69 protein-coding genes and 1 tRNA gene (1 of these 70 only partly in view) are annotated in these 52,995 nt (G+C 67.1%); 38 read left to right on the top strand and 32 right to left on the bottom strand.

From position 1 onward, the window contains the following. On the top strand, positions 1-955 hold the 3' portion of the coding sequence (locus CGU34_RS06595; RefSeq protein ID WP_100813647.1) for an aldo/keto reductase. Its footprint begins 83 nt before the window's first position; 955 of the gene's 1,038 nt are visible here — the last part of the coding sequence; its start codon lies beyond the left edge, outside the window; it ends in the stop codon at positions 953-955. 25 nt (positions 956-980) lie between these two features. Here the strand turns inward: CGU34_RS06595 and CGU34_RS06590 are convergent, their stop codons facing one another. Further along, on the bottom strand, positions 981-1,253 hold the full coding sequence (locus CGU34_RS06590) for a metal-sensitive transcriptional regulator (protein WP_036296416.1): 273 nt from the start codon (positions 1,251-1,253) through the stop codon (positions 981-983). Positions 1,254-1,336: 83 nt separating this feature from the next. Between CGU34_RS06590 and CGU34_RS06585 the strand changes: the two genes are divergently transcribed. From CGU34_RS06585 to CGU34_RS06575, 3 genes are all read left to right on the top strand, one after another. After that, positions 1,337-2,611, top strand: coding sequence for a DUF445 domain-containing protein (locus CGU34_RS06585; RefSeq protein WP_036296413.1), 1,275 nt, complete (start codon positions 1,337-1,339; stop codon positions 2,609-2,611). A 75-nt stretch (positions 2,612-2,686) separates the two neighbouring features. Then, positions 2,687-3,061: a gamma-glutamylcyclotransferase family protein gene (locus CGU34_RS06580; RefSeq protein WP_100813646.1), complete on the top strand. Its 375-nt coding sequence runs from the start codon at positions 2,687-2,689 to the stop codon at positions 3,059-3,061. A gap of 419 nt (positions 3,062-3,480) precedes the next feature. Further along, a complete protein-coding gene (locus CGU34_RS06575) occupies positions 3,481-3,978 on the top strand; it encodes a SixA phosphatase family protein (RefSeq protein ID WP_036296411.1) in 498 nt (165 codons plus the stop codon). Between the two features lie 28 nt (positions 3,979-4,006). Here the strand turns inward: CGU34_RS06575 and CGU34_RS06570 are convergent, their stop codons facing one another. Then, entirely contained in the window at positions 4,007-4,483 is a 477-nt protein-coding gene (locus tag CGU34_RS06570; protein WP_036296408.1) for a YbaK/EbsC family protein, read from the bottom strand. Between the two features lie 160 nt (positions 4,484-4,643). Next, positions 4,644-5,495, bottom strand: coding sequence for an endonuclease domain-containing protein (locus tag CGU34_RS06565; RefSeq protein WP_081766169.1), 852 nt, complete (start codon positions 5,493-5,495; stop codon positions 4,644-4,646). A 291-nt stretch (positions 5,496-5,786) separates the two neighbouring features. Between CGU34_RS06565 and CGU34_RS06560 the strand changes: the two genes are divergently transcribed. After that, a complete protein-coding gene (locus CGU34_RS06560; protein WP_100813645.1) occupies positions 5,787-6,839 on the top strand; it encodes an LLM class flavin-dependent oxidoreductase in 1,053 nt (350 codons plus the stop codon). A 24-nt stretch (positions 6,840-6,863) separates the two neighbouring features. On the opposite strand, the gene CGU34_RS06555 is transcribed toward CGU34_RS06560, so the two are convergent. Then, positions 6,864-7,721: an alpha/beta fold hydrolase gene (locus CGU34_RS06555; RefSeq protein ID WP_100813644.1), complete on the bottom strand. Its 858-nt coding sequence runs from the start codon at positions 7,719-7,721 to the stop codon at positions 6,864-6,866. 165 nt (positions 7,722-7,886) lie between these two features. On the opposite strand from CGU34_RS06555, the gene CGU34_RS06550 reads away from it, so the two are divergent. Next, positions 7,887-8,852 carry a helix-turn-helix domain-containing protein gene (locus CGU34_RS06550; protein WP_198517705.1) on the top strand — a complete coding sequence of 322 codons (966 nt, stop codon included), beginning with the start codon at positions 7,887-7,889 and terminating at the stop codon, positions 8,850-8,852. Here the strand turns inward: CGU34_RS06550 and CGU34_RS06545 are convergent. Together CGU34_RS06545 and CGU34_RS06540 are read right to left on the bottom strand one after the other, a co-directional pair. After that, positions 8,837-9,766, bottom strand: a complete 930-nt coding sequence (locus CGU34_RS06545) for an aldo/keto reductase (RefSeq protein WP_100813642.1) — start codon at positions 9,764-9,766, stop codon at positions 8,837-8,839. The two genes, CGU34_RS06550 and CGU34_RS06545, sit on opposite strands and share 16 nt — an antisense overlap. Positions 9,767-9,786: 20 nt before the next feature. Further along, positions 9,787-10,644: an aldo/keto reductase gene (locus CGU34_RS06540; protein ID WP_036296399.1), complete on the bottom strand. Its 858-nt coding sequence runs from the start codon at positions 10,642-10,644 to the stop codon at positions 9,787-9,789. 191 nt (positions 10,645-10,835) lie between these two features. On the opposite strand from CGU34_RS06540, the gene CGU34_RS16930 reads away from it, so the two are divergent. Then, entirely contained in the window at positions 10,836-10,979 is a 144-nt protein-coding gene (locus tag CGU34_RS16930; protein WP_157811250.1) for a hypothetical protein, read from the top strand. 286 nt (positions 10,980-11,265) lie between these two features. On the opposite strand, the gene CGU34_RS06535 is transcribed toward CGU34_RS16930, so the two are convergent. From CGU34_RS06535 to CGU34_RS17170, 3 genes are all read right to left on the bottom strand, one after another. Further along, positions 11,266-11,341, bottom strand: a tRNA-Ala gene (locus tag CGU34_RS06535). A gap of 19 nt (positions 11,342-11,360) precedes the next feature. Next, the gene (locus CGU34_RS06530; protein WP_036300193.1) at positions 11,361-11,729 is read right to left on the bottom strand and encodes a hypothetical protein; all 369 of its coding nucleotides are present in this window, start codon (positions 11,727-11,729) and stop codon (positions 11,361-11,363) included. Then, positions 11,726-12,847: a sigma-70 family RNA polymerase sigma factor gene (locus tag CGU34_RS17170; protein WP_198517704.1), complete on the bottom strand. Its 1,122-nt coding sequence runs from the start codon at positions 12,845-12,847 to the stop codon at positions 11,726-11,728. The genes CGU34_RS06530 and CGU34_RS17170 overlap by 4 nt, the downstream gene beginning before the upstream one ends. 120 nt (positions 12,848-12,967) lie before the next feature. On the opposite strand from CGU34_RS17170, the gene CGU34_RS06515 reads away from it, so the two are divergent. From CGU34_RS06515 to CGU34_RS06490, 8 genes are all read left to right on the top strand, one after another. Continuing rightward, positions 12,968-13,396: an Asp23/Gls24 family envelope stress response protein gene (locus tag CGU34_RS06515; protein ID WP_036300197.1), complete on the top strand. Its 429-nt coding sequence runs from the start codon at positions 12,968-12,970 to the stop codon at positions 13,394-13,396. Next, the gene (locus CGU34_RS06510) at positions 13,393-13,581 is read left to right on the top strand and encodes a hypothetical protein (RefSeq protein ID WP_051513774.1); all 189 of its coding nucleotides are present in this window, start codon (positions 13,393-13,395) and stop codon (positions 13,579-13,581) included. The genes CGU34_RS06515 and CGU34_RS06510 overlap by 4 nt, the downstream gene beginning before the upstream one ends. Next, positions 13,581-13,730 carry a hypothetical protein gene (locus tag CGU34_RS16925; protein ID WP_157811248.1) on the top strand — a complete coding sequence of 50 codons (150 nt, stop codon included), beginning with the start codon at positions 13,581-13,583 and terminating at the stop codon, positions 13,728-13,730. Before CGU34_RS06510 ends, CGU34_RS16925 begins: the two co-directional genes overlap by 1 nt. Before the next feature lie 24 nt (positions 13,731-13,754). After that, a complete protein-coding gene (locus CGU34_RS16920) occupies positions 13,755-13,913 on the top strand; it encodes a hypothetical protein (protein WP_157811247.1) in 159 nt (52 codons plus the stop codon). Beyond that, entirely contained in the window at positions 13,910-14,470 is a 561-nt protein-coding gene (locus tag CGU34_RS06505) for a hypothetical protein (protein ID WP_036300199.1), read from the top strand. The genes CGU34_RS16920 and CGU34_RS06505 overlap by 4 nt, the downstream gene beginning before the upstream one ends. After that, on the top strand, positions 14,467-15,021 hold the full coding sequence (locus CGU34_RS06500; protein WP_036300201.1) for a hypothetical protein: 555 nt from the start codon (positions 14,467-14,469) through the stop codon (positions 15,019-15,021). The genes CGU34_RS06505 and CGU34_RS06500 overlap by 4 nt, the downstream gene beginning before the upstream one ends. 55 nt (positions 15,022-15,076) lie before the next feature. After that, entirely contained in the window at positions 15,077-15,250 is a 174-nt protein-coding gene (locus CGU34_RS06495) for a CsbD family protein (RefSeq protein WP_100813641.1), read from the top strand. Positions 15,251-15,446: 196 nt separating this feature from the next. Continuing rightward, positions 15,447-15,617, top strand: a complete 171-nt coding sequence (locus tag CGU34_RS06490; RefSeq protein WP_100813640.1) for a CsbD family protein — start codon at positions 15,447-15,449, stop codon at positions 15,615-15,617. A gap of 84 nt (positions 15,618-15,701) precedes the next feature. Here the strand turns inward: CGU34_RS06490 and CGU34_RS06485 are convergent, their stop codons facing one another. The 3 genes from CGU34_RS06485 to galU form a co-directional block, all read right to left on the bottom strand. Beyond that, on the bottom strand, positions 15,702-16,610 hold the full coding sequence (locus CGU34_RS06485; protein ID WP_036295270.1) for a hypothetical protein: 909 nt from the start codon (positions 16,608-16,610) through the stop codon (positions 15,702-15,704). 89 nt (positions 16,611-16,699) lie between these two features. After that, complete coding sequence (locus CGU34_RS06480; RefSeq protein ID WP_036295233.1) at positions 16,700-17,341, bottom strand: GNAT family N-acetyltransferase; 642 nt, start codon at positions 17,339-17,341, stop codon at positions 16,700-16,702. A gap of 44 nt (positions 17,342-17,385) precedes the next feature. Beyond that, the gene (galU, locus tag CGU34_RS06475) at positions 17,386-18,273 is read right to left on the bottom strand and encodes a UTP--glucose-1-phosphate uridylyltransferase GalU (RefSeq protein WP_036295236.1); all 888 of its coding nucleotides are present in this window, start codon (positions 18,271-18,273) and stop codon (positions 17,386-17,388) included. Positions 18,274-18,377: 104 nt separating this feature from the next. On the opposite strand from galU, the gene CGU34_RS06470 reads away from it, so the two are divergent. The 3 genes from CGU34_RS06470 to mscL are packed head-to-tail and all read left to right on the top strand — an operon-like array spanning position 18,378 to position 19,850. Beyond that, entirely contained in the window at positions 18,378-18,974 is a 597-nt protein-coding gene (locus CGU34_RS06470) for a 5-formyltetrahydrofolate cyclo-ligase (protein WP_036295273.1), read from the top strand. Between the two features lie 23 nt (positions 18,975-18,997). After that, on the top strand, positions 18,998-19,384 hold the full coding sequence (locus CGU34_RS06465; protein WP_036295238.1) for an FmdB family zinc ribbon protein: 387 nt from the start codon (positions 18,998-19,000) through the stop codon (positions 19,382-19,384). Positions 19,385-19,418: 34 nt separating this feature from the next. After that, positions 19,419-19,850 (top strand): large conductance mechanosensitive channel protein MscL, encoded by a 432-nt coding sequence (gene mscL, locus CGU34_RS06460; protein WP_036295241.1) that lies wholly within the window; start codon positions 19,419-19,421, stop codon positions 19,848-19,850. 242 nt (positions 19,851-20,092) lie between these two features. Here the strand turns inward: mscL and CGU34_RS06455 are convergent, their stop codons facing one another. Continuing rightward, positions 20,093-20,341, bottom strand: a complete 249-nt coding sequence (locus CGU34_RS06455; RefSeq protein ID WP_232711569.1) for a hypothetical protein — start codon at positions 20,339-20,341, stop codon at positions 20,093-20,095. Beyond that, positions 20,328-24,068 carry a DEAD/DEAH box helicase gene (locus tag CGU34_RS06450; protein ID WP_232711568.1) on the bottom strand — a complete coding sequence of 1,247 codons (3,741 nt, stop codon included), beginning with the start codon at positions 24,066-24,068 and terminating at the stop codon, positions 20,328-20,330. Before CGU34_RS06450 ends, CGU34_RS06455 begins: the two co-directional genes overlap by 14 nt. Positions 24,069-24,237: 169 nt before the next feature. Between CGU34_RS06450 and CGU34_RS06445 the strand changes: the two genes are divergently transcribed. Together CGU34_RS06445 and CGU34_RS06440 are read left to right on the top strand one after the other, a co-directional pair. After that, a complete protein-coding gene (locus CGU34_RS06445) occupies positions 24,238-24,753 on the top strand; it encodes a methylated-DNA--[protein]-cysteine S-methyltransferase (RefSeq protein WP_036295247.1) in 516 nt (171 codons plus the stop codon). After that, entirely contained in the window at positions 24,750-25,373 is a 624-nt protein-coding gene (locus CGU34_RS06440; protein WP_100813639.1) for a DNA-3-methyladenine glycosylase I, read from the top strand. The genes CGU34_RS06445 and CGU34_RS06440 overlap by 4 nt, the downstream gene beginning before the upstream one ends. Before the next feature lie 89 nt (positions 25,374-25,462). Here the strand turns inward: CGU34_RS06440 and CGU34_RS06435 are convergent, their stop codons facing one another. Then, positions 25,463-27,082 (bottom strand): solute symporter family protein, encoded by a 1,620-nt coding sequence (locus CGU34_RS06435; RefSeq protein ID WP_051512928.1) that lies wholly within the window; start codon positions 27,080-27,082, stop codon positions 25,463-25,465. After that, positions 27,079-27,429, bottom strand: coding sequence for a DUF485 domain-containing protein (locus tag CGU34_RS06430; RefSeq protein ID WP_036295253.1), 351 nt, complete (start codon positions 27,427-27,429; stop codon positions 27,079-27,081). Before CGU34_RS06430 ends, CGU34_RS06435 begins: the two co-directional genes overlap by 4 nt. 175 nt (positions 27,430-27,604) lie before the next feature. On the opposite strand from CGU34_RS06430, the gene CGU34_RS06425 reads away from it, so the two are divergent. From CGU34_RS06425 to CGU34_RS06415, 3 genes are all read left to right on the top strand, one after another. Then, positions 27,605-28,495 carry a LuxR C-terminal-related transcriptional regulator gene (locus CGU34_RS06425; RefSeq protein ID WP_100813638.1) on the top strand — a complete coding sequence of 297 codons (891 nt, stop codon included), beginning with the start codon at positions 27,605-27,607 and terminating at the stop codon, positions 28,493-28,495. Between the two features lie 73 nt (positions 28,496-28,568). Next, on the top strand, positions 28,569-28,925 hold the full coding sequence (locus CGU34_RS06420) for a histone-like nucleoid-structuring protein Lsr2 (protein ID WP_036295259.1): 357 nt from the start codon (positions 28,569-28,571) through the stop codon (positions 28,923-28,925). Positions 28,926-29,051: 126 nt separating this feature from the next. Further along, positions 29,052-29,336 carry a Fe-S cluster assembly protein HesB gene (locus CGU34_RS06415; RefSeq protein WP_036295262.1) on the top strand — a complete coding sequence of 95 codons (285 nt, stop codon included), beginning with the start codon at positions 29,052-29,054 and terminating at the stop codon, positions 29,334-29,336. 67 nt (positions 29,337-29,403) lie between these two features. On the opposite strand, the gene CGU34_RS06410 is transcribed toward CGU34_RS06415, so the two are convergent. After that, positions 29,404-29,634, bottom strand: coding sequence for a CDGSH iron-sulfur domain-containing protein (locus CGU34_RS06410; RefSeq protein ID WP_036295283.1), 231 nt, complete (start codon positions 29,632-29,634; stop codon positions 29,404-29,406). Positions 29,635-29,644: 10 nt separating this feature from the next. Continuing rightward, positions 29,645-30,694 carry an iron-containing redox enzyme family protein gene (locus tag CGU34_RS06405; protein ID WP_036295286.1) on the bottom strand — a complete coding sequence of 350 codons (1,050 nt, stop codon included), beginning with the start codon at positions 30,692-30,694 and terminating at the stop codon, positions 29,645-29,647. A gap of 213 nt (positions 30,695-30,907) precedes the next feature. On the opposite strand from CGU34_RS06405, the gene CGU34_RS17165 reads away from it, so the two are divergent. From CGU34_RS17165 to CGU34_RS06385, 5 genes are all read left to right on the top strand, one after another. After that, complete coding sequence (locus tag CGU34_RS17165) at positions 30,908-31,069, top strand: hypothetical protein (RefSeq protein WP_198517703.1); 162 nt, start codon at positions 30,908-30,910, stop codon at positions 31,067-31,069. A gap of 3 nt (positions 31,070-31,072) precedes the next feature. After that, complete coding sequence (locus tag CGU34_RS06400) at positions 31,073-31,375, top strand: hypothetical protein (protein ID WP_036295265.1); 303 nt, start codon at positions 31,073-31,075, stop codon at positions 31,373-31,375. A gap of 70 nt (positions 31,376-31,445) precedes the next feature. After that, the gene (locus CGU34_RS06395; protein ID WP_036295267.1) at positions 31,446-31,901 is read left to right on the top strand and encodes an SRPBCC family protein; all 456 of its coding nucleotides are present in this window, start codon (positions 31,446-31,448) and stop codon (positions 31,899-31,901) included. Between the two features lie 119 nt (positions 31,902-32,020). Further along, complete coding sequence (locus tag CGU34_RS06390; protein ID WP_036295356.1) at positions 32,021-32,440, top strand: DoxX family protein; 420 nt, start codon at positions 32,021-32,023, stop codon at positions 32,438-32,440. Between the two features lie 20 nt (positions 32,441-32,460). Continuing rightward, positions 32,461-34,449 carry an ABC1 kinase family protein gene (locus CGU34_RS06385; RefSeq protein ID WP_100813637.1) on the top strand — a complete coding sequence of 663 codons (1,989 nt, stop codon included), beginning with the start codon at positions 32,461-32,463 and terminating at the stop codon, positions 34,447-34,449. A gap of 53 nt (positions 34,450-34,502) precedes the next feature. Here CGU34_RS06385 and CGU34_RS06380 read toward each other — a convergent pair whose 3' ends face one another. Beyond that, positions 34,503-35,138 (bottom strand): TetR/AcrR family transcriptional regulator, encoded by a 636-nt coding sequence (locus CGU34_RS06380; RefSeq protein WP_232711567.1) that lies wholly within the window; start codon positions 35,136-35,138, stop codon positions 34,503-34,505. Between the two features lie 63 nt (positions 35,139-35,201). Between CGU34_RS06380 and CGU34_RS06375 the strand changes: the two genes are divergently transcribed. The 3 genes from CGU34_RS06375 (at position 35,202) to CGU34_RS06365 (ending at position 36,957) form a co-directional block, all read left to right on the top strand. Then, positions 35,202-35,636, top strand: coding sequence for an ester cyclase (locus CGU34_RS06375; RefSeq protein ID WP_036295300.1), 435 nt, complete (start codon positions 35,202-35,204; stop codon positions 35,634-35,636). A 93-nt stretch (positions 35,637-35,729) separates the two neighbouring features. After that, on the top strand, positions 35,730-36,335 hold the full coding sequence (locus tag CGU34_RS06370; RefSeq protein WP_036295304.1) for a dihydrofolate reductase family protein: 606 nt from the start codon (positions 35,730-35,732) through the stop codon (positions 36,333-36,335). A gap of 289 nt (positions 36,336-36,624) precedes the next feature. After that, complete coding sequence (locus CGU34_RS06365) at positions 36,625-36,957, top strand: hypothetical protein (RefSeq protein WP_051512932.1); 333 nt, start codon at positions 36,625-36,627, stop codon at positions 36,955-36,957. Here the strand turns inward: CGU34_RS06365 and CGU34_RS06360 are convergent. The 7 genes from CGU34_RS06360 to CGU34_RS06335 all read right to left on the bottom strand — a co-directional run bounded on the left by CGU34_RS06360 (position 36,954) and on the right by CGU34_RS06335 (position 42,256). Beyond that, the gene (locus CGU34_RS06360) at positions 36,954-37,301 is read right to left on the bottom strand and encodes a hypothetical protein (RefSeq protein WP_036295307.1); all 348 of its coding nucleotides are present in this window, start codon (positions 37,299-37,301) and stop codon (positions 36,954-36,956) included. The two genes, CGU34_RS06365 and CGU34_RS06360, sit on opposite strands and share 4 nt — an antisense overlap. Positions 37,302-37,359: 58 nt before the next feature. After that, the gene (locus CGU34_RS06355; protein WP_036295310.1) at positions 37,360-37,731 is read right to left on the bottom strand and encodes a nuclear transport factor 2 family protein; all 372 of its coding nucleotides are present in this window, start codon (positions 37,729-37,731) and stop codon (positions 37,360-37,362) included. Between the two features lie 110 nt (positions 37,732-37,841). Beyond that, the gene (locus CGU34_RS06350; protein ID WP_036295313.1) at positions 37,842-38,708 is read right to left on the bottom strand and encodes an AraC family transcriptional regulator; all 867 of its coding nucleotides are present in this window, start codon (positions 38,706-38,708) and stop codon (positions 37,842-37,844) included. A gap of 92 nt (positions 38,709-38,800) precedes the next feature. Beyond that, the gene (locus CGU34_RS16915) at positions 38,801-38,971 is read right to left on the bottom strand and encodes a hypothetical protein (RefSeq protein ID WP_157811246.1); all 171 of its coding nucleotides are present in this window, start codon (positions 38,969-38,971) and stop codon (positions 38,801-38,803) included. Between the two features lie 130 nt (positions 38,972-39,101). After that, on the bottom strand, positions 39,102-39,908 hold the full coding sequence (locus CGU34_RS06345; protein WP_051512933.1) for an alpha/beta fold hydrolase: 807 nt from the start codon (positions 39,906-39,908) through the stop codon (positions 39,102-39,104). Positions 39,909-39,916: 8 nt separating this feature from the next. Beyond that, positions 39,917-40,480 carry a dihydrofolate reductase family protein gene (locus CGU34_RS06340; RefSeq protein ID WP_036295316.1) on the bottom strand — a complete coding sequence of 188 codons (564 nt, stop codon included), beginning with the start codon at positions 40,478-40,480 and terminating at the stop codon, positions 39,917-39,919. Positions 40,481-40,585: 105 nt separating this feature from the next. Beyond that, the gene (locus CGU34_RS06335) at positions 40,586-42,256 is read right to left on the bottom strand and encodes a serine hydrolase (protein WP_036295364.1); all 1,671 of its coding nucleotides are present in this window, start codon (positions 42,254-42,256) and stop codon (positions 40,586-40,588) included. Positions 42,257-42,433: 177 nt separating this feature from the next. Here CGU34_RS06335 and CGU34_RS06330 point away from each other — a divergent pair, with 177 nt between their 5' ends. The 4 genes from CGU34_RS06330 to CGU34_RS06315 all read left to right on the top strand — a co-directional run bounded on the left by CGU34_RS06330 (position 42,434) and on the right by CGU34_RS06315 (position 45,768). Further along, entirely contained in the window at positions 42,434-43,414 is a 981-nt protein-coding gene (locus CGU34_RS06330; RefSeq protein ID WP_036295319.1) for a hypothetical protein, read from the top strand. Positions 43,415-43,507: 93 nt separating this feature from the next. Further along, positions 43,508-43,948, top strand: coding sequence for a hypothetical protein (locus CGU34_RS06325; RefSeq protein WP_036295322.1), 441 nt, complete (start codon positions 43,508-43,510; stop codon positions 43,946-43,948). 128 nt (positions 43,949-44,076) lie between these two features. Next, positions 44,077-45,465 carry a pyridoxal phosphate-dependent decarboxylase family protein gene (locus tag CGU34_RS06320; RefSeq protein WP_036295324.1) on the top strand — a complete coding sequence of 463 codons (1,389 nt, stop codon included), beginning with the start codon at positions 44,077-44,079 and terminating at the stop codon, positions 45,463-45,465. A 33-nt stretch (positions 45,466-45,498) separates the two neighbouring features. Then, entirely contained in the window at positions 45,499-45,768 is a 270-nt protein-coding gene (locus CGU34_RS06315) for a hypothetical protein (RefSeq protein ID WP_036295327.1), read from the top strand. A 117-nt stretch (positions 45,769-45,885) separates the two neighbouring features. On the opposite strand, the gene CGU34_RS16910 is transcribed toward CGU34_RS06315, so the two are convergent. Continuing rightward, positions 45,886-46,254 carry a type II toxin-antitoxin system death-on-curing family toxin gene (locus CGU34_RS16910; RefSeq protein ID WP_051512935.1) on the bottom strand — a complete coding sequence of 123 codons (369 nt, stop codon included), beginning with the start codon at positions 46,252-46,254 and terminating at the stop codon, positions 45,886-45,888. Beyond that, a complete protein-coding gene (locus tag CGU34_RS16905; protein WP_157811245.1) occupies positions 46,251-46,454 on the bottom strand; it encodes a hypothetical protein in 204 nt (67 codons plus the stop codon). Before CGU34_RS16905 ends, CGU34_RS16910 begins: the two co-directional genes overlap by 4 nt. 95 nt (positions 46,455-46,549) lie before the next feature. On the opposite strand from CGU34_RS16905, the gene CGU34_RS06305 reads away from it, so the two are divergent. Next, positions 46,550-46,795: a hypothetical protein gene (locus CGU34_RS06305; RefSeq protein WP_036295332.1), complete on the top strand. Its 246-nt coding sequence runs from the start codon at positions 46,550-46,552 to the stop codon at positions 46,793-46,795. A 7-nt stretch (positions 46,796-46,802) separates the two neighbouring features. On the opposite strand, the gene CGU34_RS06300 is transcribed toward CGU34_RS06305, so the two are convergent. The 4 genes from CGU34_RS06300 to CGU34_RS16900 form a co-directional block, all read right to left on the bottom strand. Further along, on the bottom strand, positions 46,803-47,108 hold the full coding sequence (locus tag CGU34_RS06300; protein ID WP_036295334.1) for an NIPSNAP family protein: 306 nt from the start codon (positions 47,106-47,108) through the stop codon (positions 46,803-46,805). 120 nt (positions 47,109-47,228) lie between these two features. Next, entirely contained in the window at positions 47,229-48,137 is a 909-nt protein-coding gene (locus CGU34_RS06295; RefSeq protein WP_036295337.1) for an oxygenase MpaB family protein, read from the bottom strand. A 173-nt stretch (positions 48,138-48,310) separates the two neighbouring features. After that, positions 48,311-49,258: an Ltp family lipoprotein gene (locus tag CGU34_RS06290; protein ID WP_051512937.1), complete on the bottom strand. Its 948-nt coding sequence runs from the start codon at positions 49,256-49,258 to the stop codon at positions 48,311-48,313. 206 nt (positions 49,259-49,464) lie between these two features. Further along, on the bottom strand, positions 49,465-49,623 hold the full coding sequence (locus CGU34_RS16900) for a hypothetical protein (RefSeq protein ID WP_157811244.1): 159 nt from the start codon (positions 49,621-49,623) through the stop codon (positions 49,465-49,467). Positions 49,624-49,992: 369 nt separating this feature from the next. Here CGU34_RS16900 and CGU34_RS06285 point away from each other — a divergent pair, with 369 nt between their 5' ends. Beyond that, positions 49,993-51,390, top strand: a complete 1,398-nt coding sequence (locus tag CGU34_RS06285) for an Ig-like domain-containing protein (RefSeq protein ID WP_144237962.1) — start codon at positions 49,993-49,995, stop codon at positions 51,388-51,390. A 283-nt stretch (positions 51,391-51,673) separates the two neighbouring features. Continuing rightward, positions 51,674-52,942, top strand: a complete 1,269-nt coding sequence (locus tag CGU34_RS06280) for an IS256 family transposase (RefSeq protein WP_100809674.1) — start codon at positions 51,674-51,676, stop codon at positions 52,940-52,942. Positions 52,943-52,995: the final 53 nt, after the last annotated feature.

Genomic DNA, 52,995 nt, shown 5'->3' with positions numbered 1-52,995 from the left:
CGCCCTCGGATACGGGGCGATGAGCCTCACGGATGTCTACGGCCCGGTCGATGACGACACGGCGCTCGCGACTCTCACGCACGCGGTGGACTCCGGCATCCGCTTCGTCGACACCGCGAACGTCTATGGCGACGGCCGCAGCGAACGGATCATCTCGCGACTGCTCCGAACCCGGCGCGACGAGGTCGTCGTCGCCACGAAGTTCGGCATCCACGGCGGCTCGGCCGGCAAACGCGGGGTGCGCGGCACGCCCGAGTACGTGCGCGAGCAGATCGACCTGAGCCTGCAGCGCCTCGGCACCGACCACGTCGACCTCTACTACCAGCACCGGGTGGACCCCGATACGCCCATCGAAGAGACCGTCGGAGCGATGGCCGAGCTCATCGCGGCGGGCAAGGTGCGCCACCTCGGGCTCTCCGAGGCGACGGCGGATGAGCTCCGACGCGCCAATGCCGTCCACCCGATCGCCGCACTGCAGACCGAGTGGAGCGTGCTCAGTCGCGATGTCGAACGCGCCGTGATCCCCGCGGTGATCGAGACCGGCACCGGCTTCGTGCCCTACTCGCCGTTGAGTCGCGGACTGCTCGGCGACGACTTCGACGCGACGCGCATCGGCCCGGGTGACATGCGGCCGAACTTTCCGCGATTCGCGCCCGAGAACCTCACGGCGAACGCGGCGCTACGCGACGAGTACCTGGCTGTCGCGCGCGACGCGGGCCTGACCGGCACCGAGCTGGCCTTCGCCTGGCTCTTCTCCCGCGCCGCTACCCTCGGCATCCCGATCGCCCCGATTCCCGGGTCGCGCTTCGCCGCGCACGTGGACGGATGGATGGGCGGTGTCGGTGTGACGCTCGACGCCGCGACGATGGAGCGCCTCGACGGCTTCGCCGACCGCGTGCACGGCGCGCGCAGCTTCGACCGCAACTGGACGAGCCTGCGCGGCGAGCCGTCCTGATCGCCCGGCCTGGACGGCGCCCGGCTCAGCGCTTGTCGAAGTCGAACGCGCGCAAGAGCTCCGCCACGGCCTGCTCGCGCTCGGTGCCGCCCTGCTCGAACATCGTCGTCACGTGGGTGCGCAGGTGGTTCTCGAGCAGCAGACGGTTGAGAGATTCGAGCGCCTTCTCGATGGCGCGGGACTGCCCGATGATGTCCATGCAGTAGTCCTCGTTCTCGATCATCTTGGTCAGCCCGCGCAGCTGACCCTCGAGGATGCTCGTGCGGTGCAGGGCGCGCTTCTTGATGTCATCGATCACGCCGCAAGATTACCGCCGTGGGCGGGTGGGTCGGGCAACGCAACCCCCGCCTGAGGCACGGTTCGCCGTGCGAGGATGACCGGATGGCACGCACCCCGATGGCCCTCCTGAGCCCCGCCGACCAGGCTCGCCGCCGCTCGCTGACGCGGATGAAGGCCGTCGCGCTCGGCGCACTGCTCTTCATGGCCGTCGTGTTCGTGTTCGCTTTCGCATTCCAACAGGACGTGCCCTGGTTGGCATACGTCCGCGCGGCGGCCGAGGGTGGCATGGTGGGTGCGCTCGCGGACTGGTTCGCGGTGACGGCACTGTTCCGGCATCCGCTCGGCATCCCGATCCCGCACACGGCGATCATCCCCCACCGCAAAGACGAGATCGGGCGCAGCCTCGGCGAATTCGTCGAGACGAACTTCCTCTCGGCAGAAGTGGTGCGTGAGAAGCTCGAGAGCATCGGCGTCGCCTCGCGACTCGGGACGTGGCTTGCACAAGAGCAGCACGCCGAGCGCGTCGCCACTGAGGGTTCTGCTCTCGCGTCTGCCGTGCTCCGCGCCGTCAGCGACGACGACGTGCGCGACCTCATCGCCGACCTCGCACGCTCGCACGTGATCGAACCCGAGTGGGGCCCCGCGGCCGGTGCCTGGCTCGGTCGCATCGTCGAGACCGGGGCGCATCACAACGCCGTCGACCTTGCTGCCGACTCCATCGCGACCTGGCTCGAGAGCAACCAATCGGCCTTCGCCGGTCTCGTCTCGCGACGACTGCCCGGCTGGGTGCCATCCATCGCGCATCGTCTTGTCGACGACACCGTCTACAAAGAAGCCGTGAACTTCGTCGCCGCGGTGCGAGCCGACCCCAAGCACCCGGCGCGGATTGCGATCGACGGTTATCTCTCGCGTCTCGCCGACAACCTGCAGCACGACCCCGACACCATCGCCCGGCTCGAGAACGCGAAAGCGACCGTCTTCGACAGCCCGCGCGTGCGCGACCTCGCGGCCCAGCTCTGGGACACCGCGAAGAACGGGCTGCTGTCGTCGCTCGCAGACCCCGAGAGCGGGCTCCGACTGCGTGCGCGCGCCGCCCTGGCCGAGATCGGGGGGCGTCTCGCTTCCGAGCCCGCGCTGCAGCGTCGTGTCGACACGTGGGTGACGGACGCTGCGACGTTCGCCGTCAACCGCTATCGCCACGACATCGCGTCGGTCATCACCGACACGATCGAGCGGTGGGACCCCGAAGAGACCACCGAAAAGATCGAACTGATGGTCGGCCGTGACCTGCAGTACATCCGCCTCAACGGCACGATCGTCGGCGCGCTGGCCGGGCTGACGATCTTCACGGTGGCGCACGCGATCTTCGGTGCATGACGTGTGGGCCGAAAAGCCTGGCCGCAACCGACGGTGATCGCTAGCCTGATGCCGTGACCCGAGGCATCCGCTGACATGGCCCTCTCCGGCCTGCCCCACGCCGATGCCGCCACACCCGATGTGGCTCTGTTCAGCTACGGAACCCTCCGCCTCCCCGCCGTGCAACTCGACACGTTCGGTCGGCTGCTCGCCGGCGAACCCGATGTCCTGCCGGGCTTCACGACGGACTATCTCGAAATCGAGGACGCACGCGTCACGGGCGTCAGCGGCCGCGACGTGCATCCGATCGTCCGCCGTACGGGAAACCAGCTCGACAAGGTGGTCGGCGTCCTGCTCTGGATCACCGAGGCCGAGCTCGAAGCCGCCGACGAATACGAGGTCGAACAGTACAACCGGGTTTCGGTCACGCTGAGGAGCGGCCGCGACGCCTGGGTGTACGTGGCGCGCTGATTCTGAGAGTGAGGGTCACCCCGGGCATCCCGCCTCGCCCGCTGAGAGGGGGGCCGAGGGGTGCGACCTCGGGGTGGGGGGTGCCTCGAGGTCGCACCCCTGCCCCCCACTCATATTGCGGGGACCTACCGTCCGGCATCCGTCGGTTCGGGTCCGACAGGCGGCGCGGCAGGCGGTTCACGGCAGAAGCGACACGAGTCACGGCTGCGCAAATGGTGCTCTCCATAGGTATCGCACCGACGCGGGGACCGTCCACCACCACGGCGATATATCAGGCCGAGTCGTATCGAGCCGGCCGCTGAGCCTCCCCCCGGTCCCTGAGCCTGCCCCCGCTCCCTGAACCTGCCGAAGGGACCCACCCGACCATCCCGAACGCTGAGCCTGTCGAAGGGACCAGCGCGACCTCGTAAGGTGGCCGCATGAAGACGCTCGCGCTCATCCGCCACGCGAAGTCGAGCTGGGATCATCCCGGCGTCGACGACCACGACCGCCCCCTGAACGAACGCGGCATACGTGACGCGCCCCGGATGGCCGCACGGCTAGCGGCTGAGCATCCGGAGCTGCGTGGTGCCGCTCTTCTCTCGAGCACCGCGCTCCGCGCCGCCACCACCGCCGATGCTTTCGCCGCCGCGCTCGACACGACCGTGCGCCTCGACGAACGCCTCTACGGTGCCACCCCGCGCCGCATCGTGGAGCTCGTCTCGGCCCGGTCAGAAGGCTCCGTGATCGTGGTGGCGCACGATCCGGGATTGTCGGATCTGTCCCGGCACTGGTCGAGATTTCCGGACGACGGCGGTATCCCGCACATGCCGACGTGCGCCGTCGCGGTCTTCGACTTCGGCATCGACGACTGGCGTGACCTCGAAACATCCGTCCCCGAGCGCTGGACCTACGCCATCCCGCGCGACTCCGACTAGCGGGCCTTCGCCTCAGTCAACTCGCGCTTCAGTCGACTTTTGTCACGGCTCCGCCCGTGATGCGTATCAGCTCGTCGAACGACAGCGGGAAGACCGTGTGCGGCGTGCCACCCGCGGCCCACAGCTCCGGGTAGGTGGCGAGGTGCTCGTCGACGATCGTCGTCAGCGGAGCGGGGTGTCCGGTCGGGGCAACTCCCCCGATCGCCTGGCCGGTCGCCTCGCGCACCTGCTCGGGTGTTGCCCGCGTGATCGACTGCCGGCCGATCCGCGCAGCCAACGCAGCGGTGTCGACCCGGTGCGAGCCGCTCGTCATGACCAACAACGGCTCGCCGTCGCTCCAGAACACCAGGCTGTTGGCGATCGCGCCCACCTCGACACCGAGGGCGGCCGCGGCGAGCGCGGCGGTCGAGGCGGCATCGGGCAGCACCACGATCTGACCGGGGATGCCGGCCTCGACGAGACGTTCGGCGACAATTCTGCTGCGGGGCGAGAGGTCTGCGTTCACGGATCCACCCTAGAGCCGCGTCGCACACCCGCTTTTCGGCGCCCGCCACCCTTTGCGGCGTCGTTCCCGCCCTGCGCCGCAAATCTCAAAGGAACATCGGCGGCAACTACACCCCAAACCCTCCAGATTCTGGCGTATCGGGGCCAGAATCCTTTCCGATTTACACGCGAACGCGTCGACCACCGCGCGCCGCAGACCAGAGCAGCCCCTTGATCGCGGCAACGACGACCTCGGGGCGGTAGAGGATGTCTTCGGCCGCCGGGCGGATCGACGTGTAGCCGAGCGCCGCGAGGGCCAGATCCCGGCGACGATCTTCCAGCTGGGCCTCCCATCCCTCGTGATGCGCGCGGCTATCGCACTCGATCACGAGCCACCCGTCGACGATGATGTCCACCCTGCCTACTCCGCGGATCGATACCTGGATCTCGACCTGACCACCGAGCGACCGGGCGATGAGTCGCACCAGGGACTCGGTCCCGGACTCGGCGCGTCCGTCGATGTGCGGACGCAAACCATGCTTACGCTCCGGAAGCGCACCGAACAACTCATGGAGATCGTCGGCACGAATGAAGCCGAGGTTCAGCGCGGAGTCGATGGTCGCAATCGCGGCGCGCGGCTTCTGGCACAGGATGGCCTGCCGGAGGGCATCGATCGGCTCCACCATCAGCGAACGCGGATGTGGCGTGCGCATCAGGTCACCCCAGTGGCGCACAACGTCTCGACCGGCCGGACGATGGACGCCGTTGCGCCAGTAGTGCGCATGGATGCCGGGTCGTTCCTCCACGAACACTTTCGACAATGCGAGCGCGGAGACGCAGTGCAGGCGGCCACCCGCGCGGGCCGCGGCAAGTACCGGAGCGGCCACCGTCGCATCGACGTAAACGTCGCTGCGAATCCGCAGGAGTGTGCCCGCGGCGACCGCCGCGGTGATGCGGCGCCGCGTCATTCCGGCACCGAGCAGGTCGGCGGAGGTGCGATAGCTGGTGATGGGAGCGGGAGGCCGTAACTGCATGAGCACCATCCGACCCCTGCCCGCAGCGCGCGCGGCGTTCGGGCCCCTGAACTGCAGACTCCGACGAGGAAAGGGGCCCTGGGGAGGACAGGCGCGGACACCGGCACGACGCGCTGCTGCGCCCCGGCAACGGCGAGTGCGTAAATCTGAAAGGAATGAAGCATCCAAAACATGCCTGAGAGCCCCGGATTGCCACCTGAGCGCCCGAGATTCCTTTCAGACTTACGCCAGGACGAGGTCAGCACCGCAAACCCCGGGAATGTCCATGCGGCAGCATGCGTTCCACCCGGTATGCACCGCAAACGCATCGGGTTCCTGAGCTTCGGCCACTGGCACCCCCACCACTCGAGCCAGACGAACACGGGCGGCGACGCGCTGCTGCAGTCGATCGACCTCGCCGTCGCGGCGGAAGAGCTTGGCATCGATGGCGCCTACTACCGTGTCCACCACTTCGCGCGGCAGCTCGCGAGCCCGTTCCCGCTGCTGTCGGCCGCGGGCGCCCGCACGAGCCGCATCGAGCTCGGCACGGGCGTCATCGACATGCGGTACGAGAACCCGCTCTACATGGCCGAAGAGGCTGCCGTGGCCGACCTGATCAGTGGCGGCCGACTGCAGCTCGGCCTGAGCCGCGGATCACCCGAGCCCGCGCTCAACGGCTCCCACTCGTTCGGGTACGTCCCGGCCGAGGGCGACACCGAGGCAGACCTCGCGCGCCGCAAGACCGAACTGTTTCGCACCGCGATCAGCGGCGAGCGAATCGTCCGAGCCGACCCGCGCATGAGCGGCGACGGGGCCCTCGCGATCCAGCCCCAGTCGCCTGGTCTTTCCGACCGCATCTGGTGGGGCTCCGGTACCCGCGAGACCGCCGTCCGCACCGCCGAGCTCGGCATGAACCTCATGTCGTCCACCCTGCTGGTCGAAGACACCGGCGTGCCGTTCGACGAGCTGCAGCTCGAGCAGATCCAGATGTTCCGCGCGGCCTGGGCCGAAGCCGGCTGGGACCGCGAACCGCGGGTCAGCGTGAGCCGCAGCGTCATCCCGATCACGAGCGACCTCGACCGCCAGCTCTTCAGCTCGCGCGAGGACAGCGAGGATCAGGTCGGCATCCTCGAGGGTGTGCGGGCGCGCTTCGGCAAGAGCTACACGGGCGAGCCCGACGTGATCGCGGCGGAGTTGGCGCAGGATGCGGCGATCCAGGCAGCCGACACCGTGCTGCTGACCGTCCCCAACCAGCTCGGGGTCGAGTACAACGCACGCATGCTCGAGACGATCGCCCGCGAGATCGCGCCCGCCTTCGGCTGGTCACGAGAGGACACCCCCGAGGCCGTCGGCGCCGGACGGTAGCACCGCGTCGATCGCCCGCGCGCCTCACACGAAGCGCTGCACGAAGGCGAGCGCGAGGTCCGCGACCTCTCGCCACCCGTGATCGATGGTGAGCGAATGTCCGCGGCCCGGCACCTCGACGATCTCGGTGACGCCCGGATTCTTGCTCTGTTGTTTGTGGGTCGCGTGTGTGATGGCTAAGGGGACCGTGTTGTCGTTGTCTCCCGCGATGATCAGCATCGGACCGCGCAGGGGGTTCTTCGTGTCGACCTTCGTCTCGGAAAAGGGGTTGAGGTTGGCCGTGGCGGCCTGGAACAGCGGTACTCCGCTGGCCGGGACGTGGAACTGCTCGTAAAGAGCCCGTCCTTCGTCATCATCGAGGTTGTTGACCCAGCCGAACGCGAACTGTTCGTAAGTCAGCGATACGGCACGTCCCGAATTGGCGGGGTTGGCGAGCACGGGCGCGGCGGACTTGAGCGCCGAGATCGGCAGGGGTAGGACTCCCCGGAACGGGGCGTTGTCGATGGCCACCGTCGCGGCGGACGCACCTTCGCCCGCGATCTTCTGCGCGATGAGGCCTCCGAAAGAGTGTCCGATCACCGCGGGCTTGACGCTGAGGTGTGAAATCGCGTCGAGGTTGTGGTCGGTGACCTGCTGCACCATCTTGTGCGCGAAGACCTCGGGGTCGATGCGTGCTTGCTCCACGCTCGCGGGGTCGTCGGGCCAACCCGGCGCGATCGTGGCGTAGCCGTTCTGTTCGAAGAGGTCGCGCCAGGCATCCCAACTGCTCGAGAGCAGCCATAACCCGTGCACGAACACGACGGGTACGCGGCCCGTATCGTTGGCGCGGCTGATCTCGTCGAGCTCGCGCGCGGTGAGGGTCGAACCTTCGGGTGCGGTCATGAGGCGTCCTTTCGTGGCGGGAGGATGTCTGTCGACCCTGTCGCGCGAAACGCCTGGCGTCTTGAACCGCGACGCATTGACCTGTTCCCCTTCTGTACCGGCGTGGTTGGGACCGCTACCATCGTGGCAGCGGCACACCCCTCAGCGTGTCCGATCGGAGGGACCGTGGCAGCGGTCATCGAGCTGGAGGGACTGCCGGCTACGGACCGGGTGGACATCCTCCGTGAACACATGCTCGCGGGACGCATCCCTCTCGAGCTACGCCCCTATCCCGGCCTCGAAATCCGAGTGCGCTCTTTCATCGCAGACTTCGGCGATATCCAGATGCTCTCCGTCCGGGCCGCGGGCGGCGAAATCGAGCGGACCGCGCGACTGGCTCAGGATGCCTCGGTGCCGAGTCTGCTCATCAGCGTCGTCGAGAGCGGTACGACCGTGCTCGCCCAGGCGGGTCGACTGGCCCGCCTCCGCGCCGGCGATATGGTGCTGTACACCTCGTCCGAGCCGTACCTGATTCGGTTCACCCCAGGCGCCGTGCGGACGACCTACCAGGTGCCGATCGAGAGGTTGGGGCTTCCCTATCGACTCGTTCGGTCCCAGGTCGCACGCACCCTCGACCCCCGCGAGACCCTCGTCTCCGTGACCTCGGCTTTTCTCGCCCGCGCGGCCTCCGCCGTGCGGGGGTCGTCTGCGGAGGAGCGCGCCGCACTGCAGCAACCGATCATCGAGCTCGTGCGAGCTCTGTTGACCGTGAGCGTGGCGAACGAGAGTTTCGGGCGCGATGCCCTCGCCTCTTCCCTCGGCATGCGGATGGCCGAGTTCCTCGAAGCGCGGATCTCGGATCTGGATCTGTCAGCGGGGACGATTGCGGCCGAGTTCGGAATCTCAGAACGCTATGTCTATCTGGTGCTGAGTCGGATGGGCATCTCGCTCGGAGATTGGGTGCGCACTCGCCGGATCGAGTTGGCCGCCGCCGCCCTCGCGCAGGATACGAGGGGGCTATTGTCCATCTCGTCCGTCGCCTACCGCTGGGGTTTCGCCGACCACGCCCACTTCAGTCGCGCCTTTCGCGCACAGATCGGTATGACGCCGACTGAGTGGCGCCGCCGGTCGGCGGCTCAGGGCACCCGGTGACCCGCGGCACGCGCCAGTTCGTACCACTCGGCGCGCGCCAGCGGGATGTCTGAGCCGAGGGCCGCCCCGGTGACCCGCTCGGGCGACGTGGTGCCGAGCACGACCTGCATGTTCGCCGGGTGACGTGTGATCCACGCCGTCGCGATCGCGATGGCCGGCACGTCATAGGCGGCGGCCAGCCGGTCGATCACGGCGTTCAGTTCGGGATAGTCGGACGACCCGAGGAAGACCCCGTCGAAGAATCCGGCCTGGAACGGCGACCAGGCCTGCACCGTGATGCCGTTGAGGCGGCAGTAATCGACGATCCCGCCCCCGTCGCGCACGATCGACTGGTCGAGCCCCTGCATGTTGCCAGCGAGCCCCTGCACCACGATCGGCGCGTGCGTGATCGACAGCTGCAACTGGTTCGCAATGATCGGCTGTGTCACCGCAGACCGCAACAGGTCGATCTGCCGCGGAGTATGGTTCGAGACGCCAAACGCACGGACCTTTCCGGATGCTTCGAGCTCATCAAACGCGCGGGCGACCTCTTCGGGCTCGACCAGCGCGTCGGGCCGGTGCAGCAGCAGGATGTCGATGCGATCGGTGTCGAGCGCACGCAGCGACCCCTCGACGGAGGACATGATGTGCTCGTACGAGAAGTCGAAGTAGGGCCCCTCACGAACGATCCCGCACTTGGTCTGCAGCGTGATCTCGTCGCGCTGCGAGGGCGTGAGCCGCATCGCCTCGGCGAAGCGCCGCTCGCAGCCGTGGAGGTCCGTGCCGTAAACGTCGGCGTGGTCGAAGAAGTCGATCCCGGCGTCTCGTGCCGCGGCGACGAGTTCGCGCACCTCATCGTCGGTCTTTTCCTGGATTCGCATCAGGCCCAGCACCACGTTCGGCGCGGGCGTTCCTGCAAGTGTGATGTTCTTCATGACGTCTCCGAAAGGCGTGTTCAGGCGGACAGCGACGCGAGCTCGTCGTCGCTCAGCTCGATGTCGGCCGCGAGCACCGAATCCTGGATGCTCGTGGGCCGCGAGGCCCCGGGGATGGGGATGACGATCGGGGCGAGCGCGAGTTCCCATGCGAGCGCGATCTGCTGCGGGCTAACACCCCGAGCATCCGCCACCGTCTGGAACGCGTCGTGCTGCGCGCCCACATCGGCCGCGCGAGTGATGCCACCGAGCGGCGACCAGGGCAGGAACACGATACCCAGGCGGGCACAGTGCTCGAGTTCTTCGAGGCTGGAACGGAACACCGGCGAGAACTGGTTCTGCACCGAGACGAGCCGGCCGTCGAGGATGCGGTTCGCCTCATCGATCTGAGCGATCGAGGCATTGGAGATTCCGGCCATCTCGATAACCCCCTCGTCGAGCAGTTCGCGCAACGCCCCCACCGAATCGGCGTAGGGCACCGAAGGGTCGGGCCGGTGGAACTGGTACAGGCCGATCGCCTCGACGCCGAGACGACGAGCGGATGCCTGAGCCGCTTCCTTGATGTACTCGGGACGCCCGTTGAGGGTCCAACTGCCGTCGCCCGGCCGCAGGTGTCCGCCCTTGGTCGCGATCAGCACGCCCGATGTGTCGCCGCCGTACGAGCGCAGCGCCTCGGCGATCAGCGTCTCGTTGTGTCCGACCTCGTCGGCGTGCTCGTGGTACGCGTCGGCGGTGTCGATGAGTGTGACGCCCGCTTCGAGCGCGGCGTGGATCGTCGCGATCGACCGGACCCGATCGGGCCTTCCCTCGATCGACATCGGCATGCCGCCGAGTCCGATCGCGCTGACGGTGCGAGATCCGATGGGTCGCTGCTGCACTGTTTCCTTCTTCCGGGTCTGGAGTCGGCCACCACTCTAAGCCGAACCGCCGACACCAGACGGGGGGTTGCGTTCAGCCCCGCGACCGCCCGACACTGCGAGCGAAGCCGTATTCTTCAGGTGTTCCTCTCGTCCGTCGAACACCCCACTCACGAAAGGATCGTCCCATCACTATCATCGTCATTCTGCTCGTGGCCTGGGCCATTCTGGCCGTCGTCGGCTTCGCCCTCGAGGGCCTGCTCTGGCTCGGCATCATCGGCATCATCCTGATCATCGGGACGATCGTGTTCGGCTTCGTCCGACGCGGCGTCAACAAGGCCAAGCGCCCGTCCTGATCCGCACGAAACGAAGAAGGCGCCCTCGCGGGGGCGCCTTCTTCGTTTTCCTCGAGCGGCGTGGGCCCACCCAAGGGTTCTCATCACCGCACACACGACCAAACGACAAACGCTCCACAAGGGGGCGTCTGTCGTTTGGTGGACCTGAGGGGATTCGTCCCCACCGCTTTCTCCACACGCCGCTGCGCGGCGCGCGGAGCCTCGAGCGGCGTGGGCCCACCCAGGGGTTCTCATCACCGCACACACGACCAAACGACAAACGCCCCACAAGGGGGCGTCTGTCGTTTGGTGGACCTGAGGGGATTCGAACCCCTGACCTCTTCATTGCGAACGAAGCGCGCTACCAACTGCGCCACAGGCCCGAGAACCTCCGACAGATTATCACGGTCCTTCGGCGACACTTGCCGCGGGGCCGCGCCCGGAGGGCGCGAGCACGCGACTGACGCGAACACGCACCCGGGCCTGCGGGGAGCCGGATGCTGCGAGCGGATCGACCACCGCGTGCACCGCCTCGGCGACGGCGGTGGCCACGGCGGATGCCGCGACACCGTCGGCGGCCACCGCGACGCTGACGGTGATCTCGAGCGACTCTCCCTGACGCTGAACGAGCGCGAGCGGTTCGTCGTCCTCGATCAGTCGCCGGGCGGCCCGCGCGAGGAGCGGGCGCGCGGAGTAGACGTCCTCGAGCCCAGCGACGCCCCGTGCAGCGGAATCGACCGCGTAGGCGATTTCGTCCAGGCTCTCGCTCATCGCTCCCCCTCGAGCTTGTCGGCCGTGTGAACGTTGTCGACCACCACGTCCACTCCGCTTACCCGGAGTGCGGTGTGAGCCCCGAGGGCATCGATCACCGCGTCGCGCACGGCACGGGATGCGTCCGCCAACCGACGCCCGAAGAGCACGCTGATCGTCACCCGCACCGAAACCTCGGCACCGAGCTGGTCCATGTCCCCATCGATCGTGGTGCGCCCCACCAACACGCCGGGTACCGCATCCCCCGCTTCCCGCACGAGCTCGTGATTCGCTCCCTCGGTGATGACCATTTCGACCCGCTCGTCGGGCGCGGTCAACGGGATGTCGCGCCCAGCCCGCAGTTCGCGGGTGACATCGCGCATCACCAGATCGAACCACCCCTGGGGCACGGGCTCGGCCTCGCGCTCGACCAGCTCGCGAGAGAGCGAGCCGAAGCGCTCGAGCGACGCCAAAACCGCCTGGCATTCGGCATCCGTGTCGATCGCCGCGATCGCCGGCGAGCGGCCGCGATCGAGATACGCGGAGAGGTCTTCGAGCGTGTAGCCCGAGTTGCCGATCGTGTCGTCCATGCTCACCTCCATTCCTCCATACGTTTCGAGAAGCGCCTGTCTCGCCCGGGCGAGCCGGCCGCGTACGGTCGCAACGCTCGCTCCCACCTGCTCGGCGATCTCTTCGTAACTGTTGCCGCCGACCTCTTTCAATACCCACACGCTGCGCTGTTCGGGCGTCAGGGTCTGCAGGGCGGCGTTCAGTGCGTCGAGTTGGGACGACGCGATAGCGGATCGCTCCGGCCCGGGTTCATCCGACTCCACCTCGACATCGTCGATCGAATCGGCCGGTCGTCGTGACCGCATCCGGGATGTCGCGTTCCGCGACACGATCGTCGTGAGCCATGCCCGCACCTTCGACGGGTCCTCGAGGTCCGGCAGCTTCTGCCAGGCCGTGATGAGGGCGTCCTGCACGCAATCGTCCGCGTCGGCACGGGACTCGGTCAGCTTCGTGGCGAACGCGATGAGAAATGGAGCGTGTCTGCGGACCAGTGTTCCGAACGCATTCGCATCACCATCGGCGGCGCGGGCCGCGAGGACCTCATCGGGCGCTCCGCCGAGATCCGTCATGTCGCCCGTGCTCCCAGCATCCTCACAGAGAACCGACCGTGACGTTTTCCCGGGCCGGTGCGTCTTACCTATGACACACACTAAAACAGCCACCAGCTGCGAGCCTCGAAGGAGAAAATCATGGCTCAGTCCATCAACGCCAACACCGCCGCGACGAACAACGTCCCCGGTACGGGCCTCGGTAAGACGACGATCGTCGACCCGGTCGTCGCGAAGATCGCCGGCATCGCCGCGAGCGAGGTCCCCGGAGTCTTCGCCCTGGGTGGCGGCGCCGCACGCGTGCTCGGCAACCTTCGCGAGGTCGTCGGCGCGAAGGATCACGGCCAGGGCGTGCGCGTCGAGGTCGGCGAGACCGAGGTCGCTGCCGACATCTCGATCGTCGTCGACTACCCGCAGGCGCTTCAGGATGTCGCGGCCGCTGTTCGCCGCGCGGTCGCAGAAGCCATCACCGACCTCGTCGGCATGCAGGTCGCCGAGATCAACGTGACCGTCGTCGACGTGCACCTGCCCGGCGAGGACGATGAGGTCGAGGAGTCGCGAGTCCAGTGAACGCCATCATCTGGGGCACCGCGGCGGGCATCGCGCTCGCCTTCGCGTGGCTGGCCTTCGGCTTCGGTGGATTCGTCCTCGTCGCGATCTTCGCGATCGTCGGCGGCGTAGCCGGTGCGGTCTGGACGGGCCAGCTCAACCTGCGGGCGGCGGTCGACGCCGCCCGTGGGCGCCGGGTCGGCTGATGTCCGCGTCCGCGTCGGGTAGCCCCATCGCCGGCCGGGTCGTCATCACCGCCCGGGCCATCGAGACCGTGTTCTCAGCCCTCGCGGCCGAAGAGCTCGGCGGAACGGCCCGGGGCACCCGGGTGCGCGTCCGCGACGACAGCGGCTAGCTGTCCGTCGCGGTCCGCGCGCCCGTGTACGCCACCGGCTCGGGTTCGACCGTTCTCGAGCGCGTCGAGTCCGCTCGGCAGCGCATCCTGACGACCGGCGCCGAACTCACCGGCGCCATCCTGACCGACGTGACCATCCGCGTCACCGACATCACCTCTGAAAGCGAGAAGAGAGCACAATGAACGCGCGTACCGAGCGTCGGCTGAGCCGTCGCATGCGATTCCGTTCGCGGAGCGTCGCGGTATCGATCGCACTCGGTGTTGTCGCCGTCGTCGCCGCATATGTCGGCGTCGAGGCCGTCCTGGCCGCACTGTCGGTGCCGGCACTGCTGATCGCACCGGCAGACCTGATCACCTCGGTTCAGGCGGGCACTCCCTGGAGCATCACCGCCATCGCCGCTCTCGCCGTTCTCGGTATCTGGTCGATCGTCTTGGCGCTCGCGCCGGGCGGCCGGGCCCGTCGCGAACTCAGCGACGAGCGCGCCGTCTTCGTGATCGACGACGACGTGATGGCGGGCGGCATCTCGCGTGCCGCAGCCCTCAGCACAGGAGTCTCGCGCGACCAGGTCACGACGACCGTGGGCCGACGCCGCGCGATCGTGCGCGTCCGTCCGTCTGCCGGGTTCCCGGTGAACGCGGATTCGGCGACGGATGACGCGACCCGAGCCGTCGCAGCCGTGACGCCGCTTCGGACCCTCACCATCCGCACCGCCGTCGACAGCCAGGGGGTGCTCGCATGACCCGCACCAACCGCCTCGCGAACCGGATCATCCTCGCGGTGATCGGGTTGATCGCCCTGGCTCTCGCCGCCGTGGTCGCTCTGCCCTTCGCGCCCACGCTCGGGTTCACGATCCCGCGGCAGGACCTCGGGCTCGCTGTGCCGGATGCGACACTGCCACCCGTCGTGTGGACCGTAGCGGGAGCGGCACTCGTGGTGGTGCTGTTCGCGATCACCTGGATCGTGACGCGGGGTCGGGGCCGCACCTCCACGGCCCTGAGCATCGAGGGGGCGACGATCGACGCATCCGTCGTCCAGTCCGTTCTGCGCGAGCGACTCGCGAATGCACCGGATGTCGTGGTTGTGTCGGCGAGCGCGCACCGAACCCCTGGTGGTGCCGTCGTCCTCGTGCGGGTTCAGGCTCGCCCCGGGCCGGACTTGGCAGCGTTCCAAACGGCCATCCGCGCCGCGATCGACCGGCTCGATGAGGTCATCGGCACGCGCATCCCCCTCGTTGTGCACCTCACAAGCGGCGTGCGGAGCAGTATCGCGCGACCCAGAACGACCCACTGACGCCCTGTCTCCTGATCGGAGCAGGCTGAGAAAAGAAGAAGAAAGGACCCCCCCAATGGGTATCGGAGACAAGATCAAGCACGGAGCCGAAGACCTTGCCGGTAAGGCGAAGGAAGCAGTCGGCAAGGCGACCGACAACGACAAGCTCGTCGCCGAGGGCAAGGCCGACCAGGCCAAGGCCGACGTGAAGAAGGCCGGCGACAACGTCAAGGACGCCTTCGACAAGTAGCACGACAGTTAGTACGACAGGGAGCGCGCCGAATTGCGTGCACCTACGGCGTCTGCTCATCTTCGAGCGGACGCCGTTCCTGTCTCACCGCATCAGCCCACGGGGCGTATCACGAGCTCGCTCGCTACCACAACCCGGTTTCATCTGGGGAGCGCTTCCCGCAGGCTGGGTTCACGTTGATCGAAAGGAGCTCATCATGAGCATGGGAGACAAGATCAAGCACGGCGCCGAAGACCTTACCGGCAAGGCCAAGGAAGGCCTCGGCAAGGCGACCGACAACGACAAGCTCGAGGCGGAGGGCAAGGCCGACCAGGCCAAGGCCGACGTGAAGAAGGCTGGCGACAACGTCAAGGACGCCTTCAACTAGCAGAACTGCACGACGAAGCGGCTCGCACCTCCGGGGGCGGGCCGCTTCTGCGTGCGCAGCCGTTACCGTCGCGAACGACGGCGGTCAGCCGGCGCGCTGGCGCAGGAGAGCGCGAACGTGTGCTTCGATCTCGGCGTCGTCGACGACGCCCATGCCCGCGTACGGTGAGCGCGCCGGGGCAACGGATGCAGCGGGCGCTTCCTGCGCTTCCACCCGGGCGACCGTGCGGTCGATCCGCTGCGGGCGCGAGGGCGACTGCTGGCGCTCGATCTGCGTACGCAGGGCCTCTTCGCGGGCCGCGCGGCGCAGAGCCTCGCGAGCGTCGGCCGCGTCGAGCTGAGCAGCCGCACGCGAACCGTTGGACGACACCAGGGGCTGCGGAAGGGTCCGCGGCGTCCACTCGCGCTGCGGCATGGCGGGCGCGAGGTCCTGGACGGATGCTTCGCGCCGCACGGCGACGGGCTGCTCCGCGGCGCTGTCGGCAACGGCGGCACGAGCGGCAACATGCGCCATCCGCTGCAGCACGATCAGAGAGAGTCCGACCGAGGCCGCGCCGGCCCACAAGAATGTCTGCGCACCGCCCTGAACGACCTGCCAGATGCCGAATCCGGTGCCGCTCAGTCCGACGAGAAGGAGTGTCGTGGCGACGAGCCTCGCGCGTCGGCGTGCGCGGGCACGGCGAGCAAGCGGTGCGGATCGTGCGTGGGCGACCTGCTCGCGCAACTCTTCGAGCTCGGCGGACTGGTGTTCGGCTTGGAGGCGTCGCGCCAGGCGCTGCTGCTGGAGGGCCGTGCGAGCGTTGAGTTCGAGTCGCACCTCGCCGGGCGTTTCGCTCGTCTCGGCGAGAACCCGGATGGCCTGGTTGAGACGAACGGCGTTGCGTTCGGCGGCGTAATACTGGTGCCGGCTGTGCCACGTGGGCACGAGGTAGACGAGCCAGAGCGCGACGGCGACCAGAAGGATCACTCCACCGCCCAATACCTGCCCGCCCATGCCGACCACGGTATGCGAGCGCGCAGCGAACAGCGGGATGTACCGGGCGTGTCGCGCCGCTCAGGACCAACCGTTCAGAACTCTGTCGGTCAGGAGTCCGATGCCGCCGCGTTCCGGTCCGCCTCGGGGATGTTCGCCGCGTCGCGCGGCGTCTGGCCGCTGACCCAGCGCTCGAGCACCCCGTAGGGGACGTCCTCGCGCGTGAGGGCGAACGCGTAGTGATCGCGCCAGTCTCCGTCGATGTGGATGTAGCGACGACGCAGGCCCTCGTATCGGAAGCCGAGCTTCTCGACCACGCGCAGGCTCGCGGCGTTCTCCGGGCGGATACAGATCTCCATCCGATGCAGCCGCAGCTCGGTGAAGCACAGGTCCGTTGCCAGGGCGACCGCGGTCGGGGTGATCCCGAGGCCCGCATAGCTCTCGCTGACCCAGTAGCCGATCGTCGCCGAGGCCAGCGAGCCGCGGGCGATCCCCCACACGTTCAGCTGGCCGGCGACTTCTCCGTTGTGCTCCATGACGAGGGGCACACCGAGTCCATCACGGTACTGCTGCAACAGCCGGCGAATCCCGAGCCTCATATCGAGCGACACGACCCCGTCGGGGCTCGTGGCCTCCCACTGCTCCAACCAGCCCCGGTTATCGAGAAGGGCCTGTTGCAGAACGCGGGAGTCGCGGGATTTGATCAGCCGGATCGAGATCGGTCCGTGCTCGCGCGGAAGGGACAACTCCATGCCCACTCCTCTTGCGGGGCGGCGAAGCCGGTAAGACCTGAGGCTTACAGACCCGCCGCGAACTCCTTGAACCAGGGACGCAACTCGGGACCGAGATCCTCGCGGTCGGCGGCGAGCTGCACGATGGCCTTGATGTAGTCCACCCTATCGCCGGTGTCGTAGCGACGACCGCGGAACACGACGCCGTACACGCCGGGGCCGTTGGGGTCTGCGGCGACCTCCTGCAGCGCATCCGTCAGCTGGATTTCGCCGCCCTTGCCGGGCTCTGTGTGCTCGAGCACCTCGAAGATCGCGGGGCTCAGTACGTAGCGTCCGATGATGGCGAGGTTCGACGGGGCGTCCTCGCGATTGGGCTTCTCGACGAGACCCTTGACCTTGACGACATCCGCGTTGTCGGTGGACTCGACGTCCGCGGCGCCGTAGAGGTGGATCTGGTCGGGGTCGACCTCCATGAGTGCGACGATCGCCGCGCCGGTGCGCTCGTGCTCGGCCATCATCGTCGTCAGCAGCACATCGCGCTCGTCGATCAAGTCGTCACCGAGCAGGACGGCGAATGAGTGGTCACCGACGTGGTTCTTGGCACGCAGCACTGCGTGTCCAAGCCCCTTCGGCTCACCCTGTCGGACGAAGTGGATGTCGGCGAGATCGCTCGACTCGAGCACGCGACGCAAGCGGTCGTGGTCGCCCTTGTCCTTCAGCTTGACCTCGAGCTCGGGAACCGAGTCGAAGTGGTTCGCGACGGCGTTCTTGTTACGGCCGATGATGACGAGGATGTCGTCGATGCCCGCCTGGGCTGCCTCCTCCACCACGTACTGGATCGCGGGCTTGTCGACGACGGGCAGCATCTCCTTCGGCATCGCCTTCGTGGCGGGAAGGAAGCGCGTGCCGAGACCGGCAGCAGGAATGACGGCTTTGAACTTCATAGGAGGCATGTCGGCCATCGTAACGGGAAGCCGTGACGGAGAACCGCGCGTATTACCGGGGTTGACATCCGGCCCGACCTTCCCGCAACGCCACCGCGCCTAAGATGGTGCCCGTGTCCACAGACGTCGATCACGTCAAGCGGGCGCTTCGCGCGGACCTGCGCGAGCGTCGTCAGCTGCTCTCCGACGCGCAACGCGCCGACGCGGAGCACGCGCTCGCCGACCGTCTCGACCAGCTGGTGGAGCAGCACGGCGCCCGCTCGATCTCGTGTTTTCTCTCCATGTCGACCGAGCCGGGCACGCACGAGTTCGTCGATCGTGCGGTGGCCCGCGGCATCCGTGTCCTTCTTCCGATCAGCCGCTCCGATGGACTGCTCGATTGGTCGGTCGCCGTCCCGGGAGGCGACATCGCCGAGGGCATGTTCGGTCTTCCCGAACCGGTGGGCGAACTTCTCGGACCGATCGCCGTCAACGACGTCGACCTGATGATCATCCCCGCCGCCGCCGTCGACGCGACTGGCATGCGCATGGGCTGGGGACGCGGATACTTCGACAAGACCATCGGCTCGATGGAGCGCTGCCCGCCCGTCTACGCCGTCATCTTCGACTCGGAACTCGTCGACGAGGTGCCTCACGAGGTACACGATCAGCCCGTCTCGGGCGTGGTCACTCCGTCTCGAACCGTCACCTTTGCGCCCTCCGCGCGCTGAACCACGCCTGAACCAGGAGCACGATGCCCACCTACGCCTACGCCTGCAAGTCCTGCGGCCACCGTTTCGACGCCGTCCAGGCCTTCACCGACCCGACGCTGACCGAGTGCCCCGAGTGCGGCGGCGTATTGCGTAAGCAGTACGGCTCGATCGGCGTCACATTCAACGGGAGCGGCTTCTACCGCACGGACTCGCGGTCCGGCGACGCGAAGGCCGCGGCGGGCAAGTCCTCGGGATCGTCCGATGCGTCCGGTTCTTCCGCGAAGTCGGACTCCGGATCGTCGAGCTCGTCCGGCTCTGCCACGAAGTCCGATTCGGGCTCGGGCTCGGGCTCGGGTGGCGGATCGTCGTCGTCTTCGTCAGAATCGACATCGGGGACGAAGTCCTCGCCCGCCTCGACGGGTTCGTGAAGCGGGCCCCCGGGCACGCAGGGAGGAGCAACGCATGATCAAGGGTTTCAAGGAGTTCATCCTCCGCGGCAATGTCATCGACCTCGCGGTCGCCGTCGTCATCGGAGGTGCCTTCACCGCGATCGTCAACTCGATCGTGTCGAGCATCATCAATCCGATCGTCGCGCTGTTCTTTGAGGCTGATTCGATGGGCCAGTTCGGTCCGACGATCAACGGCATCTACGGCCAGCCCGTCACGTTCCCGCTCGGCGACCTGATCAGCGCCGTCATCAGCTTCTTCGCCGTCGCGGTCGTTGTCTACTTCGTGTTCGTCTATCCGATGAACCACCTCAAGCAGCGTGCCGCCGCTCGGGCGGGCCTCAGCGCGGCCGAAGACGAGCCGAAGCTCCCGACCGAGCAAGAGATCCTGGTGCAGATCCGCGATCTGCTCGAGAAGCAGCAGTCCGGCCCCTCGCCGCGCGCCTGACCCGCGCTGCATGCCGCTGCCGTGCCCGCATTTCCCACTTCTAGCGCTACATGTCCCACTTTCTCTCGGTAAATCGTCGATATACCGAGAGAAAAGGGGACATGGGATGGTGGTGTGTCCCACTTTCTAGGGCTTGACACCTCTATACCGGGTAGAAGTGGGACATCGGACGTGGACGGGATGCTCACAGAGCTCGCTGGTGTGATGCCCGACCGAGCGGGCGACCTTCCTTGCCCGCTCGGTCAGTAGTGCGGGGGTACGTCCTGGCGCAGGCGGTCGTCGTTCGGTCCCGCGGTGCTCGCGTCGGGCTCGGGAGTCGGATCGGATGCCTCGTCCCGCGGCGCCGGCTCGGGTGTTGCCCCGGGCGCGGCTGTCAGCTTCGCCCGGCGTGCACCCGGCACGCGAACGACGCGCTGTCGCGAGCCCGGCACGTCACCCGACTCGACATCGGGGGACGTCCCCGGCTCGCCGGAGCCGTCAGCCGAGGCCATCGATCGGCTGGGTCGAGGCCTCGACGGCGGGTGCGTCGGGCTCGACCCCCAGGATCGATGCAATGCGCGCGGCGACGGCCGGAGCATCCGTATACAGATCGAACGAGTGCACGCGGACGTAGTGCCAGCCGAGGCGGCGCAGCAGCTGCGGACGCAACCGCAGCGATTCGCGGAGCGACTCGTCGTGAGTCTCGGGGTCGCTCTCGACGACGACGGCCTTGCCGGCGTGCTGCGCGACGAGCGGGAGTAGGCCACGGTAGTGGACATCGACCGAGACGCCCAGGCGGCGCAGCTCGGATGCGAGGCGGCGCGTGAGCGGATCGGCCAGGTCTTCGAGGCGGGCGTCGCGCTGGCGCGCTGCCATGCCCCCGAGGATCGTCATGAGTGTCGCGGCGCCGTATTCCAGGCGTCCGTCGTCGAAGGCGGAGGGACGGATGGATGACACGATCACCATCGAGCGTCGCGCTCGCGTCATGCCGACCGTCAGCAGACGTTCCCCGTCGGGGGTCGACAGGTCGCCGAAGTCGCTCAGCACGCGGCCGTGCTTGGTCAGCCCGTAGCCGAGCGAGAAGATCACGCGGTCGCGGCTCTCGGCGACCGACTGCTCGAGGGTGAGCACCGCGAACGGCTCGGCGGTGTCGCGCAAGGCGAACTCCGAGACATCCGATCGGCTCGCGAAGGCTGCGTTGACGGCCGCACGCACGCGCTCCGCGTGCCGCGCGCTGGCGGTCACGACCATGAGCGACTCGTCCGGCCGGTTGAGCGCGTGCTCGAGCACGAGCGTCACGACACGTGTCACCTCGGTGTCGGGGCTCTCGACGGCGCCGCTGATCGGGTCGGGCGCGCCGAACCCGCCCTCGACGTAGTCGACGGTCAGGCTGCCGCGGCCGAGGTACGATCCGGCCCACGGCCACGACACGATCTCGCCGCCGTAGAAGGCGTCGTTGACGAGCTCGGCCAGGTCTTCACCACCGGCGCGGTAGCTGCGGGTCAGCGTGTAGACGGGCAGCAGGTCGGCCAGCTTCTCGAACACCGAGACGTCGTCGAACGTGACGTCGGCTTCGGGTTGCGGCGCCGAACCGGCCGCCAGAGTGAACGGTGACGGACGCTGCGTCACCGGGTCACCGAGCACGACGACCTGTCGGGCACGGCGGATCGCCGGTGCGGCCTCGGCCAGGCAGATGGCCCCGGCATCCGCGATGATCACGGTGTCGAACATGACCGAGTCCGGGATCTTCGGCACCTCGTAGGGCGACGCCAGCCAGACCGGTGCGAGCGCGCGACCGAGGGTCGGAGCGCCGAGCGAGAGCGTTGCGGGTGTCGCGGTTCCGCGGGTCAGCAGCGCCTTGAGGTTCTCGGCCTCACCCGGTTCATCGACGATGCCGATCTTCCATTCGCGGGCGAGCTGCCACGACAAAATGGATCCGGATGCCGCGGCGTGCGCCTCGTCGACGAGTCGGAAGTCGCGTTCCAGACGATCGACGACGCTCGTGTTGGCGCCGAGCAGCGACTTGTCGGAGCGCAGCATGTGCTCGAGCGCCGACTGCCACCACGCGTACTCGAGCTCGGCCGCGACACGATCGGCCGGGACGTGCCGCACCGAGAGTTCGGCGAGCAGCCCGCCGAGTCCCAGACGCGCGAGTTCGGCGCGAAGGGCCGTCCGCTCGATCAGGTTGTCGAGGACATCGGATTCTGCGGCCAGGCCGGCGAGTGTACGCACCAGCGTGTTGACCGAGAGCGAGGCGAGGCGCTTGTCGCGGTCGCGCCCGAGCGGGGCGTCGAGTTCTGCCAGCTCGGCCGTGACCCGCTGCCAGGCGACGTGCACATCGGCGAGACCGAGGGGAACCTCGGGGGTGACCCCGATGTCGACGAACTGCTGCCACTGCGTGCGCTGACGCTGGATGCGCACGAGCGCCTCGTGCATATCGGCCACGTGGACGCCGGGGCGCACGTACTCACGCGCCAGGCGACGCAGGCGGCGCCGCTCCCCCGCCTTCATGCCCGCGGAGTCCCGACGCGAGCCGAGCGCACGGATGAGGTCGGCCAGCGGGCGTTCGAAGACGGTGGGGCTGAAGCGATCGAGCGAGTCGCGGATGTCGATCAAGAGGCGCAGGTATTCGCCGAGCTCGTCGATCGAGGCGAAGGGACGCATGCGCGTCTGCGCGATGAGCTCGAAGCCGCGCTCGAGCAACCGCGGAACCTCGGTCGTGTGCAGCCTCTGAGCGAGGGCATGCGCCGACTGCGCGGCATCCGTGCTCGCAAAGTTGACGCCGTACCAGGGTGAATCGCCGGGGCCGAAGCGGAATTCGCCGAGGGTTGCGGCGAGCTCGAGCATCCGCGCCGCTTCCGTGCGGTCGTTCGCGAGCTTCGTCAGCGTCGCGAAGTCGAACCGCGTGTCGACGGGGGCGATTCCGTCGGCGGCCGGCAGCGCGGCGAGAGCATGGAGCGTCTGCAGCGGGCTGACGCCGAGCCCCGGGACGGGCGTTGTCAGGCCCTTGCGGTACGACGTCAGCAACGCGCGCAAGCGCACGAGTGCGTCGTCGACGTCGCCGAGCTGGGGCGCCTTGGCCTTTTCATTGCGGGCGATCGCGCGCACGAGGTCACGGGCGGTGTTGGTCGGGGAACACGCGAGACCGGGTAGACCGACCTGACCGAGGCGATGCCGCACGCCCTCGATCGTCGAGCGACGCGCGCTAACGACCAGCACCCGGCGATGCTCGTGCACGAGGGCACCGATCGCGTTGATGACGGTCTGTGTTCCGCCCGTTCCGGGCAGCGTCGCGACGGCGATCGAGCGTCCCGCGGTGATCTGGGCGAGCACGCGCTCCTGCTCGGAGTCGGCATCGAGCAGCAGCGTGTCGGCGGCCGGCGGGCGATCGTCGGGCCCGACACTCTGCACCTCGCCCGGTTGTGCGGCAAGCGTCTGCCGATCTGCTGCGTGGCCCGCAAGGGCGTTCAGCACGAGTCCGCCTGCTCGCGCGGAGTCGCGGGCCATGCCGCGCGCGACATCGGCGAACGTCGAGACGATCAGACGCGGATGCACCGTGAACGTGTCGATGTGGGACGTGACCGACCGGAGCCGGTCGATGACCCGTTGCGGCTTGAACACGCCACCCTCGTGGGCGAGCGCGGCGAGCGCGGGACCGTCGAGGGCGATACCGAAGTGCTCACGCGCGACCGAGTCGAGCTCGGGGTTGATGTGGAATCCGCCGTGCAGCTTCAGTTCGAAGTCGGTGCCGTGGCGACGGATCGCCAGGGGCCGGAGCAGCACGGGTGCACTGTACGAAACACCGCCGATCCGCCAGCCGGCGAGACCGACAGCGAGGTGGACGGCTTCGATCGAGCGGACGGTCCGCAGCTCGACGTTCTTCGCCGTGATCGCCTCGGCCGCAAGCCGGGCGGTGCGCAGGGCGACCTCGTCGCGGAAGAGCCCGGACAGCAACGTCGACTGTCCCGTGATGAACTGCGGCAAGCTGCCGGGGTGCGCGTTGGTGATGTCGATTCCGGCGTCTGCGACGTCGACGAACTGCAGCAACGGAGAGCGTCCACCGAGCTCGGATGCCTCGGCGCGCAACCGCGATCGGAGCACATCCGCGACGTGCGCGACCTGCACGCCGGGCTCGGCGACACTCAAGCCATCGGGTGCGACGCCGCTGTTATCGGGCGCGCCGAACGAGGGGGACTCGTCTTCGCCCAGGTCCACGGCGTTGCCGTCTGCTCGCCACACACGGTCACCCTACGTGCGGACGGCGCGTCGACCGGTCAAGCGGGGCGGGTTTCGCGGGATTGCCGGGTTGGACAGGCCATCTCTCCTCCCCCACGGTCGTTATGAAGCATCCGTCCCCCGAATGCCCCGCGCGCGCTCGGATGTCGCGCGTCAGCGGCAGGATGGGCCCATGCCGCTTCGCTACACCACAACACCCACGCCGGTCGGCGTCGCCCTCGCCGTCGAGTCCGATGACGGACTGGTTGCTCTCCGGTTCGCTGAGGGATCACCCGAGCGCTTGTTGGATCAGATCATGGCGGCGCGGCGGGAACCCGCGGTGCGCGACGACGAAGCGCTCTATCCCGTGGTGACGCAACTCGAGCACTACTTCGCGGGCGAGCTCCGGTCGTTCGACATCCCTCTGGATCTCGCGGGTCTGACGCCCTTCACCCGCGCCGCGCTCGAGGCGATCCGTGAGATCCCCTATGGCGAGACCGCGGGCTACGGCGAGGTCGCGATCACCGCCGGCATCCCGCGCGCAGCACGTGCGGTCGGCACCGCGTGCGCCAACACGCCCATCTCGGTGGTGATCCCGGTGCACCGTGTCGTCCGGTCGGACGGATCGCTCGGCGAGTACGGCGGACGACCCGAGGTGAAGCGCGCGTTGCTCGCCCTCGAGTCGGGCATCGAGGGGGTCCTGGCATGACCGACGCGCCCGCGGCATCGTCGGACGATCTCGTGGTTGGCGACGATGGCCTGGCTCGCCCTCGATGGGCGTCGACCGATCCCCTCCTGCGGAGCTACTACGACGACGAGTGGGGCATGCCCGTCCGCGACGAACGCGGGCTGTTCGAGCGCCTGAGCCTCGAAGCCTTCCAGTCGGGTCTCTCCTGGGCGATCATCCTGCGGAAGCGCCCGGGATTCCGTGCGGCGTTCGCCGATTTCGATCCCGACACGGTTGCCGAGTACGACGACGCAGAGGTGGAGCGATTGATGGCGGATGCAGCGATCGTGCGCAACCGCGCCAAGATCCTCGCGACGATCGCCAACGCCCAGGCCACTGTCGCCCTTCGCTCGGACGGCGGTCTCGCCGACCTGGTGTGGTCGTTCCGGCCGAACGCCACACCCACCCCGCTGAGGTTCGCCGACATCCCTTCAACTTCCGATGAATCCCGCGCTCTCGCGAAGGCGCTGAAGGCACGCGGCTTCCGATTCGTCGGGCCGACCACCGCGTTCGCTCTCATGGAGGCCGTCGGGATCGTCGACACGCACCTCGTCGGCAGTCACCGGCGCGGGTCGAGCGGGGTGTGGCCGGCGTCGGCATAGCCAGCGCGCTCAACGACCGGGCCCCGTCACGAGGACCCGGTCGTTGAGCGAGCGAAGCGAGACGAAACGACGCCCCCGCCGAACCGCCGCTAGTGGTTCGTCGCCTTCTCGGCCCCGTAGCCGGTGAGAGAGCGCACATCCATCTCCGCGGCCAGGCGCCGATCCTCGGCCTTGCGCGAGGTGACCGAACCGAGCCAACCCAAGAAGAACCCGAGCGGGATCGACACGATGCCGGGGTTGTTGAGCGGCCACAGTGCCGTCCCGACCGGGAACACGCTGGTCTCTGTGCCCCAGAACACCGGCGAGGCGACGATCAGAATGACGGCCGAACCGAGCCCGCCGTACATGCTCCACACCGCGCCGCGGGTCGTGAACCCGCGCCAGAACAGCGAGTACAGGATCGTCGGCAGGTTCGCCGACGCAGCCACCGCGAAGGCCAGCGCGACCAGGAACGCGACGTTCTGTCCCTGCACGCCGATGCCGCCGATGATCGCCAGCACGCCGATCACGATGACCGTGCGACGGGCGACCTTGACCTCGCCGTCCGGCGGGACGTTGCCCTTCTTGAGGACGTTCGCATAGATGTCGTGTGCGAAGGATGCGGCGGCCGTGATCGTCAGACCCGCGACGACCGCGAGGATTGTCGCGAACGCGACCGCCGAGATGAACCCGAGCAGGATCGGACCGCCGAGCGCCAGGGCCAGCAGCGGAGCCGCCGAGTTGACCCCTCCCGGGGCCTCGCGAATGACGTCCGGGCCCACCAGTGCTGCGGCACCGTAGCCCAGCACGAGCGTCAGCAGATAGAACAGCCCGATGAGCCAGATCGCCCACACGACCGAACGCCGCGCCTCCTTCGCCGTCGGCACCGTATAGAAGCGCATCAGCACGTGGGGCAGACCCGCGGTGCCGAGCACGAGGGCGAGCGCGAGGCTGATGAAGTCCCACGGGTTCGCGCCGTACTGCAGCCCCGGCGCGAGGATTGCGTCGGGCGGCGTCGTGGTCGAAGCATCCACTGCCGCTCCCAGAAGAGTGTTGATGTTGAACCCGTTGATCGCCAGCACCCAGATCGTCATGACGATGGCGCCGCCGATCAGCAGGAACGCCTTGACGATCTGCACCCAGGTGGTGCCCTTCATGCCACCGATGAGCACGTAGACGATCATCAAAACCCCGACGACGGCGACGACGATCGACTGCCCGATCTGGTCGTTGATTCCGAGCAGCAACGAAACAAGCCCGCCGGCGCCGGCCATCTGCGCCAGCAGGTAGAAGAAGCAGACCGCGAGGGTGGTGATCGCCGCCGCCATCCGGACCGGACGCTGCGCGAGACGGAACGACAGCACGTCGGCCATCGTGAACTTGCCCGTGTTGCGCATCAGCTCGGCGACGAGAAGCAGCGCCACCAACCACGCCACGAGGAACCCGATCGAATAGAGGAATCCGTCGTATCCGTTCAGCGCGATCGCGCCGCAGATACCCAGAAAGGATGCGGCGGACAGGTAGTCGCCCGCGATGGCGAAGCCATTCTGGGGCCCGGTGAATGAGCGCCCCGCCGCGTAGTAGTCCGCCGCGGTCTTGTTGTTCCGGCTCGCGCGGATGACGATGAACAGCGTGATCGCGACGAAGGCGCCGAAGATCGAGATGTTCAGGACGGGGTTGTTTTCGACCGTCGTCGAGGCGGCCTCGAGAGCCGCGAAGATGTCGTTCACGAGGTGGGCTCCTGCTTCTCGAGGGCGTCACGAATGGCCTCGGCCTTCGGGTCGAGCTTGCGGTTCGCGAAGGCGACGTACGACATCGTGATCGCGAAGGTGGTGACGAATTGGCCGAGGCCGAAGATCAACCCCACCGTCACATCACCCCAGACGCGCGTGCCCATGAAGTCGGTCGCGAACGACGAGAGCAGGACGTAGACGAAGTACCAGAGCAGGAATGCGACCGCGAGCGGGAACACGAAGCTGCGTTGCGTGCGCTTGAGTTCCTGGAACGGGGCAGACTCCTCGACCGCGATGTAGTCGATCCCGCCGGGTGGGGCGGTTTCGGTTCTCGGATCACTCATGTGGCCTCCTTGCCATTAGTGCACGGTCTGCGCGAAGCCCGAAAGACGGCCGAATATCCGCCACGAGGGCACGACGGATTGGCCCGATCCCGAGCACTTTTCTTTCGCTCCGGCAGGTGTAGGGTCGACGCTACGAAGGCGGCGAGGATGCCGTCACCCCCGAAAGTAGGTAGTGATGCTTACCCAGGATCGGACTGACTCAGAAGCCTCGGCGCTGACGGGCGCCGTCCGCGAATTGGCGCGCCGGACGCATTTTCCGGTGTCGTTCGGCGGGCTCGTGAGCGACGGCACCGCGCGCATCGGCGCCATCTACGGCAGCCGCACACGTAGCCTCGACGGGCTCAGCGTTCAGGTCATGCGCGGCCTCGGCGGTCGTGCCATGGCCGAGCTGCGTCCGCGCGCGACGCCCGATTACGGCGCGGCACGACACATCACGCATGACTACGACAGGCACATTCTCGGCGAGGGCATCTCGACGCTGCTGGCGGTTCCGGTGATCGTCGGCGGGCGGGTGCGCGGGCTTCTGTACGGGGGCGCGTGGGCATCGACGAACGTCGGCGAAGTGGTCATGAAGCCGGCGTTCCAGGTGGCGGATGCCTTGGCCACCGAATTGCGTGTGCGTGATGAGGTCGAGCGGAGGCTGAGCGCCCTCGATGCCGGCCCGGGTCTGACGGGCGTCCCCGCAGCGTCACCGGCGCAGCATCCGTCGCTGCCCGCGGCCCATCGCGAGGAGTTGCGCGAGAGCTACGCCGAGCTGCGGACCATCGCCTCCACGATCACGGATCCGTCCGTTCGGGCGCGGTTGGAGCAGGTCGAGCAGCGCTTGGCGGTGCTCTCGGGGGATGGCGACGCGCACCATCAGGCGTCCACGGTGACCCTCTCGCCGCGGGAAACGGATGTGCTCGCGTGCGCGGCGATCGGCGCCACAAACGCACAGATTGCGGCGCAACTCTCGCTGCGGGAGGGGACGGTCAAGGCGTATCTGTCGAGCGCGATGTCGAAGCTCGATGCCTCCACCCGTCACGCGGCCGTGACGAAGGCGCGGCGGAGCGGCCTGCTTCCCTGATGCGAGCTTTCCGACCGCGCGAACAACCCACATCATCCCGCTGAAGTCGGGTCGCACGCGCTAAAGTGGCCTGATGGCCCGCAGAATCGTGCATCAGCTCGTCGACGACATCGACGGCACCGTCCTCGACGCCGGAGAGGGTGAGACCGTCCTGTTCTCGCTCGACGGCATCGCGTACGAGATCGACCTCACCGAGGCAAACGCAGGGGCGCTGCGCGACACGCTGCAGCCCTATGTCGCAGCCGCGCGTTCCATCTCTTCCCGCACGTCCGGTTCGCAGACCGCGGGCTCGCGCCCCCGCCGCCGATCGGGTCAGCAGGACTTCGGCGCCATCCGTCAGTGGGCTCGCGACAACGGCCACCAGGTTTCCGACCGGGGCCGCGTTCCCGCGAACGTCATCGAAGCTTTCGAAGCAGCCCAGGAGTCCTGAGCGGCGCACGAGCCCTGAGCGGCGCACAGCCGCAACATGGGAATTTCCTCCGCATGCGCGTGTGAGGTTGCAAGCCGCGCCGATTCTCGGAATCGTGGCCACCTCGACGAACGGAAGGAGAGCAGCATGCTGACACTCACCGAGAACGCGAGTATGGCAGTGAAGTCCATCGTGGAGCAGGTTCCGGATGCCCCGCAGGGCGGCCTCCGCATCCGCGACACGGGATCGGCCGAGACAGGATTCGAGTTGGGCGTATCGCCCCAGCCCGAAACGACAGACGCGGTGGTCGAGGTCGAGGGCGCACGCGTCTTCCTCGATGCCGGCGCGGCTTTGGCGCTCGATGACAAGATCCTCGACGCGCAGATGGAGCAAGACGGATCCGTCCGTTTCGCTCTCGCCGTACAGGGCTGACACATCGCAGCGCTGCACAGGCCCCCGATCTCTTCCGAGAGACGGGGGCCTTTGCGGTTAAGGCATGTCAGTCGTGATCGACCGGGTCCGTGCGGAAGCCGCTGAGTTTGTGCGTGCCGTCGCACCACGGCTTGATGAGCGAGGCCCCGCACCGGCAGAGCGCGACCGTCCGCCGCTGAGGCTCGATGACCAGGCCGTCGGAGTCGACGATCTCGACGTGCCCGCGAACGATCAGCGGGCCGTCCGGGTAGGCCTCGATCGAGGGGGTTCCCCCCGTCGAGCCGTTGCTGTTCGTCATCCGTTCGCCCTCACACATCGCGGAGTGAGCTGCGGCCGCTTTCGAACGCCGCAAGCATTTCATCGCCCACCCAACCGTCCACGGTGAGGCATGCTGCGGCGCCGAACATGATGTCATCGAGCAGTTCAGGCCGATCCTCGGCGAGACCACCCGCGAGATCCCGTCCCGCGATCTGTTCGTGCACCGCGTCGGCTTCGACATGCTCATCGAAGTAGTGGGTGGCCTCGGGGCCGAAGCCGAGGCGGCGGAAGCCATCGCCGTACATGCGGTTCGGGAGCGACGAGGTCATCTCGAACGCCGCGAGATGACCGACGATGGCACCCACCAGGCGCCGATTCAGACCGAACATCGACATCATGTTGAGCGAGGCCAGGGTGACCGCGGGCACGGCGTCCAGATACGCCCCGTAGGTGTCGTCGAGTCCCGCTGCCCGAACGGTGCGCGCGAAGATTCGCGAGTGCATCCGCGACAGGTCGCCGGTGCCGTACTCGTCGGACTGGATCTCGACCAGGGCCGCTTTCGCCGCACCGGTCAGGCGAGGAATCGCCCAGGAGTGCGGGTCTGCCTCACGAAGCGTGTAGACGCTGCGCTGAATCAGAAACTCGCGCAGCTGTTCGCCCGTCGCCTTTTTCGCGATAAATCGCGACAGGCTCGGGCCTGGTGTCGGTGCCGTCAGCGCGAACAGGGCGCGAGCGACAGCATCCCGAGTGGGCGCCGGTGACGCGGGCACTTGAACACGCTCCCGCAGCGTCTCTTCGAAGGCGCGCTCCAGCATGCCGCGCGCGGCGATGAGCATGGGATGCCACTCCCAGCCCGCGTCGATGAAATCGAGGGACCCGTAGTGGCTGGCATAGAGCAAGAACAGTGCGAGCTGGATGTCGTCATCCCGCACGATGTCCGTGCTGATCTCGAGCGCTCGAGCCGCTGCGCCCGCCACATCGCCCGCCTCGGAGAGCGCCGGGTCCTTCCGCAGGATGGCCAGAAGCTGCGCGCTCAGCGGCCCACGAGGATAGAAGGACGCGGTTTCGACAGAGCGATCGGGGACGACAGTGGTGTTCACCCCACCATCGTCCCTCTCCTCGCGGATGCGTTCGCGGGGGTTGACAACCGTGATCGGACGGAGGTCGACAGAGCTGTCGCCCAGCGCGAGGCCGACAGGTGCAATGCGTGAACGGAGTGTGGTTGTCAAGCCCCCGACATGCGATTCGAGCCGCGCCTAGGGTTGCACCACTCCGTCCTCACGGGCGGTGCGATCGACACGAGGAGGAACGCCATGAGCGGAAACACCGGCGATACGCACAACACCCACGGCACGCCCGACCAGGGCGACACGGGCGCGCACGACGAGGCCGACACGGCTTCGGGCGGTTCACCCGAGCAGCCCGACACGACAGACGATCAGGGTCGTCCGGTGGACAACCCCTCGGGAGGATAAGCCGTGAACGCAGACGACAAGACCCGCTTCGCAGCGGGCGAGAACGACGAAGGCCCACCCCCGCCGCGGTCGACAGATCTTCCCGACTCCGGTCTCTCGGAAGATGATGCGGTCGAGAAGGACCGCTCCTACAGCCCGGCGAGTGAAACCGAGACCGAGCGCAAGCAGGACGATCCGCTGCCCGACACCATCGATGACGACATCGACGAGGACGACATTCGCGTCGTTCCGGGTACGGGCGGACCGGATGACGTCGGTGATGTCGACGTCGACCCGGCCGATCTGAACATGCCTGGCCGCTCGTAACCACCGCGGTCCGCGAGCGGACCTTCGCACCACGCACGACTACGAACCAAACTTCGAAGGAGTAACACCCATGAGCCAGATCATCGAGACAATCGACGTCGACGTTCCTGTCCGCACCGCCTACAACCAGTGGACGCAGTTCGAGTCGTTCCCGCACTTCCTGGACGAGGTCGAGTCGATCACGCAGAAGGACGACACCCACACGCGCTGGAAGGTCAAGGTCGGCGGTGTCGAGCGCGAGTTCGATGCCGAGATCACCGAGCAGCACCCGGACGAGCGCGTCGCGTGGAAGAGCACGGGCGGCGACACCCACCACGCCGGCGTCGTGACGTTCCACAAGCTGAGCGACAACGAGACGCGCGTCACCGTGCAGATCGATTGGGAGCCCGAGGGCCTGCTCGAGAAGGCCGGCTCGCTGATCGGTGTCGGCAAGCACGCCGTCAAGAAGGACCTCGACAACTTCAAGAAGTTCATCGAGTCCCAGGGCACCGAGACCGGTGCGTGGCGAGGCGACGTCGAGGCTTGACCCCGAGGGGAGGCTCGGCTTCCCCCTCTGAATCGTAGCGAACGGCGGGTGCGGATGTCTCGCACCCGCCATTCGCTACGAGCGAGCCAGCTGCGGGACCCGTCGGCTACGCTCGCGACATGGGCATCACCCGCACGATCGCGCGGCGGCTGCTCGGCACCGCACTCACGTTCGCCGGTATCGGTCACCTGACGTTCGCGCGCGAATCGTTCGTGGCGCAGGTGCCACAATGGCTCCCACTCCCGGTCGACTTCGTGGTCGTTGCATCCGGAATTGTCGAAATCGTGTTGGGCCTGTCGTTGATCCTGCTGGCGCGGCATCGCGTGCTGATCGGATGGATCGTCGCGGCTTTCTTCGTCGCTGTCTTCCCCGGCAACATCGAGCAGTTCGTCCGCGGCACGGACGCCTTCGGGCTCAACAGCGACGTGGCTCGAGGCATCCGTCTGCTCTTCCAGCCCCTCCTCGTGGTGTGGGCGCTCTGGTCGACCGGGGCGTGGCGAGCTTGGCGGGCGCGCCGTGTCCGCACCACCCCGAGCTGACACGCTGACAGAATCGGCTCATGCCGAGCTGGCTCATCTTCACCATCGTCATCGTCGTCCTCGCTCTCGCCGCGGCCTGGATCGTCCGTCGACTGCTCGACGTCGAGGTCGGATGGTTGCGCACGTTCATCACGTCCCTCGTGGTTTTCCTCCTTGCGTCCCCGGTCGCCATCTGGACGCTGAACGAGGCGGATGTCTACGCCGACGGACGATTCATCGCTTCCGCAGGAGTGGCGATCGCATTCGTCGCGCTCACCGTCGGATGGATGTTCGCCGCGGTCGTCATCGCCGTGCTGACCCTCGAGTTCCTCTGGCCCTCGCACCGCATGCGCAATCCGATCAGCGTGGTGCGCGATGCCATCCGTCGCCGCGACCGGGCGCGGCGCTACGCGCAGATCGTGGCGATCGGCTCCCGCAACGGGCTCACGTTCTACGAAAGCCGTCGTCGTGGCGACGGCGAGCTTCCCACCGCGCTGGTGTCGGCGATGAACGAGGCCGGTGTGACGTTCGTCAAGCTCGGCCAGGTGCTCTCCTCTCGTGAGGATGTCCTCCCACCCGCGCTCATCGACGCCCTCTCGACCCTCCAGATGGACTCGTCGCCGATCCCGTGGGCTGAGGCGCAGGCGGCGATCATCGAGGAGCTGGGCGTGCCGATCGAGCAGGTGTTCGCCGAGATCGATCCGGAACCGCTCGCCGCGGCATCCGTCGCCCAGGTCCATGCTGCGCGTCTGATCAGCGGCGAAGAGGTCGTCGTCAAGATCCAGCGGCCGCGAGCGCGAGCGCAGGTGACGACGGACCTCGACATCCTCGATCGGTTGGCGTCGGATGCCGAGGCTCGCACCGACTGGGCCAAGGATTACGGGCTGCACCCGCTGGTCACCGAGTTCGCTCGTGGGCTGCGCGAAGAGCTCGACTACCGCACCGAGGTCGCGAACGGCGAGATGCTCCGCGCGGCGATCGCGGGTAACCCCCGTTCGCATCTGCGGATCCCCCAGATGTTCCGCGACCACTGCACCGACCGGATGATCGTGCAAGAGCGTGTGGGCGGCACCCCGTTCAGCCGACTTCAGCCCGGCGAGCTGCCTCACGACCTGGCCGTCGAGATCGCGGATGACCTCGTCGATGCCGTCGTCGATCAGATCGTCGTACGCGGGATCTTCCACGCCGACCTGCACCCTGGCAACCTCATCTTGGACGAGGACCGCGACGCCGACGGTTCGAGCACGATCACCCTCATCGACTTCGGGTCGGTGGGCATCGTCGAGAGCAGCATGCGGCGTCTGCTGGTGCCGTTGCTCATCGGCATGGCGAACGAAGACGATGTCGCGGTGACGGATGCCGCCCTGCTGATGTGCGGGCGACCATCCGGTGATTTCGACACCGTGGCTCTGCAGCGCGATATCGGGGTGATCCTCACTCGTCTGCATAATGCCCTTTCCAACGACAATGCGCGCGCCGACGAGAATATCTTCCGTCTTCTGCTCGACGTGCTGAGACGCAACCGGATGGCTCTGCCGCCATCCCTTCTTCTCGTCTTCCGCACGCTCGCCTCACTCGAGAGCACCTTGCGCAAGCTCGTTCCGGACTACGACATGGTCGGTAGAGCGCTGCACATTGCGCCGCGGTTGGCTCAGTCGCTCCTCTCCCCGACGAAAGCACTGCTGAGCGCACAGACGTGGTCGTCTTTGCTCATCGAGCAATCCCGCCGGCTGCCGCGCCGCATCGAGAACCTCACCCAGTCCCTGGACGACGGCACTCTGTCGGTGCGACTTCGCACGTTCGAAACGCCCGACGAGCGTTCCTGGATCGATGGTCTGCTCGGGCGGGTGACGATGACTCTCATCGGCATCGCCCTCGTGATCTCGGGCATCATCCTGAGTGTCGACGACGGCGGGCCCATGCTGACCGGCGACGTTCCGGCATTCGCCTTCCTCGGCAGCATCATGGCCCTCGGCGGACTGTTGTTGTTGCTCCGGAGCCTGCGCACGGCGCTCAAGCGTCGACGGTGATCGCGCACCTGCAACCGATTGTTGCCGGACGAACAGCAACGCGAGAGACTCGGTCAGCGCTCGGAGGCGAACAGTTGGGCAACAAGCGTGTCGGCAAGCCAACGCTCGAATCGTTCCGCCGACCACCCGGAGTCCATGACGAGTTCACCGTAGACCCCAGCCGCCGCGTAGGCACGGAAGATCGCCTGCGCGTCGGCGAGCGACATCGATAGATCCTTCTCGACCGAGGCAATCAGCGCGTCCATGACACGGTTGCGACCGCGCAGCTTCGCGCGAAGAACCTCGCGCGTCTCCGCATCCTCATCTATGGCGGAATCCAATATGCGCACCACGTCGAAGTCCGTCGCATAGAGGGTGGTCAACCAGCGGGCGGCGCCGCGCAGCCGCTGGAGGGGGTCCGGGTCGGCGAGGATCTCTCGGGCGAGGGATCGGGCACCTGCACGCTCGAGCCAGATTTCGCAAATCAGATTCAGAATCTCGCGCTTGGCGCCGAAGGCGGCATACACAGTCCTGTTGCCCACGCCGGCGCTGTGTGCGATCGCGCTCATGCTCGTCGCCGCGTAGCCGTCCCGTGCGAACAGTCGTTGGGCAGCCTCGGCGATGCGCACCCGTGTCGATTCCGCTTGCGACTGCCGGTACGACAGCGCGGGGGTCTTGACGCTCGAGTCCACGAGGTCCAGACTAACCACTGCGTTAACTGCACACTAACTGCACTCACTGCACTACCAATGCATCTGACGAGAGGATCGTTCATGAGTGATGAGAGGGCCAGCTCGCCGGCGGTGCGCGTTCTCGAGCGAATGTTGCACGAGGGGTTTGCCGGTGGCAACCAGGACATCGTCGACGAGTTGTGCGCGCCAGAGATGATCGAGCATCAGTTCGGGCTCGCCGGCACAGGCGACGAGGCGATTGCGAAAATCAAGCAGGGCATCGCCGATGTGCACCGCGGCATGCCTGATCTGACTTTCACGATCGAGGACTGGGCCGAACAAGACGACATCGTCTGGATCCGCGCCGAGGGAGCCGCAACGAATACGGGACCGTTCTTCGGTCCGCCTACCGGAAAGTCGGTGCACTTCACCGTTATCGACGTTGCCCGAGTACGGGACGGGCGCATCGTCGAGCATTGGGGCGTACCCGACCGGTTCGCGATCCTGATGCGTCTCGGTCGGCTGACCGTGCCGTGATCGCCCTCGGGGACGCATGGGGTCCTGTCGCCAGCTCCCCCTCTCGGGTAGATTCCGGTCAGCGCGATCACGATCGACCTCGAAAGGTCCCGGATGCCTGACACCACCTGCCACGTCTCGATCTCACTCGACGGCTTCATTGCGGGTCCCGAGCAGAGTCTCGAGAACCCGCTCGGGATTGGCGGGCTACGTCTGCACGGTTGGCACATCGGCGACCCGCGCGCCAACGACGCCGACGCCACTGCGAGCGCGTGGCTCGGGCGGCCGCGCCGCGCGTACGTCATGGGCCGCAATATGTTCGGGCCGATTCGCGGTGAATGGGACGAGGAGTGGCGCGGATGGTGGGGGGCGGAGCCGCCGTACCACGCACCGGTTTTCGTGCTCACACATCACCCGCGAGAGTCGATCGAGATGGAGGGCGGGACGACCTTCCACTTCGTCACGGACGGCTTCGACGCCGCCTACGCTCGTGCTCGCGAGATTGCGGGCGACGAAGGAATTCACATAGCCGGCGGTGCATCCACCGTCCGGCAGGCGCTCGCGGCCGGTGTTGTCGACGAGCTCACGCTCGATATCGCCCCCGTGCTGCTCGGCTCCGGCGAGCGTATCTTCGACGGCCCGGAGGAGTTCCCGTTCGAGCCCGTAGATGTCTTGCACTCGCCCCTCGCGACACACGTTCGTTACGTGCGCGTGGGCTGATTCAGCTCGTCAGGCACCGAAGCCGGTCAACGTCCCGCGGGCGTCGAACCGCGCGCTGGGAGCCCACGCGATCTCCCACCGATTTCCCTCGGGGTCTGCGATGTATCCGGATCGACCGCCCACTCCCGCGACGCCGGAACCGCGATCGGGGCAGCGCCGGCCTCGATCGCCGCAGCGTACGCGGTATCGACGCCACCAGTGGCGCCGTCCCGTTTGGGTTGCATAGCGCGCGTCTTGCGTCCAGACAAGACCCCCGACGAAGAATCTGGCGGCGCGTATAAATGCACGTATGAAGGTGATCAGCTACGCCGGGGGCGACTACTTGACGGGCGATGACATCGCCATTGCATTGCTGGAGCTGAGCCGGGGTCTCGCGAATGCGGAGGCATCGCAGACGGTCGAGATTCCGATCCTCCAAAACGACGGGTCCCGAGGAACCGCGACATTCTTGGTCGGTCCCGCGAGCCAGATCGTCGCCGTAGACACGCAAAGCGAGTTTGACGAGCTGATCGACGAAGACGCGGTCGCACATCTGAAGCAGGTCCAGACCGCTCTGAATTCGGTCGCGCGAACCCAGTCGGAACGCGAGCCGACGGGCTGGGCAGACGCCGACGACATCTAACCGAGGAGCGCGGAGCGCGAGCGGGCGTCGCGCGACGCATCCGCAACGGATTCCTGTTCGTGCTCGCCGCACGAGCGCGCCACCTCGTGCATGGCGTCGCGCAGAGTCTCGAAGCAACTCACGGGGCGACGCTCCCGCACCCAGACGACGTCAACACGGTGGTCACGATGCTCGACGTAGGCGATAACCCGTCGGGCATCATTGTCCGACAGGTCCGGATCCCGGGCGACCCAGGCGCCGTGACCGACCCACACGAGTTCGGGTGTGCGCACCTCGTCACCGGGGTGTTCCGCAAACATCTTCGCCTCCCTCGCCGCATCCGCCGCGTTGCGGATCCGACGCATCCACCGTGAACCACGTCAGCGGATTCGGCGCGGGGCTTGACGCCGGGCGAGGTAATGGCTAGTCGGGAGAGGACGCGGTGAACGGCTTGCCGGGCCAGTACGCCCATTCGACGAACCGTTCGACGCGGCCGTCTTCGGCGAAGTCGAGCTCCCACAGGTCCGCGTACTCCTGCTCGGGTTCCGAATAGAAAACGTTCACCCGGACGACCGCGTGAGACCCGTCGGCGGTGATGGATTCGACAGCCATGGTGAAGGGCCGAGGATCGTTCCACTCGGCGGCGATGGCGTCGTGACCGATCCGAGGTACCTCGTACGGCGAATCGAGGTACTGCGCTTGCTCGGTGAATAGACGCGCAACGGCCGCGCTGTTCTGCTCCCGCCAGGCGCGCTCGTACCGGTCCACCCAGCGGCGCACGCCTTTCGTATTCATCGGCCCATCCTTCGTCCGCTTTGTCCCGCGAGCGTAAGAGCGTCTCCCTGAGCGGTCAACCCCCTTCCGGGCACCCGATCACCGACCGACAGGCACCGGACGCCTCGAGTTCATTCGCGCTCGACGGGCAGCCACAACTCGCACGTTGCGGTGCTGAAGTCATCGGTGCGCTCGAGCACGGCGACGATCGACGGGCCGGGCCGCAGCCTCCAGGGATTGGAGGGGAACCAGTCGGTTGCGGTCGCCGCCCACGTCTCCTGCAGTACTTCGGGGTACGCGCCTGTCGTTCGGAACACCGCCCAAGCTCCGGCCGGAACGTCGATGGTGTCGAGATCCGAGGGCACAGCCGTGGCGTCCGTGACGGCGACGCCGTGCAGGTAGGTCAGGTCCGTCCCCTCCGTGTAGTCCGGATCGACGTCGGCGCTCACCTGGAGCAATCCCGCGGGTTCGGTGTCGCTCAGTGCCTTGAGTCGAGCGTGCGCCTCCGGCGGCAGCGAGGCGATGTGCGCCTGGATGTGCGAGTTGATGCCCTCGTGAATCAGCGGCACACGAGCGGAGTGGCCGATGAGGCGGAAGTTGGGCCGGTCGGCAATGCGAGTGTCCATCGTGGAGTTCCCTTCTACGGTCAGGCGGAACCTGAGTTGCGGTTGACTGCGCAGGGGGCCGCCATTGCGACGCGCGTCACCCGGACCCACACCGTGCACGGCACGGAACGCCCGGCCGAATGCCTCGTTCGACCCGTACCCGTAGCGCACCGCGATGCCCAACAGATCGCCGTCACCGAGCACGTCCGCTGCGGCCACCGACATGCGGCGACGCCGGACGTACTCCGACAGCGGCATGCCCGCCAACGACGAGAACATCCGTCGCAGGTGGTACTCCGTCGTGCCGAGGCGAGTGGCCAACGAGGCGACATCCATCTCGTCATCGAGGTGTTGCTCGATGTACTCGACGACGCGATTGAGAACGGCGATCATGGCTTCCCCCTTACGACGTCCAGCCTGCTCGCCCCGCGGCATCCGCACCCGATCGTTCGAGACCGATTGGGTCGGGTCTGACCAGCGTTCGCCTACTCAGGCTGAAGCGAGTGATCTTCAACGTCCGGACGCGCCCGCAGAACGTCGGCGGCTTCTTCCTCGGGGCGGGGTGGGATGTTCTCGTCTTCTTCGAGTTCGGGAACGGATGGCTCACCCGGCGCCGGGATGTGATGTGGTGCGTCATGCGGAGTGTTCTCGGGCACGCTGGTCCTTCCGTTTGCGGTCATCTCAGCGTATGTCGGCGGCTCGCCGTGGCCGAGGTGGCGGTGCGCTGGGGGACGAAGGCGACTGAGCCCCTCGCGATCCTGGTGCCGGACAGAACCTGCGCTCGACTCACTCCGGCTGGCGCGAGCGAGCTCCCGCGTCATCCGACGCCCGCAGAACGATACGAGCCGTGGCCGCAGGATCGAGCCTGTGCATGACTGATTCGGGTACGACCACCAGCTCCGCGTCATCCATCTCCTCGGCGAGACGATCAGCGGCGGTGATGAGAATCGGGAATGTCTGCGCACCGCGCAGGATCGTGACCGGCTGCGACACCGACAGCATCTCGGGCGTCGGGGTGGAGAGCTCCGCCGCGAGGCGCGCGTCGTAGACCGTTGACTGCGCGATCGCGACGAGTCCCGCGAACATCTCGCTCTGCCGGATCGACTCGACCCGCTCGCGTGGCAAACCCACGCCCTCGAGCTGGAAAGTCACGACGGCCTCGTCACTCTGTCCCGCATCGACGAGCCGCTGAAGACGGTCCGCGAGCGGGGGTTTGGGATCGCCGATGTCGAAGTGAAACGGGGGTTCGGAGAGGAAGAGCGCCCGGATCGAGGCCCCACGCGAGGCTGCGAACAGGGCGAGGATGGCCCCGGACGAGTGCCCGACGACGATCGCGTTGCCGCCGATGGCCTCGATCACCGCGGTGATGTCGTCCGCTTCGTCCGCGGGAGTCGACCCGCGTTTGTCGCCGCTCGAACCTCGCCCCCGCCGGTCGACCGTGACCGCCCGGAAGCCGACCCCGATGAGCGCCGCGGCGAGCGCTCCACCGTCGGCCGCCGTCGAGAACGCACCACCGACGATGACGACGGGCAGCCCCTCGCCGAACTGCTCGAAAGCGATGACCGTACCGTCGGCGGATGTTGTCGTCTCCATGCGGTCACTCAACCACGAACCGGTCGATATCGCACTGCGACCGCACCCGAGCGGAACTCGTAGCGGTCGACGAGCTCGAGTTGGATTCTCTCGCGCAGACCGGCGAGCAACGTCGGCCCGTGTCCGGCGAGGACGGGCTGCACGAGGAACAGATACTCGTCGATCAGCCCTTGATCGGCCAACGCCAGCGGTAGCGTCACGCCCCCCACGAACAGTCCCTCGCCGGGCTGCTGTTTGAGCCGCCCAACCGCTTCCACGAGATCACCCTGCAGGAGCTCGGCATTCCAGTCGACCCCACTCAGCGTGCTCGACACCACGTGCTTCTTCGCCCGGTCGATGGTTTCGGCGAACGGGACTTCCCACTCTTGCATCCAGTCGGGCCACCCGCCCGCGGTCGGCCGCCGCCACGCGGCCTCCATCATCTCGTAGGTCACCCGGCCGAAGAGGAGCGCATCCGCTCGTTCCATCTCCGCGACCCAGTACCGCATCGACTCCTCGTCGGGAGCAACCCCCGCCTCGTGGTGGACGCAGCCGTCGAGCGTGACGTTGATCGCGTAGCGCAGTGGTCTCATCTCGTTGCACTCCCTCGATACAAGCAAGCACGGCGCATCGCACCGGATGAACCCAACCTATTCCCGGTCGCCAGGAACGAACCCCGACCCCGCGTCCGCGGCGCGTCAGCCGGCGCGGGTGAAGACGCCGAGCCCGTTCGGCTCCTGGTGCTCACCCGGGAACTTGTTGAAGTACGTCAGGGTGACCCCGGCGATCTGACCGCCCTCGCGGACGAAGACCGCCGACGAGAGCGACCCGGGCAGCGCGTTCTCACCGGTCGGCACGAACGACAGGGTGTCGCCGTCCCAGGGATCGATCTCGAACGTGTAGCCACCCTCGGGCCCGAGCGCACCGGTGAGGGTGCCGTTGTCGTCCGTCACGATGAAGTTGCCGAAGTAGGGGCTCGTGTACGTCCCGACGTAGTCGGCGGCGGGCCCCGCGGCCGCAGCACCCGTGGGCGGGTTCTCGCCGACGAGGTCGCCCGCCGGGTCGGCGAAGCCTGCGAACCGCTCGGGCCACAGCTCGAGCCAGGGTCGCGTCTCTTCGCCGAACTCGACGAGGTCGACGAACTCCGAGGCGATCGCCTCGGGTACTCCCGACGGCGCTCCGTTCGTGAGCACCACGATCCCGATGTTCAGGTCGGGGATCATCGTGGCGTTCGTGGCGGTGCCCCACCCGAATGCGCCGGAGTGGTTGATGTTGACGCGGCCGGTCACCGTGGAGCCGACGTTCATACCGAAGGCGTAGTGCGAGGTGCGCGACGTCAGGTTCCGCGCGTCGCCCCCGGTGATCGAGTGAGCCGAATAGGTGTTCGCGAGCACCAGCGGGTCGATGAACTCGGCACCGTCGACCTCTCCATTGGCCAGCACCATATTCATCCACTTCGCGATGTCGCCGACAGTGGATGCGACACCGCCGGCAGGCGCCTCGGCATCAGCATCGCGGTCGAACAGCTGCTCGTACTGACCGTCGCCAGTGCGCGCGTGCATCGCTGCGCGGTCATCCGCGGCGAGGTATTCGTCGTGGAGAGTGGTGGTCGAGGTCATGCCGAGCGGCTCGAAGAGCAGTTCCTGCGCGGTCTCGGCCCACGTCTGACCGCGCGACGCCGCGACCGCCTCACCGCCCACGGTCAGCCCGAAGTTGGAGTATTGGTACGTGTCTCGGAACGATGCCAGAGGGATCTGATCCATGTGGGCCATGATGTAGTCGACATCGAAGCCGATGTCTTCGAGGTCGTCGCCGGCACCGGTCGGAATTCCGGTGCGGTGCGAGAAGTAGTCCGCGATCTTGCCATGCTCCGTCACATACGGATCGTTCAGGGCGAAGTCGGGCAGGTATTCGACGACAGGATCTTCCCACGACAGTTCGTCGTCTTCGGTGATCGCCTTGGCCACGATGCTCGACGACAGGGGCTTCGACAACGACGCGATCGGGAACACTGTGTCGACGTCCACGGGCTCGTTTGTCGTCATGTCCCGCACGCCGTATCCCTCTTCGAACACGACCTCGCCATTCGAGACGACGGCGACTGCGGCGCCGGGCACGCCCGTCTGCTCGAGCGCCTTCTCGATGAACGTGGGGAGCACATCGACGGCTGCGGACACCGCCGTGTCGCGATCCGTGTAGAGCTCGACGACGTCCTGGTTGGGTGCGTCGCCGAGGGCGACGGCCAGCGCGCTCCCTGACGACTTTTCGTCGTTCGAATCGAACGTGCACGCCGTGATTCCCAGCGCGAGTGATGCCACCGTCGAGACGGCGAAGGCGCGGATGACGCCCTTACGTGTGCTGCTGCTCATGCCGTTCATGTGGCTGCTCCCGTCGAGTGTGGTGGCGGACCCATGGCTCCCTACGTCCACTTACGAAGCCATGGGCCCCGATCCCCCTCTGTCAGTGTGGGTGGACGGAACCGGACAAGACAACCTCCGCTTGCGGCCACGACCGCAAGAGGACGTCCGGATGCGGTCATATGCGGCATGATGGTGTCCACCCGCGCTCCGGAGGTGGACTTGGACGACAAGACCCTGCTCGAACTCATCTATCGCAGTCGCCCCGGGACGGTGGCGGAACTCGCCTCCACCGCGCACGCGGACGAGACCGAAGCCGCCGAGGCCGTCGCGCGTATCGCACAGTCAGGTGCGATCTCCGTGCGCGGGCATTCCATCTCCTACCCGACGCCCGCGAAGTGGACGGCAGACGTCGTCGAACGCGAGGTGCGCGAGATGCGGCGGACGGCGGATGCGTCGGCCACGCGGATCGAGTCACTCCTTGCCGACCTTCCGGGCCTGTTGCGGCACTGGGCGGTGGGCGAGGCATCCGGTGACGTCGTTCCCGTCTTCGTACGGCACGGCCCGCGGGCGGCCGAAGACCTCTGGTACGACATCGCGCAGCAGAACAGCGACACTGCGTGGTCGGTGCTTCCCGATCTCGGGCGCTTCTTGCAGACCGATTCCGCGCGCGCCAGCCGCTTTGCCGAGGTGTTCGCTGGCAAACGATCGGTGCGCTCACTCGTCCCGCGTTCGATGGCCGATGACCCCCGCCTCGTGGCGATCGCCGAGCGCTACGCGGCGGTCGGCGTGGAGTTTCGCTTGCTCGATGACCTTCCCAGCTGGTTCTGGATCGATGGCGATGTACTCGCGTTGCCGATCGAGTGGGGCGAGGGGTGGCCGTCGAGCGTCGTCGGGGTGCGGAGCGCGTCTCTCGCCGAGCTGGGGCGCAGCCTTTTTCTCGAGCTCTGGCGCCGCGCCGAGCCGGTTGGAGGCTTGCAGGAGCCGTGGGCACCGCTTCTTTCGCTGATGAAGCAGGGCGTCACTCTCGACGCGGCGTCTCGCCGACTTGGTATCAATCCGCGCACGGGTCGACGACGCATCGCGGCGGCAATGGAGCAGTACGGCGTCTCGACACTATTCGCCTTAGGTGTCGCGTGGGCCGCGGACGGGGAGCCCACGGCGCGTTGAGCGACCGATCAAGATTCGAGAAGCGCTGGCGGATGGCACGTCCTAGCGTGATCATGGGCGCAGGGCTAGACCCGAGATCGAACAGGAGCAAGCATGGCTGAGAAGACTGCCGGGCTGTCGAACGATGAGCGAGAAGCCGTCAAACAGCGCGCTGCCGAACTGCGCGCGCAAGAGAAGGCGGGCAAGTCCCGCGCCGCAGGCGAGAAAGCGGTTCGCGAAGCCATCGCGGCGATGCCCGACGACGACCGGGTTCTCGCCGAGGGAATCGACCGCATCGTGTCCGATGTCGCCCCACACCTCATGCCGAAGACCTGGTACGGCTTTCCCGCGTATGCCGACGATGCGGGAAAGATCGTGGTGTTCTTCAAAGCCGCCTCGAAGTTCACCACACGCTACGCGACACTCGGGTTCGAAGAAGCGGCGCAGCTCGACGATGGTGACCTGTGGGTCACCTCGTTCGCCATCATCTCGCTGACGCCCGAGACGGAGCGGACGATCGCGCAGCACATCCGCAAGGCGGCGGGCCGCGAGTAGAAAACCACCAGCGAGGTTCCGATGTCGCCGCGCGACGCGCGGGTCGGCGCGGCAAACGTGCTCATCTTCCAGACAGGATGACCCGAACGGGCCTTACCGTCGCCAGCCCGCAGCGTCAGGCTTCGGGTATGAGTGACTTCGAGTATCAGGCGGCCCTGGATCGTGCCCACGCGCATTCTCTCGAGTGGATCGGTTCGCTCGGCACGAGAGCGATCACGCCACGGGCGGGGATGGCCGAGATGGAGTCCCGACTCGGTGTGCTTCCCGACGGCCCGACCGACGCGGCCGACGTGATCGACGAACTCGCACGAGCGATCGAACCGGGTCTGGCGGCGCACGGCTCCGGCCGGTTCTTCGGGTTTGTCATCGGCGGAGCACACCCCGTCGCGATCGCGGCCGACTGGCTCGTGTCTTCCTGGGATCAGAATGCCGGGATGCTCTCCCCCACGCCCGGCGTCAGTGCGACCGAGCGGATCGCGGGTCGTTGGCTGCTCGACCTACTCGGATTGCCCGATGACGCAACCGTGGCCTTCGTCACCGGCGCGACGACAGCAAACCTGACCGGGATCATGGTCGGCCGCAGTGTCCTGCTCCGTCGCGCGGAGTGGGACGAAGACCGTGGACTCGCGGATGGTCCGCGCATCCGAGTCCTCGCGGGCGCAGAAGTGCACACATCGGCTCTGCAAGCTGTCCGCTACGCCGGCCTGCCCCGGCCGGAACTCGTCTCCGTCGACGATCAGGGACGGATGCTGCCCGCAGCGCTCGAGTCTGCACTCGAAGCTCACACCGACCAACCGACGATCGTGCTCCTGCAGGCGGGAAACATCCATTCGGGCGACAGCGATCCCTTCGATGCGCTCATCCCCGCGGCCCGCCGCCACGGCGCCTGGGTCCACGTGGACGGGGCGTTCGGGCTCTGGGGCGCTGCCTCGCCGGCGCTGCGTCACCTGACGCGGGGCGTCGAGCTCGCCGACTCCTGGGCGACGGATGCTCACAAGACCCTCAATGTTCCCCATGACAGCGGGGTGGTGATCGTGCGAGATCGAGCAGCTCACCGGGCCGCCATGTCGATGCATGCGCCGTATCTCGCCCACTTCGATGACGGCGGAGGAAACCCCTACGAATATGTGCCCGAGATGTCCCGCCGCGCGCGTGGCGTTCCGGTGTGGGCGACGCTGCGAGCCCTCGGACGCTCGGGCGTTGCCGACCTCGTCGACCGTTTGACCCTACGAGCACGGCAGCTTGCCGAGGGGATCGCCGCGATCCCGGGTGCGCGCATCCTCAATGACGTCGTCTTCACCCAGGTGGCGATCGCATTCGAAGACGACGAGCGAACACGAGCGGTGACTGACGCGATCCTCGCAGACGGCGAGGTGTGGATGTCGGGATCCGAGTGGCATGGCAGAGCGGTGCTGCGGCTCTCGGTGTCGAACTGGCAGACGAGCGAGCGGGACGTGAGCCGTGCCATCGAGGCGGTGCGTCGCGCGACTGTTGTGGTTGGCGCAGCACGCAATTGATCGAGAGCGTTACGGATGCCGGATAATCGACCCATGTCTTCTTCCGCACAGCGCCTGACCAATCGAACCGCCTGGGCCGCCTTCTGGGTCGCGCTGGCCGGGCTCGTCCTCATGCCGATCCCGCTGTTCATCGGACTGATCCTCGGTGGTGGCCTCTCGATCATCGCGGCGATCCTCGGCGTGATCGCGCTGCTCAAGGGCCTTGCGCGGAGCGGCAAGGGCATCGCGCCCGTCGTGTTCGCGGCGATCTTCATCGCACTCACGTGGGGCGGCATCTCGATCGGCGGCGGCACGATCTGGTAGGTCGGCGGTTCCGGCGAAGTCCGTCTGCACCGTCGAGGTCATGCCCCCTCGCAGAGTAGGAATCAGCGCGTCCATCTGGCTGCGTTAGTGATGGGCGGAACCGGAGGGCTGTCTCTCCTAGAGCCGCGTTGAGTGGGCCTCGATCCAACCCACTGCTTCGTCAAGCTTGATCTGGTTGCCAGCGACCGCGCGAATGAACGCGTCCCCTTCACGAACCGAATCGGCGGCAAGGTGCTCCCCGTTAAGAGCCAGGAACGCCTTGGCGACGATCCACGACAGCCGCTTGTTGCCGTCCGCCAGAGGGTGGTCGCGGTTGATCGCGATCATGAGCGCCGCAGCCTTGCTCTGGACGCTCGCGTAAACCTCTTCGCCGAACACGGGCAGCGGCGCGGCGAGCGCCGAGAGCAACAGATTCCTGTCGCGCAGGTGGAAGCCCATCGACGCAATGAGGTCCTCGACATCGACCGGCTCGAGGTAGTCCGTCACTGAGAAAGAGCGTCCAGGAGAGCAGCGTCCTCGTCCCGAATCCGCTGGAAGATCGCCCTCGTCCGCGCGCTCTTGTCCGCGCGAGCGGCACGCTCCTCTATCGCGAGCTTGACGATCTCGGTCTTGGTGCGCCGCTCCTGTGCGGCGAGCGCCTCGAGGAGTTCTTCGTGTGCGGCGTCGAGTCGCAAGTTCATTGCCATGCGGGCCTCCGAGTTCGACAGTTGTTAATTCAAGGTACCAGCAGGTACCTGTCAGTCGGCGCGAGTCGCCGGATGGCGCCTCGTAGGCTTGGACCATGGGCCCAAAGGTGCGCGGGTGGTTGGTTGGCGGGAGTGCGCTCGTCGCACTCGCGGGGGCGATAGTCGCCGTCGTTTACTTCTTTCAGCCCTGGCGCAGTTGCGAGTACGAAGATACGTCGGCCGGATGCGCAATGCTCCCCCTCGATGCAACCGTCATGGGCGCGGCAATGGTCGTTACTCTCGTTGCAGTTGGTGTGCTCGTCTTCGCGCTCCTCGCCAAGGGGCGTTCTGCTGCCCGGTGAACAACCGCTATGAGAACACCGGGGAGAGGAACCGACGTTCGTAGCGAAGGATGCAGCCGGTCGTGCGGGCGAGCTCGAAGGCCGCCTGACAGTCCGGATCAGTCTTCGAGGCGCTTCGGTAGATTTCGTACTCTGCCAGCGACGGAAACGTGAACAGTGCGAATGCCTCGTCACTGTCGCCTTCGCTGGGCATGAAGTACCCGTGGTGATTGCCACCGAGCTTGTTCACGAGTCTGATCCACGCACGGCCGTACTCGGTGAAGTCGTCGACCTTGTGGGGATCGATCTCGTAGCGAAGATGCACAGTGATCATCGAGCTTCCTTTACGTTCGGGCGTACGAAGAGTCTCGCTGACGTGCGCACCGTGTAGTTAAGGCGCCGACGTTTAGTGACCGAGGCGCGGCTCCCGTTGATCCGACAGCGGGGGCGAAGCTCAACCCGCGGGATGGCCTCCGGCCTGTTCGAGCACGAGGCGGCGGTGCCGTTCTCGAGCGAAATCCTGCGCGCGAGGACCCGAGCCGAGAGCGCGTTGCGAAACCGCGAGCACGAGGCGCGTCGCCGTCACGACGGGCAGGAGCGTGCGACGCACACCGAGCAGCTGTCGGTATGGGCGCGGCAGGCTCGCGACAGCGGCGGCGAACAGCACGCGATAGGCAACTCGCATCGAGCCGGTGAAGGGCACGCCACGCAAGAACCGCACCACCTCGTCGACGCGCTCGTCGCGGCGGAGCTCTCCGCCGACGAGGAATCCGCGCATCCTCTCGCGCAGATCGGCCTCGGTTTCGGGCGGATTCTGCAGACGCATGAGACGCCCGGCGGTCGCCCACTCGCGCACATACTCGTCGGCACCTCCGGGAATCGGCCCGCCCCAACGTTCGTGCGCGCCCAAGAAAGCCTCGGTGAACGCGAGATGCACCCATTCCACGAGACGGGCGTCCGACGCCGAATAGGCATGAGTGCCGGCATCCGTCACGTAGGTCCCCGCGACTCGCTGATGCATCCGGCCGACTCGCGCCGTCTCTTGCTGCGCCTGCGCCGTCGAGCCGTACGTGACGCAGATGATCCAGCGCACGGTGCCGGTCAGGCGCCCGATCGGATCCTCGCGGTAGCGCGAGAAGTCGTGCACGCCGGCCATCGCGCCGGGATGAAGGGCTTGGATGAGCAGCGCCCGGATGCCGGCGACGAAGGTCGCGGTTCCCGCGTGGACCGTCCAGACCGCGCCCCCGTCGGGGAAGTACCCGTCGTCATCGCCGTCGGCGATCTCACGCACCCACCGCGGCGTGCCGTTTGGATCGCCCGCGAGCGCGGTGAGCAGCCGCGCGCGAAGTGCGGGACGTTTCATCGTTCCAGCGTGCCACGCCGGCCGGACGCCGGGGCGGCGGAGCACTGGTCCGAGCGAGCAAGAGACGTTTGACCATCCCGGTCATAGAAGCAGTTCGACCGGCGGGATCCGCCACAAGTGGCCTGCCGGGGTGACTCGACAGGCCACTTGTATGAGGCCTGGTGCGATCCCCGTCAGTACCCGACGGCGGCGAGGCCGGCGTTCGCCTGGTCTGGCGTGAAACCGGCCCCGTAGGAGCTGGTCAACTGGTCGTACAGCCCGTCGCGGCTGAAAGACATCGCGTCTAGGTACGACTGCGCGGCCTCGGCGGCCTCAGCGTTCCAATCCACCTTCCCCGCCTGCTCCAGTGTGGCGACCGCGAACTCGGCATCCTCCGGGGCAAAACCGGAACCGTACTCACTGGTGAGCTGCTCGATGAGCCCGGCGCGGCTGAACGGCATGAAGTCGAGATACTGCTCAGCGCCGTCAAGCGCATTCTCTTGCCCGAGGGTCAGCTTCGGCTTTTCTTGAAGAGTCAGCCGAACGGTGGATCCTTCTTCGGCCTGGGCACCGGCGGCGATGTCCTGAGCGGTCACGGGCATCGTGACGTCGCCACCGCCGACATCAATCTGAAACCCCAACGCTGATAGCGCGGCCTGCGCATCCGAACCGCTCATGCCAACGACGTTTGGGACGTCAACCATGACGGCTTCGACTACTACCTCGGTTTCGGCCTCCGGCGTTTGCGCTGCGAGAGGCTGGTCAGCGACGATGTCGTCCCGGCCACCGCCCAGTGCGCTCCCGATGCCAGACACCACAATGAGGCCACCGACGATCGCGACGGGGATGATTATGCCCTTGCGTTTGTACCAGGGGCGTTTCGTTACGGGCCCCGCCGTCGCGGGCGTGACCGACGGAGAGGGAGGTGCGACGTAGGCGGTCGTGACAGCCTCGGCGACGGGCGCGGGGTAGGCGGCGGTCGCCGCAGTCGCGGCGGCAACCTCCGGCGGAAGTGGCGTCTGGACCGGGCGGACGTGTTCGGTCCAGGCCGTGCCGTCGTACCAGCGCTCACTACCTGGCGCATTTACGTCGGCGTACCAACCCGCCGCATATGTCGGACGGCCATCATCGGGATTAGTCATGGAAGTTCCCCTTCGCTGCATCGCTGAGGGCAGATCCTCCCCCGGTCATACGCGCCTAACCGTTTCCCCCGGTGAGTGGTGACCGACTCCTCTATGAGCCGGACCGCTGCTCCCCCCCGGCGCGTCAGCTCACCATAGCGAATAGATGGATCACGCCGTCAATAACGGGTGATCCAGCAACCGTTTGCCCGTCAAGAGTCCGGCGCTTACGGCTTGCCGCGATCGATCCAGCGAGTGTGTGATCGCAGCGCATGGGAGACGGCGAGACGGATCACCAAATACGCGACGAGGAGCGACAAGATCGTGACAAGTGCCCACAAGGCGACGTTGAAGACGATAAGCCAGAGGGCAGTGTCGGTAGTCATGATCGCAAAGGTATCGAAGCCGCGAGTCGAAGTCGGTCCGCAGACCTCGCTGTCGGGCTAGCCCACAGGATGCGTGAAGTCATCGGAGGCGGCATGAAGGTCGAGGCCGCCTTCCATAGCGCGCAGCTCGAGGGGCTGCGCATCCCGCACGAAACGCGTTGACGCTTCCACAGCTTCACGCGTGCCGTCGCCCCATCAAGTAGGTCGCGGCTGCGCACTCCGCGTCGAGGAGTGAAGGTCTCCTGAAGCCTCGAAGACGATGCCGTGAACAGCCCCGTGCAGCGGCGTTTCCGCGCAGCACCCTGCCTACGTTCGGTGTGGGGCCAATGGCTCCGCTCGATACACCGGATACGAAAATGGGGATGACACATGCGTACTGCACGAACTCTAGGATGGTCCGCGGCAGCGGGCTTGGTCGTGGCGATGGTGGCGACACCGCTGGCGGCCGTGGCCGAAGAGCCGACCGATGGTGCGACCGGCGACCTGACGGTCACGCGATTCGATGACCGTTACGCCGACGGGCTGTTCGACACGTCCAAGGTGGCGCCGGGCGGCGACACCGATCGTCTCAACACGAGCCACGCCGCGCAGCTGATCGACGTGAACGGCACTCGGCACTACCTCAGCGCAGACTCGGACGGCCTGTACCGCTTCACCGACATTCCCGTCGGTCCCGCAAAGCTCTACCTCGGTTTCCCGAACAACCCTCCCGGTGAGGTCCTCTTCGATGCGACGGGCGCGACCAGCGCCGCCGACATCGAGCGCCTGCCCGTCGCCGAGTACTTCGGGCCCCAGGGTCTGCTCGAGGTCACGATCGATGAGGACGGCGAAGAGCGTCTCGTCGGCATGAGCGCGCTCCGTCTCGTGGCGAACGTCGTCTACGCCGACGGCACTCCCGCAGCCGGCGTCGGCGTCGAGCTCGGTTCGGCCCAGGACTGGTACCCGGCCACCGAGTACGACTTCGCGGGCGGAGCCGGCACCTACGAGGCGTTCCAGCCCAGCGGCTACATCCGCCACCTTCCCGGCGATCTCGGGGTGCGGGTCACTGCACCGGCCGGTTACCGTGTGTCGGCGGTCACAGCGTCGAACCACGGCGAGCCCGACATCACGGTGACCGAGCGCGATGGCGCCTACTGGTTCTCATCCACTGAGGCGTGGAACTACTTCTGGAACCCGGCCTTCACCGTCACGCTCGAAGAACTGCCCGACACCGTGCGCCCCCAGGTCGCGCTGATCTCGCCCACGACGGCGGGTCCGTTCCAGGCACTCTCGGTCCAGGTCGATGCCACCGACAACAAGGGCCTTCAGCGCATCGTCGCGAACATCTACAAGGACGGCAAGCTCGTCAAGAGCACGCATTCCGCGCAGAACGGCGCCGCGAGCGGTACGCACACCGCCACGGTGACGCTGCCCGACGGCGCCTACACCGTGAAGTACAACGCGCAGGACCTCGCAGGCAATATCTCGCAGACCAGCACGTTCGCGTTCACGATCGACGCCACGGCACCGAAGGCGACCATCAAGGATGGCGCCGCCTACTCCGTCGCGAACGGTGCGGGCTACGACCTGATCAGCTTCAAACTGAGCGACGTAGGCAAGATCGACAAGGTCACGCTCAACGGCAAGGTCAAGGACCTCACGAACAACGCGTGGTCGGACGTCAACTTCATCAAGCCGGGCACCTTCGGTGGCGTGAAGGGCGAGAACACCCTCGTCGTCTACGACGTCGCCGGCAACACCTCGACGTACACGTTCATCCTGAACTGACGTTCCCGGCGCCGCGCGCCACACTGCGCCTCCTCGTCACCAAGGCGGGGAGGCGCAGTGTGCTTTGGAGCGCGAATGACGGACGGCTCGACCTAGAGCAATCCCCGGTCAGGCGGAAAAATGCCGACAGACCCCCTGGAGGGACTCGAACACAATTGAGCATAATGGGGTGCGTCTCGTAGCTTGGTGTCAATTCCTGCGGGGTTCTCGTCGTCGTTGACGTAGGAGGGCCATCGTGGGATGACCAGTTGTTTCCGCCAAGAAGCAAAGAAGAGATCCCACGATGACCCAGAATCAGTCTGCCTTGACGACCCTGATCGCAGAAGTCCTCGCCGATCCTGACCTCGCCCATTCCGACGTGTTCCGTCGGATGCTGCAGGCGGGGCTGCAGGACCTTGTTGACGCGGAAGCGACCGCGAAGATCGGCGCGGCCCGTTACGAACGCACGGCGGAGCGCACCACGCGTCGCAACGGTGCTCGCGCGAAGACGCTCGCCACGCCCGCGGGGGAGGTCGACATTCAGATTCCGAAGCTGCGGGAGGGGTCGTTCTTCCCGAGCCTGCTCAGCCCACGCCGCCGTGTCGACAAGGCGCTCTACGCGGTGATCTGCCAGGCCTGGATCGACGGAGTCTCCACCCGCAAGGTCGACCAGCTCGTCCGCGCGCTGGGCAACGACACCGGCATCAGCCGGTCCACCGTCTCCCGCATCTGCTCCGAGATCGATGAGGTGGTGCACGAGTTTCTGCACCGCCGGCTCGATCACACCTGGTTCCCGTACCTGTTCCTGGACGCCACCTACCTCGACGTGCGCCACCGTGGCCGGGTTCTCTCCCAAGCCCTCATCGTCGCGACCGGGGTCAGCGGCGACGGCCGTCGGGAGATCCTCGGGATGGCTCTCGGCGACGCGGAGACGACGGACTTCTGGACCGAGTTCCTCCGCTCCCTCCGCGACCGCGGTCTGAAAGTCTCCACCGACACAGACCCGCTCGGCGTGACCCTCGTCACGTCCGACGCTCACGCCGGCATCAAAGCCGCCGTCAAAGCGATCCTCCCCGGATCGGGCTGGCAGAGATGCCGCGTCCACTTCGCTCGTAACGTCACCCAGAAGCTCGGATCGGCACGCTCCAAGCCCGTCAACGCGCTGATCTCGACGATCTTCGCGCAGACCACCCCCGAGGCCGTGATCGCCCAGTATCACCAGGTCTCCACGTCCCTCCGCGGGTCGTTCCCGGAGATCGCAGACATGCTCAATGCTGCCGAAGCAGACCTCACCGGATTCGCGCCGCTCCCGCGTGAGCATTGGCAGAAGGTCTGGTCCAACAACCCGATCGAGCGCCTCAACCGTGAGATCAAACGCCGCGCCGACGTCGTGCAGATCTTCCCCGACCGCGACTCCGTCACCCGCCTCATCGGCGCCGTCCTGCAGGAGCAGCACGAGGAATGGCAATACGGTGAACGCCGCTACCTCTCCGACATCTCCATGCGCAAACTCGTCCACACACTCCAAGACCACGCCGAGCCTGAGCGCCCCGACCTGTTCCTCACCGCCTGACCCTCACCCATCAAGGAAGCAGCCGGATTGACACCACAACACGGGACTTGACC

The organism is Microbacterium lacus, from assembly GCF_002812805.1.
In the GTDB taxonomy this organism is placed as follows: domain Bacteria; phylum Actinomycetota; class Actinomycetes; order Actinomycetales; family Microbacteriaceae; genus Microbacterium; species Microbacterium lacus_A.
This window is presented reverse-complemented; position numbering and strand designations above follow the sequence as displayed.

Bases quoted from the DNA above. Each gene is read 5' to 3' on its own strand.
- CGU34_RS06505 (WP_036300199.1), top strand. From the start codon at position 13,910: ATGAACGCGCGTACCGAGCGTCGGCTGAGCCGTCGCATGCGATTCCGT.
- CGU34_RS06395 (WP_036295267.1), top strand. From the start codon at position 31,446: ATGAGCCAGATCATCGAGACAATCGACGTCGACGTTCCTGTCCGCACC.
- CGU34_RS06410 (WP_036295283.1), bottom strand. From the start codon at position 29,634: ATGACGAACAGCAACGGCTCGACGGGGGGAACCCCCTCGATCGAGGCC.
- CGU34_RS06585 (WP_036296413.1), top strand. From the start codon at position 1,337: ATGGCACGCACCCCGATGGCCCTCCTGAGCCCCGCCGACCAGGCTCGC.
- CGU34_RS06440 (WP_100813639.1), top strand. From the start codon at position 24,750: ATGACCGACGCGCCCGCGGCATCGTCGGACGATCTCGTGGTTGGCGAC.
- CGU34_RS06365 (WP_051512932.1), top strand. From the start codon at position 36,625: ATGAAGGTGATCAGCTACGCCGGGGGCGACTACTTGACGGGCGATGAC.
- CGU34_RS06280 (WP_100809674.1), top strand. From the start codon at position 51,674: ATGACCCAGAATCAGTCTGCCTTGACGACCCTGATCGCAGAAGTCCTC.
- CGU34_RS06415 (WP_036295262.1), top strand. From the start codon at position 29,052: ATGCTGACACTCACCGAGAACGCGAGTATGGCAGTGAAGTCCATCGTG.
- CGU34_RS06445 (WP_036295247.1), top strand. From the start codon at position 24,238: ATGCCGCTTCGCTACACCACAACACCCACGCCGGTCGGCGTCGCCCTC.
- CGU34_RS17170 (WP_198517704.1), bottom strand. From the start codon at position 12,847: ATGACGGATCTCGGCGGAGCGCCCGATGAGGTCCTCGCGGCCCGCGCC.
- CGU34_RS06320 (WP_036295324.1), top strand. From the start codon at position 44,077: ATGAGTGACTTCGAGTATCAGGCGGCCCTGGATCGTGCCCACGCGCAT.
- CGU34_RS06360 (WP_036295307.1), bottom strand. From the start codon at position 37,301: ATGCGTCGGATCCGCAACGCGGCGGATGCGGCGAGGGAGGCGAAGATG.
- CGU34_RS06300 (WP_036295334.1), bottom strand. From the start codon at position 47,108: ATGATCACTGTGCATCTTCGCTACGAGATCGATCCCCACAAGGTCGAC.
- CGU34_RS06480 (WP_036295233.1), bottom strand. From the start codon at position 17,341: ATGGAGTTGTCCCTTCCGCGCGAGCACGGACCGATCTCGATCCGGCTG.
- CGU34_RS06385 (WP_100813637.1), top strand. From the start codon at position 32,461: ATGCCGAGCTGGCTCATCTTCACCATCGTCATCGTCGTCCTCGCTCTC.
- galU (WP_036295236.1), bottom strand. From the start codon at position 18,273: ATGCCTCCTATGAAGTTCAAAGCCGTCATTCCTGCTGCCGGTCTCGGC.
- CGU34_RS06465 (WP_036295238.1), top strand. From the start codon at position 18,998: ATGCCCACCTACGCCTACGCCTGCAAGTCCTGCGGCCACCGTTTCGAC.
- CGU34_RS06295 (WP_036295337.1), bottom strand. From the start codon at position 48,137: ATGAAACGTCCCGCACTTCGCGCGCGGCTGCTCACCGCGCTCGCGGGC.
- CGU34_RS06315 (WP_036295327.1), top strand. From the start codon at position 45,499: ATGTCTTCTTCCGCACAGCGCCTGACCAATCGAACCGCCTGGGCCGCC.
- CGU34_RS06500 (WP_036300201.1), top strand. From the start codon at position 14,467: ATGACCCGCACCAACCGCCTCGCGAACCGGATCATCCTCGCGGTGATC.
- CGU34_RS06545 (WP_100813642.1), bottom strand. From the start codon at position 9,766: ATGAAGAACATCACACTTGCAGGAACGCCCGCGCCGAACGTGGTGCTG.
- CGU34_RS06285 (WP_144237962.1), top strand. From the start codon at position 49,993: ATGCGTACTGCACGAACTCTAGGATGGTCCGCGGCAGCGGGCTTGGTC.
- CGU34_RS06355 (WP_036295310.1), bottom strand. From the start codon at position 37,731: ATGAATACGAAAGGCGTGCGCCGCTGGGTGGACCGGTACGAGCGCGCC.
- CGU34_RS16905 (WP_157811245.1), bottom strand. From the start codon at position 46,454: ATGGCAATGAACTTGCGACTCGACGCCGCACACGAAGAACTCCTCGAG.
- CGU34_RS06560 (WP_100813645.1), top strand. From the start codon at position 5,787: ATGCACCGCAAACGCATCGGGTTCCTGAGCTTCGGCCACTGGCACCCC.
- CGU34_RS06390 (WP_036295356.1), top strand. From the start codon at position 32,021: ATGGGCATCACCCGCACGATCGCGCGGCGGCTGCTCGGCACCGCACTC.
- CGU34_RS06580 (WP_100813646.1), top strand. From the start codon at position 2,687: ATGGCCCTCTCCGGCCTGCCCCACGCCGATGCCGCCACACCCGATGTG.
- CGU34_RS06495 (WP_100813641.1), top strand. From the start codon at position 15,077: ATGGGTATCGGAGACAAGATCAAGCACGGAGCCGAAGACCTTGCCGGT.
- CGU34_RS06350 (WP_036295313.1), bottom strand. From the start codon at position 38,708: ATGATCGCCGTTCTCAATCGCGTCGTCGAGTACATCGAGCAACACCTC.
- CGU34_RS06455 (WP_232711569.1), bottom strand. From the start codon at position 20,341: ATGGCCTCGGCTGACGGCTCCGGCGAGCCGGGGACGTCCCCCGATGTC.
- CGU34_RS16925 (WP_157811248.1), top strand. From the start codon at position 13,581: ATGTCCGCGTCCGCGTCGGGTAGCCCCATCGCCGGCCGGGTCGTCATC.
- CGU34_RS06290 (WP_051512937.1), bottom strand. From the start codon at position 49,258: ATGACTAATCCCGATGATGGCCGTCCGACATATGCGGCGGGTTGGTAC.
- CGU34_RS06370 (WP_036295304.1), top strand. From the start codon at position 35,730: ATGCCTGACACCACCTGCCACGTCTCGATCTCACTCGACGGCTTCATT.
- CGU34_RS06375 (WP_036295300.1), top strand. From the start codon at position 35,202: ATGAGTGATGAGAGGGCCAGCTCGCCGGCGGTGCGCGTTCTCGAGCGA.
- CGU34_RS06335 (WP_036295364.1), bottom strand. From the start codon at position 42,256: ATGAGCAGCAGCACACGTAAGGGCGTCATCCGCGCCTTCGCCGTCTCG.
- CGU34_RS06325 (WP_036295322.1), top strand. From the start codon at position 43,508: ATGGCTGAGAAGACTGCCGGGCTGTCGAACGATGAGCGAGAAGCCGTC.
- CGU34_RS06490 (WP_100813640.1), top strand. From the start codon at position 15,447: ATGAGCATGGGAGACAAGATCAAGCACGGCGCCGAAGACCTTACCGGC.
- CGU34_RS06340 (WP_036295316.1), bottom strand. From the start codon at position 40,480: ATGAGACCACTGCGCTACGCGATCAACGTCACGCTCGACGGCTGCGTC.
- CGU34_RS06575 (WP_036296411.1), top strand. From the start codon at position 3,481: ATGAAGACGCTCGCGCTCATCCGCCACGCGAAGTCGAGCTGGGATCAT.
- CGU34_RS06565 (WP_081766169.1), bottom strand. From the start codon at position 5,495: ATGCAGTTACGGCCTCCCGCTCCCATCACCAGCTATCGCACCTCCGCC.
- CGU34_RS06430 (WP_036295253.1), bottom strand. From the start codon at position 27,429: ATGAGTGATCCGAGAACCGAAACCGCCCCACCCGGCGGGATCGACTAC.
- CGU34_RS06485 (WP_036295270.1), bottom strand. From the start codon at position 16,610: ATGGGCGGGCAGGTATTGGGCGGTGGAGTGATCCTTCTGGTCGCCGTC.
- CGU34_RS06330 (WP_036295319.1), top strand. From the start codon at position 42,434: ATGATGGTGTCCACCCGCGCTCCGGAGGTGGACTTGGACGACAAGACC.
- CGU34_RS06555 (WP_100813644.1), bottom strand. From the start codon at position 7,721: ATGACCGCACCCGAAGGTTCGACCCTCACCGCGCGCGAGCTCGACGAG.
- CGU34_RS16900 (WP_157811244.1), bottom strand. From the start codon at position 49,623: ATGACTACCGACACTGCCCTCTGGCTTATCGTCTTCAACGTCGCCTTG.
- CGU34_RS06345 (WP_051512933.1), bottom strand. From the start codon at position 39,908: ATGGAGACGACAACATCCGCCGACGGTACGGTCATCGCTTTCGAGCAG.
- CGU34_RS17165 (WP_198517703.1), top strand. From the start codon at position 30,908: ATGAGCGGAAACACCGGCGATACGCACAACACCCACGGCACGCCCGAC.
- CGU34_RS06515 (WP_036300197.1), top strand. From the start codon at position 12,968: ATGGCTCAGTCCATCAACGCCAACACCGCCGCGACGAACAACGTCCCC.
- CGU34_RS06305 (WP_036295332.1), top strand. From the start codon at position 46,550: ATGGGCCCAAAGGTGCGCGGGTGGTTGGTTGGCGGGAGTGCGCTCGTC.
- CGU34_RS06425 (WP_100813638.1), top strand. From the start codon at position 27,605: ATGCTTACCCAGGATCGGACTGACTCAGAAGCCTCGGCGCTGACGGGC.
- CGU34_RS06530 (WP_036300193.1), bottom strand. From the start codon at position 11,729: ATGAGCGAGAGCCTGGACGAAATCGCCTACGCGGTCGATTCCGCTGCA.
- CGU34_RS06420 (WP_036295259.1), top strand. From the start codon at position 28,569: ATGGCCCGCAGAATCGTGCATCAGCTCGTCGACGACATCGACGGCACC.
- mscL (WP_036295241.1), top strand. From the start codon at position 19,419: ATGATCAAGGGTTTCAAGGAGTTCATCCTCCGCGGCAATGTCATCGAC.